This window comes from Undibacterium sp. Xuan67W, assembly GCF_049340165.1.
Lineage (GTDB): Bacteria > Pseudomonadota > Gammaproteobacteria > Burkholderiales > Burkholderiaceae_D > Undibacterium.
Window position 1 is genome coordinate 230,687 of sequence record NZ_JBMPPN010000003.1, and the last position, 57,671, is coordinate 288,357.

Annotated in this window: 46 protein-coding genes (2 of these 46 running past the window's edge); 28 read left to right on the top strand and 18 right to left on the bottom strand. The window is 48.6% G+C overall.

The window, feature by feature from the left end; genetic code table 11:
- A protein-coding gene (locus ACO0LE_RS04175; RefSeq protein WP_422959224.1) for a sulfate ABC transporter substrate-binding protein crosses the window boundary here: on the bottom strand, positions 1-747 show its 5' portion. It extends 219 nt beyond the left edge of the window; the window shows 747 of its 966 coding nt (coding positions 1-747); its start codon is at positions 745-747; its stop codon lies off the left edge, out of view.
- Between the two features lie 484 nt (positions 748-1,231).
- On the opposite strand from ACO0LE_RS04175, the gene ACO0LE_RS04180 reads away from it, so the two are divergent.
- A complete protein-coding gene (locus ACO0LE_RS04180) occupies positions 1,232-2,326 on the top strand; it encodes a substrate-binding domain-containing protein (RefSeq protein WP_422959152.1) in 1,095 nt (364 codons plus the stop codon).
- Positions 2,327-2,441: 115 nt separating this feature from the next.
- On the opposite strand, the gene ACO0LE_RS04185 is transcribed toward ACO0LE_RS04180, so the two are convergent.
- Both ACO0LE_RS04185 and ACO0LE_RS04190 read right to left on the bottom strand, forming a co-directional pair.
- Positions 2,442-4,742: a molybdopterin cofactor-binding domain-containing protein gene (locus ACO0LE_RS04185; RefSeq protein WP_422959153.1), complete on the bottom strand. Its 2,301-nt coding sequence runs from the start codon at positions 4,740-4,742 to the stop codon at positions 2,442-2,444.
- Positions 4,739-5,218 (bottom strand): (2Fe-2S)-binding protein, encoded by a 480-nt coding sequence (locus ACO0LE_RS04190; protein WP_422959154.1) that lies wholly within the window; start codon positions 5,216-5,218, stop codon positions 4,739-4,741. The genes ACO0LE_RS04185 and ACO0LE_RS04190 overlap by 4 nt, the downstream gene beginning before the upstream one ends.
- Before the next feature lie 204 nt (positions 5,219-5,422).
- Between ACO0LE_RS04190 and ACO0LE_RS04195 the strand changes: the two genes are divergently transcribed.
- The 8 genes from ACO0LE_RS04195 (at position 5,423) to ACO0LE_RS04230 (ending at position 12,741) form a co-directional block, all read left to right on the top strand.
- A complete protein-coding gene (locus ACO0LE_RS04195) occupies positions 5,423-6,457 on the top strand; it encodes a sulfate ABC transporter substrate-binding protein (protein WP_422959155.1) in 1,035 nt (344 codons plus the stop codon).
- 85 nt (positions 6,458-6,542) lie between these two features.
- Positions 6,543-7,160 carry an NADPH-dependent FMN reductase gene (gene ssuE, locus ACO0LE_RS04200; RefSeq protein ID WP_422959156.1) on the top strand — a complete coding sequence of 206 codons (618 nt, stop codon included), beginning with the start codon at positions 6,543-6,545 and terminating at the stop codon, positions 7,158-7,160.
- 173 nt (positions 7,161-7,333) lie between these two features.
- Complete coding sequence (locus ACO0LE_RS04205) at positions 7,334-8,335, top strand: sulfonate ABC transporter substrate-binding protein (protein WP_422959157.1); 1,002 nt, start codon at positions 7,334-7,336, stop codon at positions 8,333-8,335.
- Between the two features lie 7 nt (positions 8,336-8,342).
- Positions 8,343-9,347 carry a sulfonate ABC transporter substrate-binding protein gene (locus ACO0LE_RS04210; RefSeq protein ID WP_422959158.1) on the top strand — a complete coding sequence of 335 codons (1,005 nt, stop codon included), beginning with the start codon at positions 8,343-8,345 and terminating at the stop codon, positions 9,345-9,347.
- Positions 9,348-9,396: 49 nt separating this feature from the next.
- Complete coding sequence (gene ssuD / locus ACO0LE_RS04215; RefSeq protein WP_422959159.1) at positions 9,397-10,542, top strand: FMNH2-dependent alkanesulfonate monooxygenase; 1,146 nt, start codon at positions 9,397-9,399, stop codon at positions 10,540-10,542.
- Positions 10,543-10,552: 10 nt separating this feature from the next.
- Positions 10,553-11,452 carry an aliphatic sulfonate ABC transporter permease SsuC gene (gene ssuC / locus ACO0LE_RS04220; protein WP_422959160.1) on the top strand — a complete coding sequence of 300 codons (900 nt, stop codon included), beginning with the start codon at positions 10,553-10,555 and terminating at the stop codon, positions 11,450-11,452.
- A complete protein-coding gene (locus ACO0LE_RS04225) occupies positions 11,449-12,387 on the top strand; it encodes an ATP-binding cassette domain-containing protein (RefSeq protein WP_422959161.1) in 939 nt (312 codons plus the stop codon). Before ssuC ends, ACO0LE_RS04225 begins: the two co-directional genes overlap by 4 nt.
- A 138-nt stretch (positions 12,388-12,525) precedes the next feature.
- Positions 12,526-12,741, top strand: coding sequence for a TOBE domain-containing protein (locus ACO0LE_RS04230; protein ID WP_422959162.1), 216 nt, complete (start codon positions 12,526-12,528; stop codon positions 12,739-12,741).
- A 111-nt stretch (positions 12,742-12,852) separates the two neighbouring features.
- On the opposite strand, the gene fahA is transcribed toward ACO0LE_RS04230, so the two are convergent.
- The 3 genes from fahA to ACO0LE_RS04245 are packed head-to-tail and all read right to left on the bottom strand — an operon-like array spanning position 12,853 to position 15,797.
- Positions 12,853-14,178: a fumarylacetoacetase gene (fahA, locus tag ACO0LE_RS04235; RefSeq protein ID WP_422959163.1), complete on the bottom strand. Its 1,326-nt coding sequence runs from the start codon at positions 14,176-14,178 to the stop codon at positions 12,853-12,855.
- Between the two features lies 1 nt (position 14,179).
- A complete protein-coding gene (gene hmgA, locus ACO0LE_RS04240; RefSeq protein ID WP_422959164.1) occupies positions 14,180-15,535 on the bottom strand; it encodes a homogentisate 1,2-dioxygenase in 1,356 nt (451 codons plus the stop codon).
- A gap of 25 nt (positions 15,536-15,560) precedes the next feature.
- Positions 15,561-15,797, bottom strand: coding sequence for a hypothetical protein (locus ACO0LE_RS04245; protein ID WP_422959165.1), 237 nt, complete (start codon positions 15,795-15,797; stop codon positions 15,561-15,563).
- On the opposite strand from ACO0LE_RS04245, the gene ACO0LE_RS04250 reads away from it, so the two are divergent.
- Positions 15,796-16,701 (top strand): LysR family transcriptional regulator, encoded by a 906-nt coding sequence (locus ACO0LE_RS04250; RefSeq protein ID WP_422959166.1) that lies wholly within the window; start codon positions 15,796-15,798, stop codon positions 16,699-16,701. The two genes, ACO0LE_RS04245 and ACO0LE_RS04250, sit on opposite strands and share 2 nt — an antisense overlap.
- 128 nt (positions 16,702-16,829) lie before the next feature.
- Entirely contained in the window at positions 16,830-17,969 is a 1,140-nt protein-coding gene (locus ACO0LE_RS04255) for an alpha-hydroxy acid oxidase (RefSeq protein WP_422959167.1), read from the top strand.
- 142 nt (positions 17,970-18,111) lie between these two features.
- Here ACO0LE_RS04255 and ACO0LE_RS04260 read toward each other — a convergent pair whose 3' ends face one another.
- Positions 18,112-18,576, bottom strand: a complete 465-nt coding sequence (locus tag ACO0LE_RS04260; protein WP_422959168.1) for an Hsp20 family protein — start codon at positions 18,574-18,576, stop codon at positions 18,112-18,114.
- Between the two features lie 181 nt (positions 18,577-18,757).
- Between ACO0LE_RS04260 and ACO0LE_RS04265 the strand changes: the two genes are divergently transcribed.
- From ACO0LE_RS04265 to ACO0LE_RS04275, 3 genes are all read left to right on the top strand, one after another.
- Positions 18,758-19,306, top strand: a complete 549-nt coding sequence (locus ACO0LE_RS04265) for a thymidine kinase (RefSeq protein WP_422959169.1) — start codon at positions 18,758-18,760, stop codon at positions 19,304-19,306.
- A gap of 162 nt (positions 19,307-19,468) precedes the next feature.
- The gene (locus ACO0LE_RS04270) at positions 19,469-19,834 is read left to right on the top strand and encodes a hypothetical protein (RefSeq protein WP_422959170.1); all 366 of its coding nucleotides are present in this window, start codon (positions 19,469-19,471) and stop codon (positions 19,832-19,834) included.
- A gap of 542 nt (positions 19,835-20,376) precedes the next feature.
- Complete coding sequence (locus tag ACO0LE_RS04275; protein ID WP_422959171.1) at positions 20,377-20,718, top strand: hypothetical protein; 342 nt, start codon at positions 20,377-20,379, stop codon at positions 20,716-20,718.
- Positions 20,719-20,879: 161 nt separating this feature from the next.
- Here ACO0LE_RS04275 and ACO0LE_RS04280 read toward each other — a convergent pair whose 3' ends face one another.
- Both ACO0LE_RS04280 and ACO0LE_RS04285 read right to left on the bottom strand, forming a co-directional pair.
- Complete coding sequence (locus ACO0LE_RS04280) at positions 20,880-21,686, bottom strand: Crp/Fnr family transcriptional regulator (protein WP_422959172.1); 807 nt, start codon at positions 21,684-21,686, stop codon at positions 20,880-20,882.
- Between the two features lie 384 nt (positions 21,687-22,070).
- Positions 22,071-22,781 carry a Crp/Fnr family transcriptional regulator gene (locus tag ACO0LE_RS04285; protein WP_422959173.1) on the bottom strand — a complete coding sequence of 237 codons (711 nt, stop codon included), beginning with the start codon at positions 22,779-22,781 and terminating at the stop codon, positions 22,071-22,073.
- Positions 22,782-23,091: 310 nt separating this feature from the next.
- On the opposite strand from ACO0LE_RS04285, the gene ACO0LE_RS04290 reads away from it, so the two are divergent.
- From ACO0LE_RS04290 to ACO0LE_RS04305, 4 genes are all read left to right on the top strand, one after another.
- Positions 23,092-23,325 (top strand): hypothetical protein, encoded by a 234-nt coding sequence (locus ACO0LE_RS04290; protein ID WP_422959174.1) that lies wholly within the window; start codon positions 23,092-23,094, stop codon positions 23,323-23,325.
- Positions 23,326-23,429: 104 nt separating this feature from the next.
- Positions 23,430-24,821, top strand: a complete 1,392-nt coding sequence (locus tag ACO0LE_RS04295; protein WP_422959175.1) for a diguanylate cyclase domain-containing protein — start codon at positions 23,430-23,432, stop codon at positions 24,819-24,821.
- Positions 24,821-25,525, top strand: coding sequence for a putative bifunctional diguanylate cyclase/phosphodiesterase (locus ACO0LE_RS04300; protein ID WP_422959176.1), 705 nt, complete (start codon positions 24,821-24,823; stop codon positions 25,523-25,525). Before ACO0LE_RS04295 ends, ACO0LE_RS04300 begins: the two co-directional genes overlap by 1 nt.
- A 193-nt stretch (positions 25,526-25,718) precedes the next feature.
- Complete coding sequence (locus ACO0LE_RS04305) at positions 25,719-26,426, top strand: Crp/Fnr family transcriptional regulator (protein ID WP_422959177.1); 708 nt, start codon at positions 25,719-25,721, stop codon at positions 26,424-26,426.
- Positions 26,427-26,560: 134 nt separating this feature from the next.
- On the opposite strand, the gene ACO0LE_RS04310 is transcribed toward ACO0LE_RS04305, so the two are convergent.
- Positions 26,561-26,746 carry a CsbD family protein gene (locus tag ACO0LE_RS04310; RefSeq protein ID WP_422959178.1) on the bottom strand — a complete coding sequence of 62 codons (186 nt, stop codon included), beginning with the start codon at positions 26,744-26,746 and terminating at the stop codon, positions 26,561-26,563.
- Between the two features lie 384 nt (positions 26,747-27,130).
- On the opposite strand from ACO0LE_RS04310, the gene ACO0LE_RS04315 reads away from it, so the two are divergent.
- Both ACO0LE_RS04315 and ACO0LE_RS04320 read left to right on the top strand, forming a co-directional pair.
- Positions 27,131-36,118 carry a GH36-type glycosyl hydrolase domain-containing protein gene (locus tag ACO0LE_RS04315; RefSeq protein ID WP_422959179.1) on the top strand — a complete coding sequence of 2,996 codons (8,988 nt, stop codon included), beginning with the start codon at positions 27,131-27,133 and terminating at the stop codon, positions 36,116-36,118.
- Between the two features lie 338 nt (positions 36,119-36,456).
- Positions 36,457-37,524, top strand: coding sequence for an OmpA family protein (locus tag ACO0LE_RS04320; RefSeq protein ID WP_422959180.1), 1,068 nt, complete (start codon positions 36,457-36,459; stop codon positions 37,522-37,524).
- A gap of 259 nt (positions 37,525-37,783) precedes the next feature.
- Here ACO0LE_RS04320 and ACO0LE_RS04325 read toward each other — a convergent pair whose 3' ends face one another.
- Positions 37,784-38,626, bottom strand: a complete 843-nt coding sequence (locus tag ACO0LE_RS04325; RefSeq protein WP_422959225.1) for a YihY/virulence factor BrkB family protein — start codon at positions 38,624-38,626, stop codon at positions 37,784-37,786.
- A 489-nt stretch (positions 38,627-39,115) separates the two neighbouring features.
- Here ACO0LE_RS04325 and ACO0LE_RS04330 point away from each other — a divergent pair, with 489 nt between their 5' ends.
- Positions 39,116-39,688 (top strand): BON domain-containing protein, encoded by a 573-nt coding sequence (locus tag ACO0LE_RS04330; RefSeq protein WP_422959181.1) that lies wholly within the window; start codon positions 39,116-39,118, stop codon positions 39,686-39,688.
- An 84-nt stretch (positions 39,689-39,772) separates the two neighbouring features.
- Here ACO0LE_RS04330 and ACO0LE_RS04335 read toward each other — a convergent pair whose 3' ends face one another.
- On the bottom strand, positions 39,773-40,843 hold the full coding sequence (locus ACO0LE_RS04335) for an MBL fold metallo-hydrolase (RefSeq protein ID WP_422959182.1): 1,071 nt from the start codon (positions 40,841-40,843) through the stop codon (positions 39,773-39,775).
- A gap of 191 nt (positions 40,844-41,034) precedes the next feature.
- Between ACO0LE_RS04335 and ACO0LE_RS04340 the strand changes: the two genes are divergently transcribed.
- On the top strand, positions 41,035-41,655 hold the full coding sequence (locus ACO0LE_RS04340; RefSeq protein WP_422959183.1) for a TetR/AcrR family transcriptional regulator: 621 nt from the start codon (positions 41,035-41,037) through the stop codon (positions 41,653-41,655).
- 16 nt (positions 41,656-41,671) lie between these two features.
- Here the strand turns inward: ACO0LE_RS04340 and ACO0LE_RS04345 are convergent, their stop codons facing one another.
- Positions 41,672-42,382 (bottom strand): SDR family NAD(P)-dependent oxidoreductase, encoded by a 711-nt coding sequence (locus tag ACO0LE_RS04345; protein ID WP_422959184.1) that lies wholly within the window; start codon positions 42,380-42,382, stop codon positions 41,672-41,674.
- A gap of 1 nt (position 42,383) precedes the next feature.
- A complete protein-coding gene (locus ACO0LE_RS04350) occupies positions 42,384-42,695 on the bottom strand; it encodes a high-potential iron-sulfur protein (RefSeq protein WP_422959185.1) in 312 nt (103 codons plus the stop codon).
- A 243-nt stretch (positions 42,696-42,938) separates the two neighbouring features.
- Here ACO0LE_RS04350 and ACO0LE_RS04355 point away from each other — a divergent pair, with 243 nt between their 5' ends.
- The gene (locus ACO0LE_RS04355) at positions 42,939-43,970 is read left to right on the top strand and encodes a MerR family transcriptional regulator (protein WP_422959186.1); all 1,032 of its coding nucleotides are present in this window, start codon (positions 42,939-42,941) and stop codon (positions 43,968-43,970) included.
- On the opposite strand, the gene ACO0LE_RS04360 is transcribed toward ACO0LE_RS04355, so the two are convergent.
- The 3 genes from ACO0LE_RS04360 to ACO0LE_RS04370 all read right to left on the bottom strand — a co-directional run bounded on the left by ACO0LE_RS04360 (position 43,957) and on the right by ACO0LE_RS04370 (position 49,365).
- On the bottom strand, positions 43,957-47,253 hold the full coding sequence (locus tag ACO0LE_RS04360) for a response regulator (protein WP_422959187.1): 3,297 nt from the start codon (positions 47,251-47,253) through the stop codon (positions 43,957-43,959). The genes ACO0LE_RS04355 and ACO0LE_RS04360 overlap by 14 nt on opposite strands.
- 82 nt (positions 47,254-47,335) lie before the next feature.
- Positions 47,336-48,373 carry an HD domain-containing phosphohydrolase gene (locus ACO0LE_RS04365; RefSeq protein ID WP_422959188.1) on the bottom strand — a complete coding sequence of 346 codons (1,038 nt, stop codon included), beginning with the start codon at positions 48,371-48,373 and terminating at the stop codon, positions 47,336-47,338.
- 380 nt (positions 48,374-48,753) lie between these two features.
- A complete protein-coding gene (locus tag ACO0LE_RS04370) occupies positions 48,754-49,365 on the bottom strand; it encodes an ANTAR domain-containing response regulator (protein ID WP_422959189.1) in 612 nt (203 codons plus the stop codon).
- A gap of 424 nt (positions 49,366-49,789) precedes the next feature.
- On the opposite strand from ACO0LE_RS04370, the gene ACO0LE_RS04375 reads away from it, so the two are divergent.
- The gene (locus tag ACO0LE_RS04375) at positions 49,790-51,553 is read left to right on the top strand and encodes a methyl-accepting chemotaxis protein (RefSeq protein WP_422959190.1); all 1,764 of its coding nucleotides are present in this window, start codon (positions 49,790-49,792) and stop codon (positions 51,551-51,553) included.
- Between the two features lie 109 nt (positions 51,554-51,662).
- Here ACO0LE_RS04375 and ACO0LE_RS04380 read toward each other — a convergent pair whose 3' ends face one another.
- Entirely contained in the window at positions 51,663-54,194 is a 2,532-nt protein-coding gene (locus tag ACO0LE_RS04380; RefSeq protein WP_422959191.1) for a cation-translocating P-type ATPase, read from the bottom strand.
- A gap of 282 nt (positions 54,195-54,476) precedes the next feature.
- Between ACO0LE_RS04380 and ACO0LE_RS04385 the strand changes: the two genes are divergently transcribed.
- The 4 genes from ACO0LE_RS04385 to ACO0LE_RS04400 all read left to right on the top strand — a co-directional run.
- Complete coding sequence (locus tag ACO0LE_RS04385; RefSeq protein ID WP_422959192.1) at positions 54,477-54,926, top strand: response regulator; 450 nt, start codon at positions 54,477-54,479, stop codon at positions 54,924-54,926.
- A gap of 91 nt (positions 54,927-55,017) precedes the next feature.
- A complete protein-coding gene (locus ACO0LE_RS04390; protein WP_422959193.1) occupies positions 55,018-55,314 on the top strand; it encodes a hypothetical protein in 297 nt (98 codons plus the stop codon).
- A 74-nt stretch (positions 55,315-55,388) separates the two neighbouring features.
- Positions 55,389-56,771, top strand: coding sequence for an NAD-dependent succinate-semialdehyde dehydrogenase (locus tag ACO0LE_RS04395; protein WP_422959194.1), 1,383 nt, complete (start codon positions 55,389-55,391; stop codon positions 56,769-56,771).
- A 62-nt stretch (positions 56,772-56,833) separates the two neighbouring features.
- Positions 56,834-57,671, top strand: the 5' portion of a protein-coding gene (locus ACO0LE_RS04400; RefSeq protein ID WP_422959195.1) for an aldo/keto reductase. It continues 59 nt past the right edge of the window; only the first 838 of its 897 coding nucleotides appear in the window; it begins with the start codon at positions 56,834-56,836; its stop codon lies beyond the right edge, outside the window.

Below are 57,671 nucleotides of genomic sequence, written 5' to 3' on the forward strand. Positions count from 1 at the left end.
TGCCTGCTTGCGGATGTGGAGTTTATCTACGACCTTGTCGACAACGGCAACTGGTGATTCGGCAAGGATGGATGTGCTTGGGTAGACGACTTCAAAATTATCGCCAAATTCGGTACGGACCAATTGCACTTCATTTTCAAAGGTCACCAGCACGTCACCGATCTCACGTTGCGTGAACGTTGTTGTCGCGCCGCGTCCACCGGCATCGAGTACCGGCACATTCTTAAACAGTTTCTCGACGAACTGGCGAGCCTGGGCTTCGTTGCCGCCTTTCTTGATCACGGCACCCCATGCAGCAAGATAGGAATAACGGCCATTGCCTGAGGTTTTCGGATTTGGGATGATAACTTTGGTGCCCGGTTTGACGAGGTCATCCCAGTCCTTGATTTGCTTAGGATTGCCTTTTCGCACCAGATACACCATGGTTGAATAAAACGGTGCCGAGCCGTTCGGGAAGCGCTTCGCCCAATCGCTCGTGACCAGACCATGCTCTGCCAGAAAATCGATATCGTTGGCCTGATTCATGGTTACTACTGAAGCTTCCAGACCATCGGCTACCGAGCGTGCTTGTTTGCTGGAGCCGCCGTGGGACTGATTGATGGTGATGGTTTCGCCGCTAGTTTTTTTCCAATCTGCGATAAAGGCTGGATTGATGTCCTTAAACAGTTCACGCGTTACGTCATACGACACATTTAATAAATTTATTTCTGCTGCATGAATTGGCGTTGCCGTGAAAAAGCATGTCATTGCTGCCAGCAGACTGGCTGAAATGAGGGTTTTTATCGACGTACGCTGTGCAGATGCAGCATGGAGGCTAAGGCTGCGCTTGGTGTGTGATGAGAGAGGGGAGAAAACAGAAGTTGATTGCGTCATGACGATATCCAAGGGGAGAGTAGTGCTACACCGAATCAGTAAGAATTAGTTACCCTGATTCTTTCACAAGTGCTGCCTGTTGAGAATGACCGCTTTTTCATATGCTTATACAAAAATTAAGCGCAATGCAGCATTTATTATTAATATTTTGCATTAGCTTCGTTTGCCAACTTTGTCCGTATCTTGTGTTGCTCGTCGGCAGTATTCGCTTTTCTACTGTGTTCTACAGGGTGTATTATTCAAATAAAGCGACGTGTTTGTGTCACATTATGCTCCTCTGGTTTAATCCCTATTATGATCCGGAATAGCGTCTTTCATCGAATAAGCTGGGCAAACAAGTTGTTTGCATGGATAGAGAATGACGATAAATTCTTTGAAACATGGTATCCGTATTTTGGTGGCACTGCTCATTGGCATGTGTTGTCTTTCTGCATTCGCTATTGACGGCAGCATAACTAAAACCTCCTTGAAAAAGTCGGGCTGGGATGGCCCTATTGAGGGGCCCGCAAAACAAACCGGTAAAAAAGTTACTTTTATCACTCAGGATTCTCGCAACGGCGGCGTCTCGTCTGCTTACCGGGGATTTTATCTCGCTGCGATTGAGCTCGGCTGGTCTCTGAGTATTGTAGATGGAAAGAATGACAGGGCCACGATACGTTCCCTGTTCAGCGATGCACTGCAACAACATCAGGACGCGATCATCCTCGGTGGTATCGAGTTTGACGACAGCTTTCAGGATCTCAGTGTGCGGGCCAAGCAGGAAAAAATTATTCTGGTGGGCTGGCATGCTAGTGCTAAGCCCGGTCCAACCAAGGATCTGTTCGTCAATATCACCACTCCGTATGAGGAGGTCGGAAAAAGGGCGGCAGAATTTGTCATCGATAATAGCAAAGGCGAGATTGGCGTCATTATCTTTAATGACGATCGCTTTGGCATCGCTAACGCCAAGACCGCGGTGATGATGGATATCGTGATACGGTGCGCGCGCTGCAAGCTGCTGTCTGTCGAGAATATGCAGATTGGCCAAGCGAATCAGGAAATGCCGGGTGCGGTAATCAGGTTGAATCAGCTGTATGGGAAAAAATGGACTCATACGCTGGCGATAAATGATGCCTATTTTGATGCGATCAATGTACCGCTGGCGAGAGCGGATCGCAGAGACATACAGAACGTCTCCGCAGGTGACGGTTCTTATACCGCACTAAGTCGCATCAAATCAGGTATCTCGCAGCAGGTAGCCACGGTGGCCGAGCCTTTTGGTCTGCAAGGCTGGCAACTTGCCGATGAGTTGAACCGCGCATTTTCTGGTTGGCCTCCAAGTGGCTACATCAGTAAGCCTATTGTGATTACTAGTCCGCTAATGAACCAGCTCAAAGGTGCAGAGATCGATTCCATCCTCAACTACAAGGAAAATTATTCTTTGATCTGGACTGGTAAAAATTATCTGAAATAAGATACCTGTCTGCTATAAATCCTAGGCAAAGTTGTCAATGCAAAGTTCTTCATTCTCAGTTTCTGGCGCCATAGGCGCCAATTAACTGGCAACTAGGCACCATCTACTAAGGTCGTCAACTCCAGCTCAGATCCGTATGTGTTAGCGGCAATTGTCGTACACGCTTACCCGTTGCGGCAAAAATCGCATTGCATACGGCGGGGGCCAATGGCGGAAAGGCAGGTTCACCCAATCCGGTGACAGGAAAATCTGTTTTCAAAAAATGTACCTCAACTTTGGGTGGCGTATCCGCGATGCGAAGCAGCGGATAGTCATGAAAATTACTTTGCGTAATACGTCCACGCTCTACCGTCAGCTCGGGATACATCAGTGTGCTGAGTCCATCGATGACTGATCCTTGTACCTGATTTTCAGCACCGCTGAGGTTAACAATTTGTGCGCCGATATCGGACACCACGACCACACGATCTACCTTAAGCTCACCTTTTTTAGATACTGTCACTTCAGCGACCTGGGCAATGTAGCCGCGGTGACTGAAATGGAAAGCGATGCCCTGACCTTGTCCGCGAGGGAAATTTTTTTTACCCCAGCCGGATTTGTCTGCAACTTCTTGTAGTACATGTTTCATGCGGCCGACGTGATACGGTTGTCCGCGTTCACCTGTCCCGGCAATAATCTCTTTGTCACCCAGAATCTCTAAGCGGAATGCCAGAGGATCGCGGCCAGCAGCATGCGCTAGTTCGTCGATAAAGCTGTGAAAGACCCAGGCAAAAACATTACTTCCCGGCGCACGCCAGGGCCCCATCGGAATACCGCATTCAATCGGAGTTTGCTCCAGCAGACAGTTTTCGACCCAGCGTCCCGGAAACTCATCGCCGCTCAAACTGCCGCCGCTACCCGGCTGCAGAATGCTCTTACCCTCACGATTTACCCGGTTCGCGAAGGTGACAAAATGATTATGCCAGGCGATCAACTTACCTTTGGCATCGATGCCACCGCGCAAAAAATGGAAACCCCCAGCGCGGAAATGATCATGCTGGATGTCATCTTCTCTGGACCAGGTCAGCTTAACCGGTGCTTTAACTTTTTGCGCGATTGCGGCGGCTTCCACGACATAGTCCGAACTGAGCCGACGTCCAAAGCCACCACCGCTGCGCGTGATGTGCATCAGGATTTTTTCTTTTGGAATATTCAGAGTGGTCGCAACCAGATTCTGTCCTGAACCAGGATTTTGTGTAGGAGCCCATAATTCCAGACTGCCATCCTCCGGCTTCCACCAGGCGGTGCAATTTTGCGGTTCTATACTGGCATGGGAAATGAATGGATAGCTATAGGCAGCTTCCACCGTTTTGCTGGCATGTGCGAGTGCAGTGACAGCATCACCGTCCTTGCGCAAGGTCGTTGCTCCTGTTTGCGTAGACTGGGTTTGCGCCTGTAAGGCAAATTCAGCCCAGCTCTGTTTGGCATATACGCCCTCGTCCCAGGTCCCTTTGAGTTGTTTGCGTGCACTGAATGCGGCCCAGGTTGACGTCGCAATAATCGCGATACCGGGAACCAGGCCATTCAAATTACTGGTGCCTTCGATCATAAATGCATCACGCACACCGGGTAAGGTTTTGATCACGTCAAGATTGGCGCTGATCACTTTGCCGCCAAACACCGGACATTTTTCATATACGGCGTATAGCATACCAGGCAATTTCACATCGATACCAAAGAGCGGCTTGCCACTGACGACGGCGGCATTATCGACCCCGCCGATACGGGTTCCCAGTAGTTGATAGTTGGACGGGTCTTTTAATATGGCATTCTTTGGATCTGGTACTGGGAGTGTCGCTGCTTTCGCTGCCAGAGCGCCATAGCCCAATGTGCGCTGGGTGGGTGTATGCAAAACTTTACTACGGGTCGCTTTGCATTCACTAACCGGGATTCCCCAGGTCTGGGCTGCGGCATCGACCAGCATGGTACGTGCAGTAGCGCCGAGCCGATGAAAGTCGTTATAGTTATTGGGTGTCGAGGTCGATCCGCCTGCGCTTTGATTGCCGTAGGCGGGATTCAGATCGCCTTGAACGATACGCACGTCTTTCCAGTTCACTTCCAGTTCCTCTGCAATCACCATGGGCAACGATGTCTTGATTCCCTGACCGATTTCCGGCTGTTTCGAGATCAGAGTCACGCTGCCATCTGCGGCGATACGGATAAACGCATTCGGTGTGAAGTCGGCTGTCGCTGCTTGTGTAGTAACTTTGGCGATCTGATCGGCATTGCCTGCATTGACATAAAGGCCAAGTACGAGTCCGGTCGATGTCAGCGCGGAGTGACGCAAAAACCGGCGACGGCTTGATGATGCTGGTGTGGTATCGCTTGATGTATTGATAGAGACACGCAATAATTTTGTTAGAGAAGAAGTTTTCATTTGCTGCCTTTCTTCGCGACGCTGATCTCCGCCGCCCTGTGTATGCCTGCCCGGATACGTATATAAGTCGCACAGCGGCATAAATTGCCCGCCATGGCGCTATCAATATCGGCATCGCTGGGGTGGGGTGTGCTTTTTAACAGGGCGCAAGCGGTCATGATTTGTCCCGCCTGGCAATAGCCACATTGCGGCACGTCGAGCTCTTGCCAGGCTTGCTGCAAGGGATGCATTGCTTTGGCATCCAGACCTTCAATAGTCGTTATTTTTTTCTTTCCCAATGCAGAGACCGGCAGCAAGCATGAACGTGTCGGTGCGCCATCAATATGCACGGTACAGGCGCCGCATTGCCCGACGCCACATCCATATTTCGTCCCGACCAGGTTCAGACTGTCGCGCAATGCCCAGAGCAGTGGTGTATCCGGCTCTAGTTCCAGCTGATGGGAGTGACCGTTGACGTTCAAGGTGTATTTGCTCATGGCGAACCCTGCTGGAAAGAAGAAAAGATGATCCTAACTCAATACGTCTTATCACGCATAAAGCGCTATAGCGGCAATCGTATATGCGTAAACCGCATATTCAACCGCGAAAGGATTCGTTTTGTTTTATGTGGTGACGCTTTAGTCTGCAATCCTCACTCGTTCATTACTTTTCGCAATTATTTTTGGTATTAAGGATATTCAATGAAGCTCAAGCACCTCTCTTCTAACCTCAGAAACCTCGGTATCGTTAGCTCCTTCGCTGTTGCCGGATTGCTATCCAGCTCGGCGTTTGCCGCTGATGTGACCTTATTGAATGTGTCCTATGATCCTACCCGTGAGTTATATCAAGAGGTGAACCAAGGCTTTGCAAAACAATGGAAGGCCAAGACCGGTGACAATGTGTCGATCAAACAATCTCATGGTGGCTCGGGAAAACAAGCGCGTACCGTCATTGATGGCCTCGATGCCGACGTGGTGACACTGGCTTTAGCCTATGACACAGACGCGATTGCTGAAAAAGGTCTGCTCGATAAAAACTGGCAAAAACGCCTGCCACATAATGCATCACCTTATACATCCACGATCGTCTTCCTGGTCCGTAAAGGGAATCCAAAAGGGATTAAAGACTGGGTCGACATTATTAAGCCAGGCGTCTCGGTAATCACAGCGAATCCAAAAATCTCCGGCGGTGCACGCTGGGCTTATCTCGCTGCATGGGGATATGCATTAAAAGCGCCGGGCGGTTCTGAAGCGGCAGCGAAAGAGTATGTCCAAAAATTATTTAAAAACGTACCGGTACTCGACTCAGGTGCGCGTGGTTCGACGGTGACGTTTGCCGAGCGCGGTATCGGTGATGTCTTGTTGTCCTGGGAAAACGAAGCCCATCTCGCACTCAAAGAATTCGGCGCCGATAAATTTGAAATCATTGCTCCATCTATTAGTGTTCTGGCAGAGCCACCAGTATCCGTTGTCGATAAAGTGGCGGACAAACATGGTACCCGCAAAGTGGCAGAAGCCTATCTGAACTACCTGTACACCGATGAAGCGCAAGACATTATCGGCAATAACTACTATCGCCCGGCAACAGAAAAAGCTGCGAAAAAATACGCCAACAAATTCCCGAAAATCAAATTGTTCACGGTAGATGAAACCTTTGGTGGCTGGACGAAAGCGCAGAAAGATCACTTCGCTGATAACGGTGTATTTGACCAGATCTATCAGCCGGGTAAGAAGTAATTTTAGTATCAAGGCGCTGCACCAGTCTCTCTCAAGGTACACAGACTGACGCAGCGCAAAGACAAATTAGCGTGAAAGAAATCGTATGACCATATTGCTGCTCTCAGGAAGTCCGTCGCTACCGTCGCGTTCTGCACGCTTATTGCATTATGTGGGCGAGCGTCTTACTGCGCTTGGTTTTCAGACATCGACGATTCAGGTCAGGGATTTACCGGCACAAGCGTTGTTGCATGCTGACTTCGCCAATCCCGAGCTGCTAGCGGCAAAACAGCAATTGGCAGAAGCGCAGGCAGTCGTGATTGCCACACCGATTTATAAGGCGGCGTATAGGGGCTTGTTAAAGACTTTTCTTGATATTTTGCCGCAAGATGGGCTGGCCGGTAAGTTGGTATTGCCTTTGGCGACTGGGGGCAGTCAATCACATATGCTGGCTCTGGATTACGCTTTACGGCCCGTGCTCGCGTCACTCGCCGCGGCACATATTTTACCCAGCGTGTATGCGATAGACAAACAGGTCGAATGGTCAGAACAGCACGGTACCAAGATTGATCCCGCCATTCTTGAGCGTTTACACGAAGGGGTGCGCCAACTAGATCAGGGATTAGCTGATCGGACCGATACCGTAAAAAACATAGACACCTTCAGTTTGCTCGGGCGTACAGAAAAGCAATCCATTCCAGAATCACTGCGATGTAGTGCCTGAACGACTTCATCTCAACGCGGGCTGACGAGCTGGCGATGATCGGTTGTTGAGTTGAATACTGGGTCAACAACCGACACCGCACTGCCAGCACTAAAATTATTTTGATTGTTCCAGATGTTGCGCCACCTGTTGAGCGCACAGGGACACCTGTCACTTTTCGGAAAGTACACATCATGAGTAAAGCAGTGAGTAAAGCAATGAGTCAAGCGTTATTCCAAAATCAAAAACGTCGCACACTGGGCGTGCTTGCCGCCATCGCTGCGGGTGTCGCAGGTGGTTTTCCTGCATTGTCCCTAGCACAAAACAAGGCAACCACCTTACGAATCGGTTATCAGAAATATGGCACGCTGACGCTTTTAAAAGGAACCGGCGCACTCGACAAACGTCTCGCAGCGCAAGGTGTCGAAGTGAAATGGACCGAGTTTCCGGCTGGGCCGCAACTCCTTGAAGGATTGAATGTCGGCAGTATCGACTTCGGTACGACGGGCGAGGCGCCGCCGATTTTTGCGCAGGCCGCCGGTGCAGACTTACTTTACGTTGGCAACGAGCCACCAGCGCCGAGCGGAGAGGCGGTAATCGTTCCTAAAAATTCGACCTTAAAGACTGCCGCGGATCTACGAGGTAAAAAAATCGTCCTGAATAAGGGCTCGAATGTCCATTACCTGCTGGTTAAAGTGCTTGAAAAAGCGGGAATTGCCTACAAAGATGTCGAAATCATCTATCTGCCGCCCGCTGATGCGCGTGCTGCTTTTGAGCGGGGTAGTGTGGATGCCTGGGTTATCTGGGATCCTTTTCTTGCCGCCGCGGAAAAACAGCTGGGCGCACGCATTCTGATTGATGGCAAAGGACTGGTAAGCAACCACCAGTTCTATCTGGCAGCGCGTCCATATGCACAAAAATATCCTGAGGTCGTCAAAGTCGTGCTCGAAGAGCTGGCCAGAATCGACGAATGGGGTGGCAAAAATCTGAAGGAAGTTACCAGCATTCTCTCCGCTCAGGTCGGCCTCGACCCCGCCATTGTTGATATTGCGACTCAGCGCGCTACTTTTGGCGTGAAACCACTGACCGAGCATGTGATACGTGAGCAGCAAAGTATCGCCGATGTTTTTGCTGATCTGAAATTGATACCGAAACGTATCAATATCAAAGACGCCGTTTTTTCAGTCAAGCTCTGAGGCCAGCGTGAAGTCGCTATTACGTCGTGCCGCTCTGATGCTGCCTCTCGCCTTATTGACGTGGACATCCTTGTTGCCCGCTAGTGCTCTGGCGGCATTGCAACCTGCTGAGCAATCAAAAATACCAAAAGAATTACGTATCGGATTTCAAAAAAGTTCGGTCAATCTGACCTTGCTCAAACACCGACACGCACTAGAGCAACAATTAAAGGGCGTTAAAGTCACCTGGTTCGAATTCACTGCAGGGCCGCAGATGCTGGAAGCCTTATCGGTCGGCAGTATTGATTTTGCGACGACCGGTGAGCCTCCACCGATCTTTGCACAGGCCGCTGGTAGCAATCTGGTGTACGTCGGTGCGGAACCGGCTAAACCAGCGGTCAGTGCGATTCTGGTCAAGCAAGATTCTGTCATCAAAAATTTAGTGGACCTGAAAGGCAAGAAGATCGCTTTTCAAAAAGGATCGAGTGCCCACTATCACGTTCTGCGTGTGGTGCAACAAGCTGGGTTGCAATGGTCTGATATCACGCCGGTGTATCTCGCACCCGCTGACGCCCGCGCTGCGTTTGAGCGGGGTAGTGTGGATGCCTGGGCGATCTGGGATCCTTACTGGGCCGCGATTGAACAAAATACCAAGCCGCGAGTGCTGGTAACGGGAGTGGGGCTGGTCAACAATCTTTCGCATTATCTGTCTAGCCGCAGTTTCGCGGATCAGTATCCCAAGCTGATTCAATTATTGTTTGAAGAGCTAACCAAGAGCGATACCTTCGTGCAAAAAAATCGCACAGAAGCGATTGCGATTGTCGCAGCCAGTACCGGTCTCGATAAGCCAACGATCGCCGCCTTTCTGGAGCGCCGTCCGCGCTCGCCGGTTGTTTATCTAACCCCGAACATCATTGAAGAACAGCAGCGTGTTGCGGACAATTTTTATCAGCAAAAACTGATTCCTAAATCCGTCAACGTGAAAGATGCAACCTGGACGCCGCCTGCCAGCGTATCCACAAACAAGTTGTAGGTTAATTGGATAAGACATTGAAAAGTAAATTAAAAATACAGGAGTAATCATGAGTCTGAATGTTTTTTGGTTCATCCCTACCCACGGTGACAGCCGATATCTAGGTACTACGAAGGGCGCCCGCGAGATCAATTACTACTATCTGCGTCAGATCGCCGTAGCTGCAGATACGCAAGGGTATGACGGAGTATTACTGCCGACTGGTCGTTCTTGCGAAGATGCATGGGTGGTTGCGTCCAGCCTGATTGGTGCGACAAAAAATCTCAAGTTTCTGGTCGCGGTACGACCCGGTCTGAGTACACCTGGTCTGGCGGTCCGCATGGCATCGACCTTTGACCGCTTGTCGAACGGACGTCTGTTGATCAATGTCGTCACGGGGGGCGATCAGGGCGAGTTAGAAGCCGATGGCTTGTTTGCCGATCATGCCGAGCGCTATGAAATTAGTGAGGAATTTCTGCGTATTTGGCGAGGTGCATTATCCAGTGGTGATCAGGGTTTTGATTTTGAAGGCAAACACTTGACTGTTAAGGGGGCAAAAACTTTATACCCGCCGGTACAAAAACCGTATCCGCCTTTGTATTTTGGTGGATCTTCCGAGGCGGCGCACGAGCTGGCTGCCGAGCAGGTCGATGTTTATCTGACCTGGGGTGAACCACCCGCAGCAGTTGCCGCGAAGATCGCTGATATGCGCGCCCGTGCGGCTAAATTTGGGCGCACTTTACGCTTCGGTATCCGTCTCCATGTGATTGTGCGTGAAACCAATGACGAGGCATGGAAAGCGGCCGAGGATCTGATTAGTCATGTTGACGATGCGGTAATTGCACGGGCACAGGCATCGTTTGCCAAGATGGATTCGGTGGGGCAAAAGAGAATGAGCGCTTTACATGGCGGTAAGCGCGACAAGCTCGAAGCCTCGCCGAACCTGTGGGCCGGTGTTGGTCTGGTGCGCGGTGGTGCTGGAACCGCGCTGGTCGGCGACCCGGAAACGGTCGCAGCACGCATGAAGGAATATGAGGATCTGGGCATCGACACCTTCATCCTCTCGGGCTATCCGCATCTGGAGGAATCGTATCGCTTTGCTGAACTGGTTTTCCCGCTGATTGGCAAAGGCACTAATAGGGAGGTCAGTAATTTAACCGGTCCGTTTGGTGAGATTGTTGCCAACGAATTCGTTCCACAAGCGTCACAAAGTTAATGAGGTAGTTATGGGGCCTTTCATTACAGAAGTTACCGAGGTCACAGAGGATCCTTCGTTGAGCAATCAACGTTCATTTTCAGGTCACGTCGATGCTGTGCAACATCCAATCCAGTTAGGTAAATACGCGAAAGTAATTGTTCAATCCTGGCCGCTTTTGTTGCCATGGACTGTGCCTGTGTTATTGATCACCTTCTGGCAAATTGCCGCGCAGACCGGCTGGTTATCGAGCCGGATTTTGCCAGAACCGTTTGCGGTGGCAAAAGCCTTCTGGACACTGGCCGCGTCAGGCGACATGTGGATGCATGCCAAGACCAGCTTATGGCGCGCGATTTCTGGGTTTGCTGTTGGCGGCGGTCTGGGATTACTGCTCGGTTTGCTGACGGGGAGTTTTAAGACGGCAGAGACTTTGCTGGACACGAGCTTGCAGATGATCCGCAATATCCCGGCACTCGCGCTGATTCCTCTGGTGATTCTGTGGTTTGGCATTGATGAGAGTGCAAAACTGTTTCTGGTCTCGGTCGGCGTGTTTTTTCCTGTGTATCTGAATACTTTTCACGGCATACGCTCGGTCGATCAGGGCCTGATTGAAATGGCGCGTAGTTATGGTTTATCCGGCTGGGCTTTGTACCGTGACGTGATACTGCCGGGTGCCTTGCCGTCAATACTGGTCGGCGTGCGGTTTTCTCTCGGCCTTGTTTGGGTATTGCTGATTGTTGCCGAGACGATTTCAGCGCAGGCAGGTATTGGTTACATGACCATGAATGCCCGTGAGTTTTTACAGACCGACGTGGTGCTGGTCGGTATCTTGCTGTACGCCTTACTCGGCAAGCTGGCTGACGTCTTATCTCGTGCACTAGAACATTACTGGCTGCGCTGGCATCCCGGTTATCAAAGGAAGTCATCATGAGTTTTATCCGTGCAGAAATGATCGGCAGCGGTGTAGCGAATATCGCCGCGCTCAAGCAAGAATTAGATGCTGACTGGAATAGCGCTGCGAATTCTGAATATCCGCCGCAACAGCCGGGTGCATCTGCGGCACCTTCGCCTGCAGGTACCGTCAAGCCGAATAGCACTGCAATACAGATACACGGTTTGAAAAAAACTTATGCGGGTCGAACAGTTCTGAAGTCCCTGGATCTCGACGTACAGCCGGGTGAATTCATCGCCGTGATCGGGCGCAGTGGCAGTGGCAAAAGTACCTTGCTACGCTTAATCGCCGGACTGGAAACACCAGATAGTGGTGACCTGAGTTTTGGTGCATCAGATCCCAGACCCGAGACGCGCGTGATGTTTCAGGACTCACGCTTGCTACCCTGGAAAACTGTGTTGAATAACGTCGCGCTGGGTTTGAGCGGCGACAAAGCGCTGGCAGCACAGGCACTGTCCAAGGTCGCCTTGTCCGAGCGGGCAAACGAGTGGCCGTCCGTGTTATCCGGCGGTCAGCGTCAGCGTGTTGCGCTGGCTCGCGCGCTGGTGCATGAACCTGCTTTACTCTTGCTCGATGAGCCGCTGGGCGCATTGGATGCGCTGACCCGGATCGAGATGCAAAGCCTGATTGAGCATTTGTGGCAGCAACGAGGTTTTACGGCGCTTCTTGTGACGCATGATGTGCAGGAGGCGATTGCCTTGGCTGATCGGGTGATTTTGATTGAGGACGGACAGATTACATTGGATGAGCGCGTGAGTTTGCCGCGTCCGCGGGCGCGCGGTAATCCGGCTTTTGCTGAACTTGAAGAGCGGATTTTGAGCCGAATACTCAAGCGGCCTGCCACACAGCTGGATCAGGAGCTCGGTGATTTGTCGCTGTTGCGTACTGTCAGTCAGGTGAGCTGGGCAGTGTAGGGATTTTATATACTCTGTACGAGTATTTTTTTAAGCACTAATAAAACATAGGGGATAAAGGTAGTTTTTATAAAAAATAGGGGAAGTATATGCATTTCTCCTATTCTTTTTTATCATTTCAAACTAACAGGAGTCATTATGAGTATTCAAGCAATCAACGTACGTAACCAGTTCCGTGGCAAGATCAAGGCGATTATCGACGGTCCGGTTGTTTCCGAAGTCGATGTAGAAACTCCCGCCGGCATCGTTACCTCGGTGATTACCACACGCTCGGTCAAGGATCTGGGGCTGGTGATCGGCACCGAGGTAGTGGCCCTGGTCAAGGCCACCGAAGTGTCTATCGCTAAATTATAAATTGGCACCAATAAAAAACGCCTGTCGTAACAAACGGCAGGCGTTTTTTTGCGTCATGGGTTGACTCCGTATATAGACAATATTCGGGCTACATTCAGACTACATTCATGACTATAGCGTGCGTGCCGGTAGCAATGTTCCCGCCACTTCACCGAATCCTATGCGAGGCAAACCGGGTTTTTGTGCCCAGCCGCGCATGATGATCGTATCGCCATCTTCGATGAAGACGCGTTGTTCGCCATTCGCCAGCGTCAAAGGCTGCTTGCCACCGGCGGTCAGTTCCAGCAGGGATCCGGCTTCCTCCGGTGCAGGCCCTGACTGAGTGCCAGATCCCAGCAAATCTCCGGCGCGTAAATTGCAGCCATTCACCGTATGATGAGTCACCAGTTGCGAAACGCTCCAGTACGAATGACGGAAATTCGATAAGGACAAACGCTGAGCCGGTGCGCCTTGTTCATGCATGGCCCTGGTTTGTACCAGCACTTCGAGCTCGACATCAAATGCACCATGGGCGCGCAGGTCTGTTGATTCCAGATAGGCGAGTGGCTGCGGATCAGTCGCTTCGCGTTGCCACTGATGACGGTAGGGCGCCAGTGCTTCTAGCGTCACGACCCAAGGTGAAATCGTCGAGGCAAAATTCTTGGCGAGGAAAGGGCCGAGAGGTTGATATTCCCATGCCTGCATATCGCGTGCTGACCAGTCGTTTAACAGACATAGACCAAACACATGGGACTCTGCTTGGTCTATACCGATGTTCTCACCGGGAGCATTGCCGTTGCCGATGAATATACCGATTTCTAGTTCATAATCCATGCGTTTGGCGGGGCCGAACACCGGGCTTGTCGCATTTGGCGGCATGGTTTGTCCGATAGGGCGACGGAATTTCTGGCCCGATACGCCGATAGACGAAGAGCGGCCGTGATAGCCGATCGGCACCCATTTGTAATTGGGCAGCAGTGGATTATCTGGCCGGAATAATTTGCCAACCGCTGTCGCATGATGGATCGAGGTATAAAAATCCGTATAGTCACCGATCTGCGCAGGCAAGGCATATTCCGCCTCGGCCTGAGGGATCAGCGCCGCTGCCAGCTCCGTCTGCTGCGGACTTCCTTCTCGTAAAGCCCGCGATAACAGCAAGCGCAAAATACCCCATGCCGTGCTACCGATATCCATCAGGGCATTCAGGCTGGTGCTTGTGATGGCATGATCAAATTGTGGTGACTTCATGCTTGCAAAAATACCTGCTGCCTGCGCTGCTTTCAGATCGAGTATCTGATCGCCAATCGCGACGCCAATCCGGAACGATTCAGCACTGCCCGCGCGGCGAAACACACCGTACGGCAAGTTCTGTATCGGAAAATCGCACTGCGCTTCATTTGCTGAGCTGACCCAGCTGCGCAGTTGCGCATCATGGGTTTCGTTAAGTGCTAGTGTCATTTTATGCTTGCTCCGGATTAAAATTTTTCTTGATGCCCATCCAGCACTGGTAGTAATCCGGCTGAATCTGTGCTGATGTCATTGCGGCACGCGTCGGTTTGATGATGTTGCGGGTTTCAATCATGAACGCCATGGTATCGGCAACTTTATGCGGCACGCTGGTATCGCTGTTGCTGGCTTTTTCAAAAGTCGGTGCATCTGGTCCGTGACCACTCATGCAGTTATGCAGACTCGCACCTCCGGGACGGAAGCCAGTGGATTTGGCATCATACTGGCCATGGATCAGTCCCATGAATTCACTCGCGATATTTCGGTGGAACCAGGGCGGACGGAAGGTGTTTTCCGCTGCCAGCCAGCGTGGCGGGAAGATGACGAAATCAATTGTATCGACACCCGGTGTGTCGCTGGGTGATTGCAGCACCAGAAAGATTGACGGATCGGGATGGTCGTAACTGATCGAGCCTATCGTATTGAAGTGGCGCAGATCATATTTGTACGGTGCAAAATTGCCATGCCATGCGACCACATCCAGCGGCGAATGTCCGATCTTTGCCGACCACAGATTGCCGCTGAATTTGGCGACTAAACTAAAGTCACCTTCTTTGTCCTCGTAGTTTGCTTGAGGTGTTAAAAAATCGCGCGGATTCGCCAGACCGTTCGAGCCGATTACGCCTAGATCAGGCAGCTTCAGCATGGCACCGAAGTTTTCACATACATAGCCGCGTGCGACGTCATCTGGCAGATGCACTTCAAAGCGAATGCCGCGAGGGATGACCGCGATTTCCTGCGGTTCAATATCCATAATTCCAAGCTCGGTACGCAGGTGCAGGCGGCCTTGCTGCGGAATGATCAGCATCTCGGCATCGGCATTGTAAAAATAGCGCCCGTCCATCGAACGGTTCGCTGCGTACAGATGAATCGCGCAGCCGCTTTGTGCATCCGCAGAACCGTTACCCGCCATGGTGACCCAGCTATCGATAAAATCGGTCGCCACCTCAGTCGGTGGAAGAGGCAAAGGGTCCCACCGCAATTGGTTGGGTGTGCTAGGTACCTGATCGAACTGATTGGTCATCGCACCGTTATCAATTTGTGCGAATGGCTGATGCATCGCTGCCGGACGAATGCGATATAGCCAAGAGCGGCGGTTCGCATGGCGCGGCGCGGTGAAGGCGGTTCCCGATACTTGTTCGGCATATAAGCCATACGCACATTTTTGCGGTGAATTCTGATTCTTGGGTAATGCCCCCGGCAACGCTTCGCTTGCAAACTCGTTGGCGAAGCCGGTTTGATAAGCGCGCTCGCCGCTGGTAGTGCCGAATGCCTGGGATGGCTGAGATGACTGAGACGGGTTGTTCATAAAGACCTCATGACGAAGCGTGAACTCAAACAGACGGCGTTATTAGCAATAATAACCACAGCGCTTTAGCAGCATATGCAACATCAGCAACATCAGCAACATCAGCAACATCAGTCACAGCGTTTGAGCAGAGTAAGACGCTACTGTAGTGGAGTCTAGTAAAATACGCGATAGGAATACAAAAATGTACTACATTGATTTTGTGAATAATGGTAACGGTAACTTTTTTTGACTTCAGCTGATTTTTGACGGATTTTCCCATGATAGAACCTAAAGATATTGACCTCAACTTGCTGGTGGTATTTCAGGAAGTTTTTCAAGATAAGCAAATTTCTTCCGTGGCAAAAAAACTTGGTTTATCGCAACCGGCAGTCAGCAACGCTCTGGCACGTCTGCGCCGGACTTTTGACGATGAATTATTTGTCAGAACCGCACAGGGAATGCAGGCCACGCCATTTGCCGAATCGCTGGCCGAGCCGATTGCCAATGCGCTGGGGAGCGTATCGCGTGCACTGAATCAGCATGATAGTTTTGATCCCGCGTCCAGCAAGCGCCAGTTTACGATCGCGATGACCGATGTCGGCGAGGTTTATTTCATGCCAGCGTTAGTTGAATCATGCCGTCAACACGCGCCGTCCTTGCAGATTTCGACGGTCAGGGCGAGCAGTATTGATTTAAAAACTGAGATGGAAGCGGGCCGGGTGGATCTGGCTATCGGCGCGTTTGACACGGTTTCGGGGGCCTTGTATCAACGCCGTTTATTTAAACAGCAGTATGTCTGCATGCTGCGCAACGAGCATCCGCTGGCGAATAAAAAAATTGAACTCAAGGAATTCGTCGCTGCCCGGCATCTGATTGTCGCCTCGCAGGAGAGTCCTTACGACAAAATTAATCAATTGCTGGACAAGGCCGGCGTGATTGCCAGCGCTCAGTTCAGGGTACCGCATTTTGTGGCAGTGCCCTACATCGTCAGTACAACTGATCTGCTGGTGACCGTCCCACAAAAGCTGGCCGAACGTGCAGCAAGTCCGTTTAATTTGCGCTACATCAAATCGCCGCTACGCCTGCCGGCACTACAAACGAATATGTTCTGGCATCGCCGCTACAATCAGGATGAGGGTAATCAATGGCTCAGGCACTTTATCGCAGAGCAATTTGCTGAATAAGGTATGACCATAGCCAAACTAGACTAGTCGTGAAAATACTTCATCCTCGCCTTGAATGCTTTTCCGCCATGGAAAGGTGCTTTTGACCTACACTTTGCGCATTCTATTTGTCACTTGGGAGTTTCAGCATGCCCGTCATCACCTGCGTCGAAGATCTGCGCTTACTCGCTAAAAAACGCGTTCCCAAAGCTTTTTATGATTACGCCGACAGCGGCTCCTACACCGAGAGCACTTACCGCGCAAATACCGATGATCTGGCGGCGCTCAAGTTACGTCAGCGCGTGGCGATCAACGTCGATCACCGCTCGACTCGCACAACGATGGTCGGGCAGGACGTTACGATGCCGGTTGCCATCGCACCAACCGGACTGACCGGGATGCAGTGGGCGAATGGCGAAATGCTGGGCGCGATTGCTGCCGAAAAATTCGGCATTCCTTTTACGCTCTCCACCATGAGCATTTGCTCAATCGAAGATGTCGCCAGCGTGACGACCAAGCCATTCTGGTTTCAGCTATATGTCATGCGGGATCGCGGTTTTGTGAAAGAGATGATACAGCGGGCAAAAAATGCTAAATGCTCGGCGTTAGTCCTGACACTGGATTTGCAAATTCTTGGGCAGCGCCATAAAGATATCCGTAACGGTATGTCGGTTCCACCAAAACTCACACTCGCTAATATCCTCGATCTGGCGACCAAACCCGCATGGGCGTTGCGTGCCCTGACGGGACGAAAAACCTTTGGCAATCTGGTCGGACATGTCAAAGGCGGCGATGGTATTTTGACGCTGAGTCAATGGACGGCAAGTCAGTTTGATCCGACCTTGAATTGGGATGACGTCGCCTGGATTAAAAAGGAATGGGGCGGCAAGCTCATTCTCAAAGGTATTCTTGATGTAGAAGATGCCAAGCTCGCGGTAGCGGCCGGTGCCGATGCTATCGTGGTCAGTAATCACGGCGGACGTCAGCTCGATGGCGCGATGTCGTCGATACAAGCCTTGCCAGCCATTGTGGAAGCCGTCGGGCATCAGACTGAGGTGTGGTTCGATGGCGGGATACGCACCGGACAGGATATTTTAAAAGCGACTGCCCTCGGTGCTAAAGGTAGCATGATTGGCCGGGCATTTTTGTACGGACTCGGTGCGATGGGCGAAGAGGGCGTTACAAAAATGCTGGAAATTCTATACAAAGAACTTGATGTCAGTATGGCGTTGACGGGAACCAAGGATATCCGTGAAGTAGGCCGTCATAACCTGGTTAGCTTGAAATAGCGTATCTGAGTTTTTTTTGACACGACGGATCAAAAAGTAGAACGAAATTTGAAAATGAATCTTAATTAAATCTGAATATTTTTTAGATAAATATGACTAAAAATAAAGGGCGACATCCATTGCAGATGCCGCCCTTTTTTAATTATGCTGCCTGTAATTCAGCTTGTTTGATGATGGTGAGGTTGTCGCCATCAATCGCGATTTTTCGTGGTTTGTAGACTTCAGGCACTTCGCGGATCAGTTCGATATTGAGCAAGCCATTATCGAGTTTTGCACCGACGACTTTGACATGATCCGCTAAGCGGAAGCGGTGTTCAAAATCACGTGCAGCGATACCGCGATGCAAGAAAGTGCTTTGCGTTTCGTCCGTCACTTTTTTGCGGCCAACGATTTTTAGTGTGTCGTTTTCACTTTCAAGATCAAGCTCGGAACGATCAAAACCGGCAACCGCCATCGTGATGCGATACTTGTCTTCTGCGATCAATTCGATGTTATACGGTGGATAACTTGGTGTTGCATCGGGACGTTGTGCTTCATTAAATAAATGAGCGAGACGATCAAAGCCAATAGCAGAACGGTATAGTGGAGCAAAGTCAAAATTACGCATGATATATCCTTGATAAAAGTAAGCGATATGAAGTGTGGCAGGCCTCTCCTGAGCACCTGCTGTTACGGATATGGTCATACCTGTTTGGGATTTCAAGAGCTTTTTTTGAGGAAAATAATTACAATCTCGAACGCATTATTTTTGCGTTTATTTAATATAGAAAATTCATCAGGGAAGCACCGTGGCAAAACTTTATTTCAGATATTCCGCAATGAACGCAGGCAAGTCGACGGCGATGTTGCAGGTCGCTCATAACTACGAAGAGCAAGGCCAGGTTGTGCGCTTATATACGGCCGCGATTGATCACCGCTATGGACAGGGCAAGGTCACATCGCGTCTCGGACCGCAACGTGAAGCGGAAGTATTTGACAGTGACTACAATTTTTTTACAACGACACCGAAGGTTAGTTGTGTTCTCGTCGATGAGGCGCAATTCCTCACAGCGGAGCAAGTCAAACAATTGCATCAGCTCGCACAGGTCAAAGGCGTGCCGGTTATTTGTTATGGTTTGCGCAGTGATTTTTTGGGTGAACCTTTTCCTGGATCTGCGTATTTGCTAACACTGGCAGATGACATTGAAGAATTAAAAAATATCTGCGCTTGCGGTAAAAAAGCGACCATGAATATTCGTATGGACGCGAATGGCAAACGGGTAAAACAAGGTGAGCAAGTGGCGATCGGTGGTAACGAACGTTATCAGCATGTATGTGGCCGCTGTTTTTATTCCTGAGAAATTCGGTAACAGAAATTAAATGAGGTCCTGTTGTTTTTGTTGATGTCGTATCGTAACAATTCGCAACAATTTGTGTGTCAACAGAATCGTGTCGGGTGGCGTTCTTGGCATACGTAGATTGACTACGTAACACAAACCAAACATAGAACAGGATTAATCATGAACAAGCTGATCGCCGCCTCCCTCGTTGCTGCTACCTTCGCCATGGGTACAGCGTTCGCACAAACTCCAGCATCAACGCCGGCTAAGGTTGCTGCACCAGCAGCGCCAGTTGCTGCGGTCGCTGCCAGCGCTGTTGCTAGCGTGCCCGCAACGCCAGCCCCTGCTGCTGCAGTAAAAGCTGTGAGCGCATCCGCACACGCGCATACATCTGCTGCGATGCCGGCTATGCCAGCCGCATCAGCTGCTGCAGAAGCAAAGCCAGCAATGCCAAGTGATGAGCATAAAGCAGTTAAACACATGAAGCATGCAAAAGTAAAAGCAGAAGCTAAAACAGAAGAAGTGAAAGCAGCTCCGGCGAAGTAATTTGTTCGTCAAAAAACAGGCAATCTGGCAGATCTGTATGCGCTGAAAATGCGCAATAGGGAACCCAGAACTTCTAGTAAAGACGTCACATTAAAGATTGTCCGATACGCGCGATCTCTCCGTTTGACCGAAAAAAATCCGGTGTGATGAGCACCGGATTTTTATTTTTTCTTCACCATCTAACGAATTCAACCTGTTTCCGAATGCGCATTAGGGGAAGAATGCACACGACTATGTATGCAAAAAATAAATTATTTATCTTTAATTTAAGCCTAATTTCTCCTCGATTCATCCGAAAGTCAGCTTAAATTTTTGATATTGGTTTTTACAAGGCTCACAAATATTTACAAAATTATTTGAACAATAAACAGAAAATATTAATTAAAGTTCATCAAAAAACAGATAAATCGCGTTTTTTTTGAAAAAAATCGAAAAAATCACACTTTTTTTGTCAACCAAGCGGGGGGGATAAACGCTTTTAGCTGCGAGGGTAAGACATTTCTGAGAAAGGAATGCTCCGATAAAAAAGGGAGTACAACAAAATGATTTACGAATTATTAATCCGCTCTGCTGGTAAAAATACAATGTCATCCGACAATCTGGTCTGGATCGACGCGAACCTAACGACACGTGGTTTTGAAAAGTGGATGATGGATCGCTCGCTGCTGAACAAAACTGGCGATGCGCCGGTCGCACGCTGGAGCATCATGCAAACGGTATTGCCAGCGCAATTTATGCTGGAGACAGATACAGCAGCATTGGAACATCACATCTCTGACCTGATGAATGGAACTCAGGAAATCAATGCAGTGCCAGACGCAGTCAAAGCTTTACGTATCTTCCAATTGTCGGCAGAGAAAAAAGAACTCGCAGAAGTTTGCTAAGCCTAAAACGCAGTTCCCGAGCAAACAATTCATGCTGCTTCGTTGTTCAGGTTGCAGTCGCTGAAAAAAAGTAGACGGCACCGATACTAAAAAACGCATTTCACGGATGATGAAATGCGTTTTTTTATGGCGCGCCGAAAAGTAGGACTGAAAACAGTGCTTCAGGCCTTACGGCGCGTCTCGATCGTATCTCTTGGAGATCGTTTGGCGGATTGACGGCGATCAGATTGTCCCAATATATGTTGTGGATCCCCAACCGGAATATCCGAAATCAGGCGATCAAACTCGTGCTTTACGACGGCATAACATTCACAGACGATTCTTTCCAGGCCGGGTCTGTCGATCACTTCGATATGACCACGGCTATATTTGATGAGATGCTGCCGCTGTAATTTACCGGCGGCTTCGGTCACACCCTCATGTCTGACCCCCAACATATTCGCGATTAGTTCTTGCGTCATGATCACAGAGTCTGATGACAGACGGTCTAGACTCAGTAGCAACCAACGGCATAATTGCTGCTCTATCGTGTGGTGACGGTTACAGACGGCGGTTTGGCTCATTTGTGTAATCAGTGCCTGCGTATAGCGTAGTAACAGGCGCAACACTGGCCCAGCACGGTTGAATTCATCTTTGAGTAACTGCGCTTTGAGACGATACCCGAAGCCTGCACTCTGTACTACTGCGCGGCTTGGCGTAGTGTCGCCCCCCATGAACAGAGAAATACCTAGTATGCCTTCGTTACCGACAATTGCAATTTCTGCCGAGGACCCATTTTCTAGTACATAAAGCATCGAGATAATGGCTGTCGTCGGAAAATACACATACTGTAATTTGCCACCCGACTCATAGACCGCGTCCCCCAGTTTCAACGGCACCAATTCCAGATGAGGGAGCAAACGATCAAATTCCGCAGCAGGAAGCGCCGCCAGCAAATGATTTTGTTTGGGGGAATGGAGAGTGGACATGAAAGGATTTCGGTGACAGTCCATTTAACGGACTTGCGTGGCGCATCAAGATCGGTTGATCTCAGACCAGCATAGCAGAATCACCACGTTTGTATGTGCGTTATCGCGCATAGTGGGGTGGCGTGAGTATTTCTAGAGCTCACTATCGTAAATCGTAATAAAAGGGGGGTATATGCAGAAATATAGCTTAAGCCGCAATGATTACAGCAATATTTAAATATACATCACCGAGTATATAAAATAAAAAAGTGAGTTTTTTGGCGGTTTATGATCCCAGAATAAATTTACGTAAAGAACTCAGTGCATCTATTTGATTTTGCTTTGCGGTAAATCAAAGGGATTGGTTATCTATTTTTTCGGTCTGGTTTTCCACCGATGGCGTATTTAGTGTCCCCGAACTTTTTTAGGTATATCTTCGGAGAGACGGCTGAATTCACGTTTAATCACGCCATAACATTCGCAAACAGTCTCTTCCAAGCCTGGCCGATTCAACACATCGATCGCTCCCCGGCTATAGCTGATCAGACCCGCACGCTGTAAGTTGCCCGCTGCTTCGGTCACCCGCTCGCGCCGGACGCCTAGCAGATTGGCAATCATCTGTTGTGTCATGGTGACCGAATTCGTCGAGCGACGATCCAGACTCAATAAAAGCCAGCGACATAACTGCTGCTCTACTGTGTGATGACGGTTGCAAACAGCGGTTTGCGTCATCTGAGTAATCAATGCCTGCGTGTAGCGCAACAAGACGCGCAATACCGAGCCGGCCCGGTCAAATTCATCTCTTAATAATTGGCCTCGCAGGCGATATGCATAACCTTCGCTTTGTACAACAGCGCGGTTCGGTGTGGTTTCTCCTCCCATAAACATGGAGACCCCAACTATGCCTTCATTCCCGACCACAGCGATTTCGGCACTGGCACCATCCTCGAGTACGTACATCAGAGACACAATGCAGGTAGTCGGGAAGTAGACATGCTGTAGCCGCATGCCGGACTCGTACAGGGATACGTTGTGCGCTAAGCGCACAAGTTCCAGATCCTTTGAAATACGGCCAAAATCGTCCTCAGGCAAGGCTGCCAAAAGATGATTCTGCATAGGACTAATTGGGATTGGCATCAGCGATTTATCGGGTGAAATCTCTGCCAAGAACTATTTGAAACGAGTTAGGCAAGCAAAGAAAATTAACGCAATGGAGCGTATCACGAAGATAAAAAAAACTATGCGCGACAGCGCACACATGCGCTGTCAAAAGCAATCTTTTTTCCGCGTCAGGAAAAAAGAATGACGTAAAACAAAAATGCCGCAAAAAAAACTTCGCTGCGGAATCTATGTTCGATATCGCACAGAAGTTACTTTGAAACAAATGTAGCGTGAAGATCCGATCTCATTTCAAAGGGAAATTCAGATGGCTACGTCAAGTTTGTTAAGTAATGAAAAAATGATTCGCGACATTAAGATGGTGATGGCGGATGCTGAGTTTTTTCTGCGGGTGACCGGTGACCAGGTAAATACCGATGTTACCGAGCTACACAATCTGATCTCCGCACGCTTAGCAGACGCCCGATGCAGACTGAATTTCTTGGAGCAGAAGTCGATGACCTTAGAGTTCGATATGAGCTATGTGGCACGGTTAGCATAAGCCATCTGTTTTTATAAGGAAATTAAACGTCATACGGCCGCCAACCGCGCCCACTCCGCCCAGCACTCACGACAACATTCTGTATCTGAAAGATCCGCCATATTATGACGAACCGTATTCTCATTATTACTAACGTTAAGGTGGATGCCGATACGTTAGAGTATGTCCTTAAAAAAGCGAGCGATGGGCCTTTTGAGATAGAGCGCGCGACCAAACTTGCCGATGGATTGAGTATTTTAAAATCCAAACACATTGATGCAGTGTTAGTTGATTTGTTTCTCCCGGATAGTCGTGGAATCGATACGTTTTTTCGTCTTTTTGCCGAGGTACCGTATTTACCGATTCTGACTTTGAGTTCTGAGGAAGATGAGTCTTTGGCGCGCGAAGCAGTCCAGCGCGGATCACAAGGATATTTGTCTAAAGGACATTTCGCCAGTTATCTGGTTCCTCAGTCTTTGCGTAACTTGATACAGCGCAAAGCAGTCGAGGAAAGTCTTTATATCGATAAGGCTCGCGCTGAAATTACACTGAATTCGATCAGCGATGCGGTAATTGGCACTGATATGAATAGTAACGTCGATTATTTGAATCTTGCTGCAGAGCGCATGACGCAATGGTCGCGCGAAGAGGCTCGCGGACGACCGATCAGCGATGTGATGCCCTTGATTAATAGCGAAACACGTGTCCCCGTAGTGAATCCGATCACGGTCGCGCTGTCGCAGGCCAAGCCGATTGTTCTTGTACCAGGAACGATCATGATCCGACGTGATGGTAGCGAGGTCGCAATTGAAGATTCAACCTCGCCGATTCATGATTCGGCTGGACGCATGGTCGGTGCGGTGATTGTCTATCACGATATTACCGCTGCTAAAGCGATGGCAATCAAGATGGCACATCTGGCACAGCATGACTTTTTGACTAACTTGCCAAACCGAGTTCTTTTAACCGACAGGATTGCGCAAGCGATTGGTCTTGCCAAGCGTCGCGGTACTCAAGTCGCTCTGTTGTTTTTGGATTTAGATAATTTTAAACATATCAATGACTCGCTGGGACATGCGACGGGTGACAAGTTATTGCAATCTGTCGCTAAACGGTTAGTTGGCTGTGTGAGGGGATCCGATACCGTGAGCCGTCAGGGCGGCGATGAATTCGTGATCTTATTAACTGAAGAACAGGGCGGTGCTTATTCATCACTGACTGCAGATAAAATTCTTGCTGCCCTCGCCGCTGTGCATTCTATTGCGAACAATGAGCTTCACGTCACCACCAGTATTGGTATCAGTATTTACCCAGCAGATGGTTCAGATGCTGAGACATTGATAAAGAACGCGGATACGGCGATGTATCAGGCAAAAGAAAAAGGGCGAAATAATTTTCAGTTCTTTAAAAACGAAATGAATATCCGTGCCGTTGAACGACAGGTGATCGAGGCGAACTTACGTTATGCCCTCGAACGAAAAAATTCGTTTTGCATTATCAGGCCAAGATTAATCTGATGACCGGCGCCATTACCGGATCTGAAGCATTGTTGCGCTGGATACACCCAAAGTGGGGAATTGTGCCACCAAGTCGCTTTATCGCAATTGCCGAGGATTGCGGTGTCATCGTTGAAATCGGACGCTGGGTGCTACGTCAAGCTTGTTTGCAGAACAAAAGATGGGAAGAGGCAGGATTAAATCCCGGGTCGATCGCGGTGAATATTTCTGCGATTGAATTCCGGCGTCATGACTTCATCGACGTCGTCCGAGCGATCCTAACTGAAACCGGATTGCGCCCGGAATGTCTGCAATTAGAAATTACAGAAAGCGTCTTAATGCGAGAAGCCGAATCGAGTATCGCGATTTTAAAGCAGCTCAAGGATATGGGTGTGCAACTTGCGGTGGATGATTTTGGTACCGGCTACTCTAGTCTCAGTTATCTGAACCAATTCCCGATTGACGTACTAAAAATTGATAAATCCTTTGTCCACGATATCGGATCCGTGAAAGGAAACGGCATTATTGCCAGCGCCGTCATTGCCATGGGTAATAGTCTGAAACAAAAAGTCATTGCTGAGGGTGTGGAGGATCAGGCGCAACTGGTATTCTTAAAAGAGCAGAATTGCGAAGAAGGGCAGGGCTATATTTTTTGCCACCCGGTAGCGGCAGAGAAATTTACCACCTTATTACGACGCGGTGTCGGCGGTACATCGATTCATTGATTCATTGATTCATTGATTTTCTATGATTGCCAATGACTTCTTACGAGTGTGACTGATTATTAGTAGGGTCATTTGTTTAAACTGTTTTTGGTTCGTCATCGTACATACATTGAGCGATGAACTACGTATCCTGATTGTTATATTGAGTCTGTTTGAACGCGTATTGTCGTGTGCAGCTCATCAGGAGAATTTGATGAATCAGCTGTTCCGGCCACCTGTTGTCAATAGCCTGCTGGGGCGCCTGCTGCGGGCAGGGTTGAATCCGTTGAGTTTTGACCAAGATCGCGTGCTTCTGCAAAGCGGACAAGTATTGCATGACGCTGGTGAAGAGGTCAGCACGGTCTATTTCCCCGAAACTAGCCTTATCTGCCTGTCAGGTAAATTGAACCTGAATTCCAGTCACGAGTTAGGTTTGATCGGCCAAGATGGTTTGGTTGGTATCACAGCGATGTCAGGAAAAAATCTAGACTACATCAAGGCCATCGTACAAAAACCTGGCAGTGCAATCAAAATAAGTGCCCCTGTATTGCAAAGAGAAATGCAAAAAAATCCTCAAGTGCAATTAGCCTTGTTTGAATATCTCAATCAATTTTTAGCGCAGACCATACAGATTGCGGTGTGCAGTAAATTCCATTTATTGGAAGCGCGACTGGCGAGATATTTATTGACCACAAAAGATCATCTGGCATCGACAGAATTCCATTTAACCCATGAATTTATTGCCCAATCTCTCGGTGTACGGCGCGTCGGCGTCACAAAGGCAGCAGTCGCTTTACAGCGTCTGCAGTTAATCAGCTATTCACGTGGCGAGATTAAAATTTTGGATGAATCCCGGCTGGAAGATATGACCTGTGACTGCTATCGTCTGATCCGCGAGATTAGTAAGAGTGTCGATAAATAAATTCACAGCACGTGCTAGTCGTATAACCGTATATCCGTCCATTGAATATGCACCGCATGCCTATTGATATTTGCTGCGATCAGCGCATCTCTCGTGTCGAGGGAGATTGATGCGCTGTCGTTTTAGTTCTAACTCTAATGCTTACTGATCGCGTTCTTGATGATCTGTTTCGCATCGCCGATTTTTTTCTCTGCCTTGCCATGCGCTTGCTTCAATAATCCCTTGGCCTGCTGTTCACGATTACCTACCAGCTTACCCGCACTTTCCTGTACCTTGCCAGACATATCTTTGGCAACACCTTTGATTTGGTCTTTGTTCATGATTTTTTCCTTGGATAAAATACGATTGCAAATATCAAATTCAAGGCTGGTCAGTCGACATTACCTCGAAAATGCACTGCGCAGAGCGTCAGTGCTATCAGAGTAGAGTTGCTTGCTTAACTAGTCTGTTCGATATCGTACATTTGCGCCCCAGTTGCTTTGTGTGCGCTGACGCACTGAGAAATTATCCTGATCCAGCTATAACCAACTATCGCTGTTCTATTCACAGAGGTGTCTGCAATCTGTGTGATAGAGCGGCAGAACAGAACCGGACATCCCATTTTGTCTAGGCATGCGTAGCACATCGACCATAGCTGGAGGCGATGTTGTCTCTGTGCTGCTTGGTCGTATGGCCACTCATCAGTCCCTCCTCATCAAAGTGCCATGTTAAAACTTACTAGCGGGTCCCGCTCCTATTCAGAAGACGAACCACAGCTTCCGCCGTTGAAGTCGGAGTTATTCAGTGTTATCCAGATGGAGACGCATGGCCGTGTTTTGGCAGGACGACATAAAATCGGCACCGATAAGTCTGCAGATCAGCTGTTGCCACGTTTGGCCGCAAACGAAGAGGCGTTGATTGATGCCTGTGCCGCGTTGACTTCTGCATTGAGAGAGAATCGCCAGATAACCCCCGCTGCTGAATGGCTGCTCGATAATTTTTACCTGATTGAGGAGCAGATACGTATAGCCAAACAGCATTTGCCAAAAGGGTATAGCAAGGAGTTGCCGAGACTGACGATTGGGCCATCGGTTGGTAAGCCGCGTGTGTATGACATTGCACTGGAGACGATTTCACATGGCGATGGCCGCGTTGATCCAGAAGGTTTAAGTCGGTTTGTAGCGGCCTATCAGCAGGTTACGATGCTGCGACTGGGTGAGCTATGGGCGATTCCGATTATGTTGCGCCTGGCATTAATTGAGAACCTGCGTCGGGTGGCGACTCGGATTGCGACTTGCCGGGTGAACCGTAACCTGGCGAATGCCTGGGCTGATGAACTGATCGATGCGGCTGATAAAGAACCCGGTAACCTTATCTTGCTCGTAGCAGATATGGCGCGGTCCGAGCCTCTGCTTGATAGCTCCTTTGTCGCTGAGGTCGCGCGTCGTCTGCAAGGACAGAGCCCGGCATTGACCTTGCCACTGACTTGGGTTGCGCAACGCTTATCTGAGACTGGCCTGACGATAGAGCAGTTAGTGCAACTGGAGACACAACAGCAAGCTGCTGATCAGGTATCGATCAGTAATAGCATCGGTAGCCTGAGGTTTTTGGGCTCGATGGACTGGCGAGATTTTGTTGAAACGATGAGTCATGTTGAGCATGTATTGCGACGCGACTATGCCGGTGTTTATGCCGAGATGGATTTTGCAACACGAGATCGTTACCGGCATGTGATCGAGAGTCTCGCGAAGCATGCTGAGATCAGTGAAGTCGACGTGGCAGAACATGCACTACGCCTGTCATTATCAGAGTCCGTAAAAATAACGAATACCGATAAGCTTGAGTCTGAGGGGCGTGCTGAATCCAATGTAGACCTTAGTATCGACCTTGTCAAAAAGGGACGGTCACCTAAAGAGCACGTCGGCTATTTTCTGGTCGGTAACGGATTGCCCGCCTTGGAGCTGGCGATCGACGTCAAATACGGCTATATCAAAAAATTCCTTAAAAAAAATAAATCATCGATTGATACCTATTATCTTTGCCTCATCTTTGGACTGACCGCACTATTCACTATCCTGCTAATTGCAGAGTCCTATGAAGACGGATTACGTGAAGTCACATTGGCCACGTTGGGTATTTTGGGATTTTTTGCAGGAAGCCAGTTGGCCGTAGCGCTGGTCAATTGGGTGGCGACCATACTTGCAACGCCTAATTCTTTGCCACGGATGGACTTTTCTTTGGGCATTCCGGCAAAGGCGCGCAGCATCGTCGCGGTCCCGACTATGCTATTGAACGAGCAGACGATCGATCGGTTATGCGAAGCACTGGAGGTCCGGTTCCTTGCGAATCGTGATGCAAATCTGTTTTTTTGTCTTTTAACCGATTTGGCAGATGCGCCGACCGAAACGACCTCAAAGGACGCGGCATTAATTAATCAGGCAGCGAATGCGATTGCTTTACTGAACCAGACTTATGGCAATGATACCCATAGCCCATTCTTTTTATTGCACCGTCCACGTCGCTGGAATCCGCAGGAGCAATGTTGGATGGGCTACGAACGTAAACGCGGCAAGCTATCAGATCTGAATGCGTTTTTACGTGGTAATACGGATCTTTTATTTACGCGTATTGTTGGTAACGTCTCGCTGCTGAAGGATATACGCTATGTGATTACTCTGGATTCGGACACGCAGTTGCCGCGCGACTCTGCTCGTTTGTTTATTGCAACGATTGCACATCCGCTCAATCAAGCCGTATACGACGCTAGTAAGCAGCGTGTCGTGGAGGGTTATGGCATTTTGCAACCTCGTATTGTGTCAAGTTTGCCCAGCGCGAACGCGTCCTTGTACGAACGATTGATTGGTGGTGAAGCCGGTATCGATCCATACACCCGTTCAGTCTCTGACGTGTATCAGGATTTGTTTCAGGAGGGATCGTTTATCGGAAAAGGAATTTACGATATTGATGCCTTTGAGCTGGCGCTAAATGCCAGACTGCCGGAAAACCGCATCCTCAGTCACGATCTGTTAGAAGGCTGCTACGCCCGCTCTGGCTTAATCAGCGATGTGCAGCTACATGAAGAATATCCGTCCCGCTATTATTCTGATGTCAGTCGGCGCCACCGTTGGATACGCGGAGACTGGCAAATTCTGACTTGGCTCCTCCCTAACATTCCTGTAGTTGAAAAATCCGTTGCCAGCTTTAACACTATTGTAACTAATGCCTTAGGACCAAATGTGGTTGCAGACCTTGATGCAAACTCAAGCGTCGCTACCTGTATTAATCCCGAGGCAGATGTGAAGCTCGGCACGGGAGTCCAACACTCCAAAGTCCCGTCTCGCTCACGTACAACAGTGAATCCACTTTCTATGCTGTCGCGCTGGAAAATTTTAGATAATGCCCGTCGCAGTCTGATCGCGCCTGTGTTGATCGCCTTACTGGTTTTTTCCTGGCTATCGTTGCCGTCTCCTTGGGTTGGTAGTCTGGCTGTAGTCACTATTTTATTTTTGCCATCTCTTGCGGCCTCTCTGCTTGCCTTATTGAACAAGTCCCGTGAAGTATTAATCAGACAGCACATACTTGCTGCATTACGTAATAGTGCGCGGCATCTTAAGCATGTACTACTGAATCTGACATTCTTGCCATATGAGGCTTTTTATAGTCTGGATGCGATTATTCGTACAGTTTGGCGGGTGGTTATTTCTCACCGTCGTATGCTGGAATGGCAACCATCGAGTCAATCAGGTGAACCTCCAAACGACAACCTGATCACCTCACTACAGCGCATGTGGAGTGCGCCCGTATTTGCATTTGGCGTAGTCATTGTTTTGCTTTGGAATCGTCCATCAGCGCTAACGGTCGCGTTCCCGTTTGTGTTGTTATGGATGGCGTCTCCGGTAATTGCCTGGTGGGTGAGTCGTCCAGTGGTAAAAAAACTATCTGAGCTGAGTGTCGGACAAATGGCATTTTTGTATCGTCTTACCCGTAAAACCTGGGCCTTCTTTGACAACTACGTTGGTCCCGCAGATAGCTGGTTACCGCCTGACAATATGCAGGAACAGCCTATCGCAGTGATCGCTCACCGTACTTCACCGACGAATATCGGACTCGCTTTGCTGGCCAATCTGTCTGCCTATGATTTTGCGTATATTCCTATGGGGCGCTTGCTTGATCGTAGCAGTCAAACCCTGGCAACGATGGCACGGTTAGAGCGCTATCAGGGACATTTCTATAACTGGTATGACACGATCAGCTTGTCGCCCTTACATCCCGTCTATGTATCAACGGTCGATAGCGGCAATCTTGCCGGTCACTTGCTGACGCTAAAAGTCGGCTTGCTTCAGTTGCAGGATGAACCTGTTTTTTCAGAAACAGGTTTTCAGGGAATCCTTCATACGTTTTTAGTACTGACCGAGAGTATGGATGCTGAGCCGTCCGAGGAAATACAGGCTTTTCATCATTGCATCGACGATGCTTGCGCTGCTGGTCAGCAGGGTTTGTATGCCGCGATGACAAAGCTCGATTTATTGGAGAACAAGGCACTCGATATTCTGGAGCAAATTGAAAGACACCAGGATGTGCTTGCCGATAGGATCGAAGTGCCACTCGTTATTCCTGTCAATTTTGTCCCGACCGCACCGGAAAGAAAACAACAGCAATTATATTGGGCTCAGGCTTTAGTTCGGCAGTGCGCCGATGTGCGTGATGACTTGATGTTCCTGGCGCCGTGGCTGGCTGAACCAGGTTTGCGACAACTCAGCAAGGATATTTCCGCATTGTCAGCGATCCCGTCGCTGAATGAACTAGCGAGATTCGGTATCGAAATACCACAGATGATCGCCCGGCTGGTTGGTTCTGGAACCGTGCAAACCGATTTGCCCGAACTTTGGACGAGACTGTCTGGTCTGGTGTTGCAGGGAAGCTCTCGGGCTAACGAACGTATTGCACAGATTCAGCAACTTGCATTACAGGCTGTTGAGTTTGCCCGTATGGAGTACAGTTTTTTGTACGAACCAACCACACATTTATTAGCCATTGGCTGTAACGTCGCGGACCGCCGCCTCGATACTGGATGCTACGATCTGCTCGCCTCTGAAGCACGCCTGTGCAGTTTTGTCGCCATTGCGCAAGGCCAGTTGCCGCAGGAAACTTGGTTCGCTTTGGGACGCCAACTAACATTGGCCGGCGGCGAGCCTATTCTCTTGTCGTGGAGTGGCTCAATGTTCGAGTACCTGATGCCGTTGCTGGTGATGCCAAACTTTGACAACACTCTGCTTGATCAGACGTATAAATCCGTCGTACAGCGACAAATAGAATATGGCGCACAGCGAGCCGTCCCATGGGGTATTTCCGAATGTGGCTACCACGCATTTGATACAAGCCTGAATTATCAGTACCGCGCCTTTGGTGTCCCAGGTCTCGGTTTGAAACGTGGTCTTGGCGACGATCTGGTTGTCGCTCCCTATGCATCCATGCTGGCACTGATGGTTGCGCCTGAGCAGGCTTGCGACAATTTGCAAAGGTTAGTAAGAGAAGGGGCGGGAGGCAGCTGGGGTATGTATGAGGCAATTGATTACACGCCTTCGAGACTGCCCCGAGGCCAGACTCAGGCGCTGATCCGTTCGTATATGGCACATCATCAGGGTATGAGCTTACTGTCTCTGGCGTATGTGTTACTAGACCGTCCTATGCAGAAACGGTTCATGTCAGATCCCTTATTTCAGGCGACGTTGCTGCTACTTAAAGAACGCATTCCTAAGCCGAGCGCGTTTTATTCTAATACAACAGAGCTTGCCGACATACGTTCCGCTGCGAGTGAGCAGGAGATGCCGATGCGCATCATTACTCGTGTTGATTTGCGGATACCAGAGGTGCAATTACTGTCGAACGGTCGCTACAACGTGATGGTAACAAACAATGGCGGCAGCTACAGCCGCTGGCGTGATCTGGCGATTACTCGATGGCGTGAAGATAGTACCTGTGACAACTGGGGTAGTTTTTGCTATATCCGCGATTTATCCAACGGTACTTATTGGTCGAGCGCTTATCAGCCTACGTTGCAATCGTCAAAGTTTTATGAAGTTATTTTTTCCGAGGGGCGTGCTGAGTATCGCCGTCAGGATGATGGCATAGAAACCTACACGACCATAGTTGTCTCACCTGAAGATGATATTGAAATGCGCCGCACCCGGATCACCAACCGCTCGCGTGCTGCCAAAACAATTGACGTGACTAGTTATGCCGAGGTGGTGTTAGCTCCGGCGGCGGCTGACAATATGCATCCGGCATTTAGTAATCTCTTCGTGCAAACAGAAATCCTACCGCAAGAGAGTGCCATTATCTGCCGGCGTCGTCCACGTTCTGAAAGTGACTTTACGCCGTCGATGTTTCATTTAATGGCGGTACACGGCGCAGCGAGTGAAGGAACATCGTACGAGACTGATCGGATGGCTTTCATCGGTCGTGGTAATACGAGCCAGGCTCCTATCGCAATGGCACAAAAAACACTATCTGGCAATCAGGGCTCGGTGCTTGACCCAGTCGTTGCGATTCGTCATCAGATCCGACTAGAACCAGAACAAACCGTCATCATTGACATGGTCACGGGAGTAGCGGAAACGCGTGATCAGGTGCTAGGACTGATCGATAAATATCAGGATCTTCATCTGGCCGACCGGGTATTTGAACTGGCGTGGACGCATAGTCATGTCGTCTTGCGCCAGTTGAATGCCAGTGAAGCCGACGCACAACTGTATGGTCGCCTCGCGAATTCGGTGATTTATTCGAATGCTTTGTTGCGCGCTGATGCGAGTATTTTGATCAAGAACCGGCGTGGCCAGTCCGGCTTATGGAGCTACGCAATTTCTGGCGACTTACCAATTGTGCTGCTGCAAATCAGTGACGTTGATAATATCGAATTGGTCCGGCAGATGGTGCAGGCGCATGCCTATTGGCGTATGAAGGGCCTCGCAGTTGATCTGGTGATATGGAATGAAGACAGGGCTGGTTATCGACAGATTCTTCAAGACCAGATCATGGGTCTAGTCGCTTCCGGTATCGAGCCACATGCCATGGAACGACCTGGCGGAATTTTTGTTCGATTGGCGGATCAGATACCAAACGACGATCGTATCCTCTTGCAATCCGTGGCGCGCGCGATCTTGTCTGACACCCGCGGTACGCTGGCTGAGCAGATTAATCGTCGCGCGCAGGTCGAAGTAAGAATACCGTTGCTGACACTGAGTAAATCACATACACCGATACCCTCAGCAGCACCGACCACGTCTTCCGCTCGAAATGATCTCGCCTTATTTAACGGCCTCGGTGGATTCTCCCCTGATGGCCGCGAATATGTCATCACAACATCGGCAAGCAATACGACGCCAGCACCTTGGGTCAATGTCATTGCGAATGCCCATTTTGGCACAGTGATCTCGGAGAGTGGGCAAGCCTATACCTGGGGTGAAAACGCACATGAATTTCGTCTGACACCTTGGTCCAATGATCCGGTATCGGATGGTGGTGGAGAAGTATTTTATCTCCGTGATGAAGAGACTGGACACTTTTGGTCACCGACTCCCTTACCCTGTCGTGGACATGGCGATTATGTGACAAGACACGGGTTCGGATACAGTGTATTTGAACATGTCGAAGAGGGAATTAAGTCAGAGCTGTCTGTGTATGTAGCCCTGAACGATGCTATCAAATTTTCGGTACTCAAAATACGTAACGACTCCGGTGCAACTCGCTCGCTGTCAGCGACCGGCTATGTTGAGTGGGTGTTGGGTGATGTGCGACAAAAATCAGTGATGCATATCGTAACCGAGGCAGATCCTGCTACTGGTGCTATTTTCGCCCGCAATTCTTACAACACGGAATTTTGTGATCGCACGGTTTTCTTTTATGCCGATGCGATCTCATTGAGTATGAGCGGTGATCGTACTGAATTTATTGGACGAAACGGCAGTTTGCGACAACCCGCTGCAATGAGCAGAACGCGCTTGTCAGGAAAACTTGGAGCGGGGCTGGATCCATGTGCTGCGATTCAGATTCCTTTTGACCTGGCAGATGGCGAACAACGTGAAATTATATTTTTGCTTGGGACTGCCGGACAGCGTAGCGCAGATGTCAGCAGTCTGATACGGCGCTTCCGTGGAACAAGCGCGGCAGCCGATGCACTCGCTGATGTTAAACAATATTGGGGTGCAACTTTGGGTGCGGTACAGGTAGAGACACCTGATCTCTCGCTAAATATTCTAACGAATGGCTGGCTGATGTATCAGACACTTGCCTGCCGGTTGTGGGCGCGTAGTGGTTTTTACCAATCCGGTGGAGCATTTGGATTTCGTGATCAGTTGCAGGATGTGATGGCGTTGATCCATACTCAACCACAACTTGCGCGTGAGCATCTGGTCTTGTGTGCAGCTCATCAATTTGTTGAGGGCGATGTACAACATTGGTGGCATCCACCAATTAATCGGGGGGTCCGTACGCACTGTTCCGATGATTATCTGTGGCTGGCACTGGCGACCTGCCGGTATGTCAGCAGCACACGTGATTACAAAATTCTTGATGAAAAAATTGGCTTTCTTGAGGGCCGGCAAGTCAATTTTGACGAAGACTCTTACTACGATCTGCCAGGTCAGTCTGGCGAAACGGCAACACTGTATGAACATTGCATGCGCTCAATTAAACACGGCTTGCGCTTTGGCATACATGGATTGCCATTAATCGGCTCCTGTGACTGGAACGACGGTATGGACAAAGTCGGCGCGGAAGGAAAAGGCGAAAGTGTATGGCTGGCATTTTTCTTTTATCAGGTGTTGATCCGATTTGCCGAGTTGGCAGACCAGCGACTAGATCAGGTATTTGCAGATCTCTGCAGGAATGAGGCAACGACCTTACAAAAAAATATTGAGCAACATGCGTGGGACGGTGATTGGTACCGCCGTGCGTATTTTGACGATGGTAGTCCTCTGGGTTCTTCAAGTAACGGCGAATGTCAGATTGATTCCATTTCACAGAGCTGGTCCGTACTTTCTGGTGCTGGCGATCCTGTTCGAGCGCGCGCGGCAATGCTAGCGGTAGACCAACGTTTGGTACGTCGTAAAGATTTGCTGATCCAGTTACTCGATCCGCCATTCGATCACTCCGAGCAGAATCCAGGCTATATCCGCGGTTATGTTCCGGGTGTGCGGGAGAACGGTGGACAGTACACACATGCTGCAATCTGGACAGCGATGGCCTTTGCAAAGCTTGGCGACAGCAAACGCGCTTGGGAGTTGTTTGACATGATCAATCCTGTTAATCATGCCCGTACTTCTAGTCAAGTCGCACGTTACAAGGTTGAGCCTTATGTCATTGCTGCGGATGTCTATGCGGTCAGCCCACATGTAGGGCGTGGCGGCTGGACTTGGTACACCGGCTCATCCGGCTGGATGTATCGACTGATATTGGAGTCGCTATTGGGTGTTACGCTGGAAGGAGATCAACTCCGGTTTACTCCTTGTCTACCGGCTGACTGGAATCACTTCAAGGTACATTACCGCTATAGAGATACCACTTACCATATTTCCGTCACCACGACCTATGGTGAGAGCGAGGCAATTTCGCTTACGCTTGATGGCGTGCTGCAAGAGTCGTCGTTACTCCATATGGTGAACGATAGTCAGGAGCATCAAGTGGAATTACTCATCAGCGACATGGCGGAATAGATATCGTCTCCGTTCTCTCGACGCTGTCGGTTTGTCGAATACGCGGACCGCAGCTCACCGACAGAGATGAGGTCTATGTGTCGTTTCATATGTGGACGAATGTTCACTGAACACGGCTGCCGGTTGTTGCGGATTGTTAATGATTACCACGCACGCCACACATCGAATTCTTTTACATCTATGTGAGTTACCGAACAGAGACCCTGGGTGTCTGTCCGTAAGCTTCTTTCTCATGCGCTGTCATGAGAACGACAAGAATTACTCTTCCTTTTCTCTTTGATCAGCAATGTTTTGCTCGAATTTATTTCCTGTTCTGTTCATCATCTAAAGGTTTCAAAATGCAAAAATTCCATAAAATCGCACTCGCCGTGTCACTGTTATGCGGTGTCGTTGGCAGCAGCATGGCACAACGTTCGCCAGAAAATTATGAGTACAACCCATCGTGGTACGTCGCACCTAGTCTGGGTGCTGTTGATGCCGATACCCATTTTGGTGTAACGGGTAACGGTGAAGCCGCGGCAATTCGGTTTGGGCGCGCCTATTCAACCGACTGGGACTTGCAATTCGGTACCAGCTATGGTCGTCATCGTGATAACGGTACACGTTACCAGCAAAATACTCTGGGCATCGATGCCTTGTATATGTTTTCCCGAAAAAGCTTGCGTCCGTTCCTGTTAATTGGCGCCGGTGCACAGTACGACAAAATCAATACACCGCTGATAGAAAAATCACAGACATCGCCTTATATGAACGCCGGTGTCGGTTTTCAATACGGATTTACCGACCAGTTAGCAATGCAGGCTGATCTACGTCGTGTGCATGGCTTTATTCGCGGCGATGATTTGGGATTTAGTCATTCGAATAATAATTATCTGAATGTCGGTCTGGTATTCACCTTTGATAAGCCAGTACAACGTGCTGCGCGTGTTGAGCCAGCTCCAGCGCCTGATGCCATAGTCATTTCAGAGACTCGCCCTGCGCCCATGCCGATGCCAGCACCAGCGCCAGCACCAATGCCACCGCGCTTCGAAAAAGTGACGCTATCGGCAACCGAATTATTTGGATTTGATAGTTCCGCTTTAGTTGGATCACAGCCAAAGCTTGACGAGATCGCGGGTGTTCTAAATAACAACTCGCAGATCAGTGATGTCGTGATTACCGGTTATGCCGATCGTCTGGGTACCGATAAATACAATATGAAGTTGTCGCAACGTCGTGCGGATGTCGTCAAAGCATATTTAGTCGATAAAGGCGTGGCACTGACTCGTCTTTCCGCACAGGGTAAGGGCGAATCGAATCCGATCGTGCAGTGTACAGAAAAAAATCGTGCTGCCCTGATCATCTGTCTGGAACCAAATCGCCGCGTCGAAGTCGAACAGATGACGATAGAACGTCGCGTGCAGTAGTTGCAATAGAGTAAGAGCGGTCGTCACTGAGCTGAGTGGCGATTTTCAGGCCTCGCTAGTTGGTTATGGCGAGGCTTTTTTATGCGCTTGCCAGGTAGGTAGTCAGATCATGGGGACGGGAATCGATGGAGACACTTATTGCTAGAAACTACTGATTGAAACTATTAAGTAAATCATATACTCCCCCTATATGATAATAAAATAGGCCTTATTCCGCTTTATTTTATTGGTGATTAAAAATATACTAGATAGGAGTATATTATTTTTTGCCAAGTCGTAAGCTACCAAACACCAGCGCATATTGGCGCGTGAATTCTGCTCCCAGTAAAAAAATCTGTGCAGAATAATACACCCACAGTAGCAGTGCAATCATTGATCCTGCAGCACCGAAACTGGTCGCGACACCGCTGTTCCCGATGTAAAGACCAATCCCGTATTTGCCGATAGAGAAGAGTGCCGCCGTACCGAGCGCGCCGATCCAGACATCACGCCAGGATAAACGTACCTGCGGCAGCATTTTAAAAATGATGGCAAACAGAGAGGCTATTACCGCAAAGCCGACCAGTGATGAAATGGGAATTAGAAGCAGCGCGATATCGATCTGAATGCCGCTCCAGTAATGCTCAAGAAATACCAGTGCTGCACTGATGATGAGCGAGACCAGCAGTAAAAATGCCAGCACGAGTATCAAGCCAAATGATAGCAAGCGCGTACGTAATAGTCGCCATAGGCCAGGCTGCTTAAGCTTAGGAACCTGCCATATTTCATCCAGACTTTCTTTTAATTCGGCAAACACACTGGTTGCGCCGATCAATAGCAATAGTGTGGCAAGCAGCGTCGCCAGCCGGCCTTCTTCAGGATTGCGTGCGCCAGCTAATAGAAATTGAATTGCCTCCGCGCCACTGCGTCCGACTAGTCCCTGTAACTGATTTAATATTTCGCCTTGCGCCGCTTGTTGACCATAAAAAAAACCGGCGATGGCGAGTACCAGAACTAGAATCGGGGCCATGGAAAACAAGGTATAAAAAGCCAGTGCCGCGCCTTTACTCGCTGCACGATGATGTATCCATTGTTCGATTGCTCGACCGATCACGGTGCACATGAGCTTAACTGACGACGGTAATAAGAAAATGGTGTCACGCACGGTGTGTGAGACTGAGCTGAGCTGTTGCAAAAGTCGGCGATAGTGTGACGTCATGGAGCGCAATTTTCGGTGAATGATTCGTGTAGTCTGCCAACAAGGTTTGCAAGACAGCGCACGATGAATGAGGAAATGTGGTGATCGCTGCAAGATACGCAGGCATGGTAAGTGCATCCTCGCAGCATGCCTGAACTATTTTGAATGGTAGGTACGCTAGCGAACAGAGCGCCATGTGGAAAGCGGCGATCATCATCACGAGCTGAATACAAACTGAGTACAAGCGCAATCACAGCAGTGATTGCGGATTAACACTATGTATCTCTCTAAGGGGGCGTCCCGGCGATGCGTATTGTTCACATTGGATTTGGCATCGGATTAGGTATTACTGGCTTTCTCCTTCTGACACACAGAACTTACCTTGCTTACTTCATAAAGATAGGACATATTGCGATGAAAAAATTAACTACGGCACTTTCCTTCGGTGTTGCCAGCGCCTTGGTGCTGACACTGAGCGGGTGTAATAAACCGACGGATATCGCCGGACCATCCGCACCGACAATCACAGTAGGTACTCAGGTCGACGACACAGTAGTCAGCACAAAAGTATCCTCCGCATTGATGGCTGATAGTGATATCAAGGGCTATGACATCAAGGTCGCTGTTCGTAAAGGTGAAGTGATGTTAAGCGGCTTTGTCGACAATCAGACGCAAATCGACAAAAGCGTTGCGCTAACCCGTGTAGTAGAGGGCGTGACTGGCGTTGATAATAAGTTGCTCATCAAAGAGAGCCCGAGGACCATCGGTAATAAAATTGACGACAGCGTCATTACTGCCAAAGTGAAATCGGCATTACTAGCCGACTCTTCCGTAAAAAGTTTTGATATCGGCGTTGTCACGAGTAAAGGCGACGCGCAACTTAGTGGTTTTGTCGACAGCGAAACGCAAATCGCACGCGCCACTGAAGTCGCTAAAAGTGTAGAGGGCGTGCAGAAAGTATCGAATCAGATGAGTGTAAAAAAATAGTGACAGTTAAGAAAGTGATAGGGCCTCACCGCGTCGCCCGTTGATTATGGTGTATCAGGAGGCGATCTCCGCCAACTCCGTCAACTATTGACTCAATGATTTATTCCACCAATGCTGGCCTGCGTGCGGCGCTGCCAGATCTAATCGTTCGCCCATCTCCGGCGTACTGATCTTCACTTGCTTCTGTTCTGCCAGTTCGACGATACGTTCAAACGGTTCTTGCCATACGTGCATTGCCAGATCGAAGGTGCCGTTGTGAATCGGTACGAGTTGTTTGCCGCGCAAGTCCAGATGGGCTTGCAGCGTTTGCTCCGGTTGCATGTGGATGTCCGGCCATTCCTTATCGTAAGCGCCGGTTTCTATCAGGGTGAGATCGAATGGGCCGTATTTGTCACCTATCGTTTTAAAACCATCGAAGTAACCCGTATCACCGCTAAAAAATACGCGGGTATCGTCATCCATGATGATCCAGGATGCCCACAAGGTCTGGTTGCCGTCGAACAGTCCGCGTCCCGAAAAATGCTGGGATGGTGCGGCTACCAGCTGAATCCCATGCACGTGAGTGTTTTCCCACCAGTCCAGCTGTTGAATTTTATGGGCGGGAATGCCCCATTTGATCAGCGTATCGCCCACGCCTAGCGGCGTCAGAAAGTGCTCTACCTTCTCTGCTAGTTGCAGGATGGCGTCATGGTCGAGATGATCGTAATGATCATGCGACAGAATCACGGCTTTGATCGGTGGCAGGTCCTGAATGCTGATCGGCGTCTGATGAAAGCGTTGCGGCCCCATCCATTGCACTGGCGACGCGCGCTCAGAGAATACAGGATCGGTCAGCCAGAATTCGCCCCGTAATTTCAGCAGCATCGTGGAATGGCCGAGACGGTACAGCGAGCGATCCGGCGCGGCGAGCAAATCGTCGCGGCTTAAGGCGTTCACAGGAATCGGTTGTGCTGGCACGGTACCAGCAGGCTTATGGAACATAAAGCGCCACATGATCTGCATGGTTTTGACGAATCCCGGACGTACCATGGAGGCGGCATTTCTGAATTTGCCAGCGGCGCGTTGAGGCGATTCCGCATAAGCGTGGGAGGTGGTGCGGACGGTCATCGTGCGGGTAGCCATAATCAATAGTCCTGTCAGAAAAACGCTAGTCATTTATATGCTGCTGATCCGGTGTATGTCGTTCGAGATGAAAAGGTGATCAGGTTGATCCTTGGGAGCTCAATCGGTTTTCGTCTAAACTAAACTACACAGTGTAGTTTCATTTTAAAAGCAAAATCACGAAAAGTAAACTAATCAGTGTAAAATATCCAAATCCTTATTTAAAAAGCATTCAAAAAATTTTTATGTCGATTCCTCTGCGTCTGACTGACCGTAAGCGCGAAGCTATTTTGCAGGCGGCGATTACCGAGTTCCTCGCTCATGGTTTTGATGCCACCAGCATGGACAAAATTGCGGCCAGTGCTGCCGTCTCCAAGCGCACGGTGTATAACCATTTTCCCAGCAAAGACGATTTGTTTGAGGCAATTTTGTTGCAGCTCTGGGACAGCAGCGCTGCACTTGCCGAGATTCGTTATCAGCCAGGCCAAGCCTTGCGTGAGCAATTGATGGCTTTGATACAGCAAAAAATGAGCATGCTGAACGATAAGAGCTTTATGGACCTGGCCAGAGTGGCGATTGCAACAGCCATCCACGATCCTGTGCGGGCGCAAGAGATGATCGCCCGCATGGGAACTCGCGAAGAAGGCGTCACCGCGTGGTTGCGCGCTGCGCAAGCCGATGGACAGATCAGAGACATCGACCCGGAATTCGCAGCCCACATGCTGCAAGGACAGATCAAGGCATTTGCATTCTGGCCGCAAATCGCAATGGGGCAGCCTCCTCTGACTGATACGCAACAGGCGGCAGTGATACAAACCGCCGTCGATATGTTTCTGGCTTACCTCGCTGTGAGCACGGTCGGGTAAGTACAGCACCTGCCTGCTACCAGGGTAAAGATTCGCCACGATAATCGAAGAAACCACCGGAATTCTCCGGCAGCAGCCTGTCGATCACATCGAGAAGTCGTTCCGCTGCCAGCTCCGGTGCTTGCACTTCCAGGCCAGTCTTACTGAAGGCAGACGACAAACGGGTGTGCACCGTGCCCGGATGCAGCGCGACACAAATCGCCGCTGGCTGGCGATGGTGTAGTTCAATTGCCGCTGTGTGAACAAGCTGATTCAATGCCGCTTTTGAGGCGCGATAGCTATACCAGCCGCCGAGCTGATTGTCCCCGATGCTACCGACCTTGGCAGATAAACTGGCGAATACGGCTTTGCCTTCGCGTGGCAACAAAGGCAAAAAATGCTTCATCAGCAGCGCTGGGCCGATCGCGTTAATGGCGAACGACTCCGCCATCTGAACCGCATCAATTTGGCGCAAACTTTTTTCAGGCTGCAGGCGTTCGTTGTGAAGCAGTCCTGTGGCGTCAATGATCAGGCGTATCTCACCTGATGCCGCAACATGATTCGCGCAGGACTCAATCTGCGCTTCGTCGACCAGATCCAGCACTGGCGTGCTCTGGCGGCTCAAAGGGATGACCTGAGCGAAGGTTCCCGAGGCTTGCAGCGCTGACAGCAGCGCCTTACCAATACCGCCGGTGGAGCCGATTACGACACACACTCCACCTGCGTTGAAGGAAGACAACCCAGCCATATCAGGCTTTTTTATTCCATGCACTGCACCAGCCTTTGGCATTTACTTGCTTGCCACCGACGGCACCGCATACACCCCAGGCGTCGCCTGCTTTGCCCTGAAACAACTGGCAGTTGCCGCAGTTGCGTCCCGTGGCAAAGGTAGCATATTTTTTTGCATCTACTTTGCTTGCGTCGTGTTTATAGCCGAGTGCCGTGGCAATCGGGTCAGTTTCTTCAAGCTTGCCAGCTTGGGCTGTTGCCATGCCGGAACCGCTAAGTAAAACGGCGGCTGTCGGTAGTGTTGTAAAAATGAATTGTCTGCGGGAGGTCATGATGTGTCCTTGGCGATTGGCTTGAGGGAGCGCAAATTCCTTTTTCGTTTCAAGAAACCAAACTAAGAGTCGCATGTTGTCTCATAGTTGTCCCTAAAAAAATCAAATAGTTGAACCTGCATGGTTAATTTAGGCTTATTTCTCTTGTTTGTCCAGTCAATGAATCGTAATATGTGATATAAATCGGTTCAAATCTATATTCTTTGAATAAAGTGAACTGGTTAATCTCAATAGGAGCCAATGATGAACACGACCAATACCGCTAATGACCCGCATACCCCAACATACCGCAGTGGCGTTGCGGCTCGCCTCGCCGGGGTTCCGGTCGAAACCTTACGAGTCTGGGAGCGCCGATATAAAGTCGTGGGGCCAAGCATGAGCTCCAGTGGGCAACGGTTGTATTCGTCTGCAGAAATCCGTCGCTTGGCATTGATTAAACAATTGGTTGATATGGGACATCCCATCGGGTCTATTGCCACAATGTCAACGGACGCACTGATCGCAATGCGCAGTGCCACCAAAACCTTAGAGGCACCTCGTGACAACGGTGAGGTTTCAGCGCGCTCTTCGCGCGTTATATTGGTAGGTCCGCTGCTATCTTCCCGTCAGTTTGAACATACCTTGGATGATAGTGCCCTTGTGATTGTTGAGCGCTTTGTTAATTTGACGGACGCAAGCAATCCACACCAACGCGTGGCTGCTGATATTCTGGTAACAGAATTTCCGATTTTGAATGAAGCTTCCCAAGATGCGATTGCCAGCGTTAAAAATGCTTGTGGTGCCACGCAGGTTATTGTGTTGTATCGATTTGCACCAAGTGCGGTAATAAGACGTTTGCGCTTAGCCGGTTTTGAAGTCGCCAGAGCACCCTCGGACGCGGTAGAAATCGAAGCTTTATGCCGTGCGTTGTTGCGTATCCCGTCAATTGAATCAAAGATCGCCGCTTCGGTACCACCGGCGATTGCAAGCGTTCCGGCGCCTCCTCGCTTTGACGAACAAGGTTTAATTGCCTTGGCTAATTCTTCTAACACTGTGTATTGCGAGTGCCCGCGCCATTTGGTTGAACTGGTATTGAGTATTAGCGCTTTTGAACGTTACAGTGCGGAGTGTGCCAATCGTGGGCCAGAGGACGCAGCGCTACATTTAGATTTGCAGCACACCGCGGGACACGCGAGAGCACTTCTGGAGGGTGCTCTGCTGCGGGTTGCCACCGCTGAGGGAATACATGTCCCGCCCACCCGAACTACATTAAGAGCTCTTACTACAAATGGATAACAGGTTTTAGCGCATCAACCAGTTTCTTTAGGTGAGGTAAAAAGGCATTTACCTCACCTTGTAAAATTTGCTGGAGCTGTATTGCCTCATTAAGTTTTTTCTCTTTACAGCTGAGCTCTATTTTTTTTGCGATATCAGATATAGGTTCCGCTCCAAAATAACCGATGACGCCTTTTAAAGTGTGCGCAGTTCGCAGAGCTTCATCTAATTGATGTTGAAAGAGTGCGGCAGCAATATCATTTACGTGAGTTGGTATTGTAGTGAGCGCAAGGCTACCGACAATACGGATGATCCCTACATCCATTTTACTCAACCCGGTGGCATAGTCGAAGTCTGAGATTGTAATCGAGGGCGATTTCACTAATTGAAATTGTGTGTTAGGTGCAGTCTCTGATTTGTTAGCTAGTATAGAACCGATAGCCATCAGCAATTCATCAGCATGAATAGGTTTAGATAAATAGGCATCCATACCAGAGCTGATGCAAAGATCTCTATCCCCTTGCATGGCATTTGCTGTCATCGCAATAATAGGAAGGTGATCTCCCGTGTGCAGTTCGCTTTCTCGAATGGCTAGAGTGGCATCGACTCCACTCATGACCGGCATTTGCATATCCATCAAAACGACATCGAAATGATGTTCGCCTATGAGTCTTAATGCTTCTTCACCAGTCTCGCAAAGCGTCACATCATGCCCAGATTTTTTCAAGATAGTAGTAGCAACCCGCTGGTTGATAGGATTGTCCTCCGCAACCAAAATATGTAGCGACGGTGAAGTCATCGAGATCGTAGGCTCAGGGTTAGTTTTATACTTGGTTGTGGTATTCGATTCTTGTAGTGAGTTGTAAATTGCTGCTTTCAACTCTATTGAAGTGAATGGCTTCGGTAACCGAGTCTCAATACCTAACAGTCGGCATCGGTCTGTATCTTGATGATCAATATTCGAAGTCAGCAAGAGAAATGGCAACTTTATGAGTGCAGGTGTTGCCCTACATGCCTCAACGACTTCAAACCACTTGATCCCAGGCATATGGGCGTCAAAAATTACCATGTCGTAAGGATCTGTAGTGTCAATTGAACGGATAAGTTCAGTCAGAGCCTGATCTCCGTTATCGACACAGATTGTCGTCATATACCACTTGTGTAAGGTATCGACCAAAAATTGCAGATGTGAAGTGTTATCGTCAGCGACTAATATCGTTAGTCGTGGTAGATGAGCTGACGACGGACGATAATGATCGGTATTGGCTGCTTTGAATTGCGTAGTGAAATTGAATGTGCTGCCACGTCCGGGAGTACTGCTCACCCAAATTTTTCCACCCATTAATTCAACTAATTTAGACGAAATAGAAAGCCCTAAGCCTGTGCCGCCATATTTACGCGTAATCGAATTATCTGCCTGAGAGAACATATCAAAGACAGATTTAATTTTATCTTTTGCAATCCCGATGCCAGTATCAGAGATCTTAAAGTGAAGCTGAATACCTGCATCCGCAATGAATTCATGGGTTACCTGTATGGAAATTTCACCTTTATTAGTGAACTTTACTGCGTTACCTATGATATTAAACAAAATCTGTTTGAGCCGACCTGCATCTCCGATGAGCCGGCGGCAATCTTCAATTTGGAAATCAGTAATGAGTTCAAGGCCTTTCTTCTCTGCCTGTATTGCTAGGGGTCTAATAGCTTCTTCGAGAAGATCCGCGAGTTCGAACGTTGTATTTTCAATGACAATTTTTCCCGCCTCAATTTTTGAGGAATCTAGAATGTCGTTGATAATATGTAGCAGCGAATCTGACGAGGTTTTAATCATATTGAGGTAGTCACGCTGTTCCTCGGTCAAATTTGTATCTAATGCTAATTCTGTCATCCCGATAATACCGTTCATTGGTGTTCGGATCTCGTGCGACATGGATGCTAGAAATAGGCTCTTCGCAATACTTGCTGCTTCCGCCATTTCTTTTGCTTCCATCAATTCTGCTTCGTAGCGCTTACGCTCGGTAATTTCCAGAACTACGCCAAGCATTCTTTTTGCCCGCTGAGACGTACTATAATCAACCTTGCCCAATGCATGAATCCAGCATTCTTTCCCATCAATTGGGCGAATGATTCGGTATTCGTTGCTGAAGGTAGAACCACTTACCAATACCTTTTGTATTGAATTATTCACCATCGCTACGTGATCGGGATGAATGATTCCTAGCCATGCCTCATAGTCCTTGCTTCTGCCTGGAATCAACCCTAAAATTTCCTCCATGGTTTCGGAACAAGTGAACTGGTTTGAAGACAAATCAAATGAAAAACTACCAATTCGCCCAACCTCTTGGGAGTGCCGCAGTATTTCTTCACGTTCGATCAATTGGTGCTCGATTTTTCTTTTTGCAGTCAGTGTTCTAAATAGTAAGCTAACCAATAGCGAACCCAACAGACACAAACCGACAGCAATCGTCAGAATGTTTCTTCTATGACGGTAATAGGGCTGCAGAACAGTGTCGACAGTTTCGCCGTTGAAAAAAATGGTTTGTAGTTCTGGTAAACGGTAGTAGCCGATAATTCGGTCTACTCCATCAATTGGAGAAACTCGCTGGTAGCTGCCAGTCAGGTCTCGAGCGGAGCTGACGTCAATCAGTTGCTTGCTTTCGTTTACTGTTGCCGGATATCGGGCAATAAGATCGCCACTGTCTCGGACCACTGCAATAATTTCGTCAGAACGAAGATCGAGTTTTTTTGCAAAATTAGTAAAAATATCTGGATTGACCGAAATGACTAATACGCCGTTAAACGCCCCGTTTTTTAGAATCGGTCTGGTAAATTGAATTGACCATTTACCTGATACTTTTCCTTTTACCGGTTTGCTAATAAACAGATTGTCTAAATGCGGCGAGTCTTTATGTACTAAAAAATGCTGCCTTTGACTTAAGTCCGTTCTATCCGTGGGTTTGGCGAGATTGGAAAATTCAAGGATGCCATCTGTATTTATGACAGCGACCTGAAAGGAAATATCCTGGATGATTTCTTGCCTGTGTCGCACAACTTCCGCAAAACCTTTCCATTCACCTTTCCAGTTTGCTCTGAGGTCTAATAAGGTCTCATCTAGGCGTTTCACGTTTGAAGATGAGTATTCTGCAAAAATTTGTGCATGAACTTTCGTCCGAAAATTAGCCTCATGGATGTAGCTTTCCCGGCTTCGGTAAAGCTCGAAAGAAACGATCGTACAGATCACTGCCAGCGACGTGATGATGGCCAGAATTATTTGGTGACGAAACCGTGCTCTAGCAATTTTCATAGGTCAGCCATATGACATAGATGAGAGAGGGGTACTTGCCTGTTACAACATATAAGCAGGTAACCGGAGTTATAAAATATTTCTAATCTGCAAATTTATTTTTAATTTCCAATACTCCGTTCCAGGCATTGAGAAACGCATCCACACATTTTGGACAGAAGTGTTTGCCAGAATTGTTGATGATATATTGGCGAGCATCGTCAATTGGCCAGGGCTTCTTGTAAGGCCGTTCAGAGACCAGCGCATCAAAGACATCCGCGACGGCGACGATCCGTCCAGACAACGGAATTTGTTCCCCGACGAGTTTTAACGGGTAGCCGCTGCCATCAAATTTTTCGTGATGACTTCCAGCGATTTCCTCACCGAGTTGAATGATTGGCGCATCACTACCGCCCAGAATTTGGGCTCCAATCGTTGCGTGACGACGCATGATGGCCATTTCCTCATCGTCGAGTTTCCCTGGTTTCAGCAAGATGTAGTCAGGTGTTGCCAACTTACCTACGTCGTGCATTGGCGCTGCATCCAGAATCATTTGCTGGAATTCTTCCGATAAACCTAATGATCGGGCGATCAGTTTTGAGTAATGCGCCATGCGCTGGACATGGGCTCCAGTCTCTGGATCTCGGTACTCGGCTGCTTTCGAGAGCCGTATAACTAGCTCACGCTCTCTTTGGCGAATGTCTTGCGTTGCTTTTTCTACTTCATGCTGTAGTAGTTTTGCCTTATCTTCTAACAAAGTTTGGGCATGACGCAACGCGAGTAGATTTCTGATTCGACTTCGGCATTCTGGGACATCAACTGGTTTGGCAATAAATTCTGTCGCTCCGATATTGAGTGCTATATGACGAATTTTTTTCTCATTTTCAGTAGTAACCATCACTATGGGAATGCTCGCGCAATGAGTGAATTGCCGGACGATTTTGATGAACTCATGTCCGTTTAGCTCAGGCATCATGTAGTCGACCAGAATTAAATCTGGCGTATTGCTGTTGCACCATTCCACCGCCTTGACAGGATCGCTAAATGTGACGGGCGTTAAGCTGGTGACTGACTCTGCCAAAGCCGACAGCAGCATTAAGTTAATGTCGTTGTCATCCACGATCAGGACGGTCGATTTCATTATTGTTATCCTCAAAATTGTGCGACACCCTGCATCGTGCAAAAGCATCAGATGTGAACAAGACATCGTAACGACATCCTCGGTAACGTCAGAGTTAAATAGTGGGGTTTGGCTTCGGCATGGAATGGGCCGATAAGACACAACATCGTCGCGGGGGATGGGCGACTGACTTGAACTGGTGTAAGCGTTAAGAGACGGGGCAGAGTGTCTTAATGCTATAAGAAACTAAATGAATGAATTCATCTTATCAGCAAATTCTCTTGAGGAAATGTAATTTAATGATTGTTCACGATTACGATATTTATTCTGCTAAGACATCTCGACCGACGGAAAAAATCCGATCCAGAGCCAGGAGGAACAATGGTTGATTTAGTCGGTGATCAAAATATTTTTTTAAACTGATTGATAGTTTCTTCAGCAAGCAAGAGTTCGTTTGCAACATCGCTGATTGTCTTGCGATTGGCGCGTGCATGCGCTCTCAGAGCATCAAACGCCGCATGCCTGTCAGTCTGAAATTTCGCCATTAATACGCCGACTGCCATGCTAGTTTCTCTTCCGGACGCCAGAGCTGACGTGAGACTTAGTTCCGATTTTCGTAACTGTTTGATCTCTGATGCGCGAGCAAGGCTTGCTTCTAACGTTGGAATTAAATTGACAGTGTCGACCGGCTTTACCAGATATCCAACGGCGCCATAGCTAATTCCTTGTTTGATAATATCGTGGTCAGTACTCGCGGACAAAAACATGAAGGGTACATCAGTCTCAATCTGAAGGCGCTTTGCTAAATCCAGGCCAGACATTCCAGGCATGTTGACATCTAGTAATGCAAGATCAGGCTCACTCATCATCACGATGTTTAACGCATCTTCGCCACATCGGGCCTGCGTTATCCCGTAGCCAGAATTCTCCAGAATTTGACTTAACAGCATGAGCGTTACCTGGTCGTCATCAACTATTAGGATATTTTTACCAGGTTTCTTGATAGGTGACATGATGATTTGCAGAGAAAATGGAACGTTACGAGACGCGTCTTATGCGATGCCGAATGAGTTTGATCATACACGTTGGTTCGTTATGATACTGTGGCCTAAAAGGAACAATCTATCCGAGAAAATTCTTTGAGATATCACAATGTTTTAACTTCTTTACGCCAGATTTTCAGCTAATATAATACCTGTAAGAAACACATAAGAGTGCTAAAGGACTTAAACCCTGTCATTGGCATCTCCATTCTCTACGGCCCACACCCCGCCAATCAAGCATTTCAATTAAATCCACTCGCGTTTTTCTACATCAGTTACATGCGGTGTTGTATTTAAATAATCTAAATATTTTTTTGATATGATATGCCGGTAGTCTGTCACATGTCTCGCAAGCGAAGAGTGTCTTACATATCGGTGTTAACGGGAGCTTAAAATGGGTATCTCTAACTTAAAAATCGGCGTGCGCTTAAGCTTGGGTTTCGCATTTGTTATTGGTTTGTTAGTCGTGATCGTTATAATCGGTGCGTCGCTATTGACGCTGATCAATACCGAAATTGATCTGACGGTCAACGATCGCTACCATAAAATTGATGTCTTAAATGACGCTAAAAGCGCAGTCAATCTGCAGGCAAGAAACCTGCGCAATATTCTCTTAATGACAGACGATGCCGAGATTAAATCAGAGATCGAGTCAATACATAAAACGTCAAAAGAAGTCTCAGAGGACTTAGATAAGATCGGTAAGCTCATACGAGCGCCTAAGGCTATTTCGTTATTTCAAGATCTCGTTGATAAGCGTAAAGCATTTGCTTCTGCTCGCGATCAAGTAATACAGCTCGTTAATGAGGGCAAAAAAGACGAGGCACGCGACCTGTTGTTCAAACTAGCCAGACCTGCGCAGCTTGCTTATTTTGCCACTCTAGAAGAGCTGATCAAATTTCAAGAGAACTTAATGTTAGACGCTGCTGCCGAAGCCGAGCACACAGCAAAATGGGGAACGTATCTCATGATCGGTATAGGTACCGTTGCTGTGCTTGTGAGCATATTGATTGCCTGGTTAATTACTCGCAGCATTCTGGTACCGGTTAATCGCGCATTACACATTGCCGAAACAGTTGCCAAAGGTGATCTCACAACAACATTTGAAGTTGAAGCCAAAGACGAGATTGGTAATCTACTCAGGGCGCTAAAGACAATGAACGAAAGTTTGGTCAAAATTGTCGGCGAAGTGCGTTCAGGTACTGATGTGATTGCGACCGCTTCCGCGCAGATTGCATCTGGAAACCAAGACCTTTCTTCTCGCACTGAGCGTCAGGCTAGCGCCCTGGAGGAAACGGCCTCGTCAATGGAAGAACTGACGAGTACAGTTAAACAAAATTCAGATAACTCTCGGCAGGCCAATCAACTTGCCCGGAGCGCTTCGGAAGTTGCGGTGAAAGGTGGGCAAGTGGTTTCGCAAGTGGTCGGTACCATGGGTTCGATTACTGAGTCATCCAATAAAGTCGTCGACATTATTAGCGTCATCGATGACATTGCGTTTCAGACGAATATTCTGGCGTTAAACGCAGCGGTGGAAGCGGCTCGTGCTGGTGAACAAGGACGAGGATTCGCTGTTGTCGCGTCTGAGGTGCGTAATCTGGCGCAACGGTCAGCAACGGCAGCAAAGGAAATTAAAACGCTTATCGCCAATTCGGTGGAGCAGGTAAAGATCGGTAGCGCACTTGTCGATCAGGCTGGCCAAACCATGGACGAGGTCGTCACGAGCGTGAAGCGAGTTACAGATATCATGGAAGAAATCAGTGCGGCTAGTGTAGAACAATCTGCAGGGATTGATCAAATCAATCAGGCAGTTATAGAAATGGATAATGTGACGCAGCAAAATTCTGCATTAGTTGAGGAAATTGCAGCAGCGTCAGAGTCCATGCAGGATCAGGCGCGAACTCAGGCAGACGTAGTTAGCGTGTTTAAGATTGATCAAGCTAGCGTTAATCACTTAGTTCGGAGCGACCCAGAAAAACTAACAAATTCGGTTAGGAACTCTAAGAAGGAAGTCAGCGCATCTGCAACAAAACCACGCCCTGCACCACAGCGTCCAAAGGCAAATACAATTGCTCGCCAGCCATTAGTTGCTGTTGCTCCAACCAAAGCAGCTCGGTTTTCGCATAGTACTGCTGAGGGCGACTGGGCTGAATTTTAATAGAGATAGCAATGGGCGCTCGTTGTTATTGGTAATTCCGCCTAAAATTTAATCATAATCGAAAAGCCTCGGTAGTCTGCTGTTGAGGCTTTTTTGTATTCGTAGTCGACTAAGCAAATTTTTTGACGCATTCAAACCAAAATGTGTTGAGCACAACAACCCCTACTCCAAACCCATACATCGCGGTGCTTGGCGCGCTAAACGAAAATAGATGGGCGAGAAACGGTATTGTCATGATCAGTGTCAGTGCCACTATAGCTGCGACGACAATTTTCCAGAAATAAGGATTTTTGATTCTTAGTATTGTCCACGCAGGCTGGTTGAGCGAGCGGTTTGCCAGAATCAGTCCTAGGTTAGATAATACCAATACAAAGAAAGTCAGCGCTCTAGCGCTATCATCGGAGTTGCCCGATGCACGAGCCCAGGCGAAGAGTCCGATCAGAGTTAACAGCAAACCAGCACCCTGCCATAATCCGCGATACACCACTTTTTTATCAAATAGGCGAGTACTCGATGACCGGGGTGGATTCTTCATATTGTCGGTATCTTGTGGCTCAGCCTCGAAGATGACAGAGCAGGCAGGATCAATGATCAATTGCAGACTCAGTACGTGTACGGGCATTAATAACATTGGCCATCCCAGTAGCACGGGTATCAGAGATAACCCCACTATCGGAACATGGACAGCTACCACAAAAACAATCGCTTTCTTTAAATTACTGAATACGCGGCGTCCGTATCTGACGGCGGTCACTAACGAAGAAAAATCGTCATTCAATAAAACCAATGCGGCCGCCTCACGGGCGACGTCGGTACCACGCGCACCCATCGCCACACCAATGTTGGCAGCCTTTAATGCCGGAGCGTCATTCACGCCATCACCAGTCATCGCAACAATTTCGCCATGCGCACGATACGCATTGACGAGACGTAGTTTTTGATCTGGCTGAACCCGGCAAAAAATATCTGTCCCCATTAGTTTTTTCTGAAGATCCTCATCACTTATCGTCGATAGTTCGGTTCCTGTGATCAGGTCGCCACCAGTTGCTAAACCTGCTTGTTTGGCAATCGATAGTGCCGTTGCCGGATGATCGCCAGTTATCATAACAACCCGAATGCCAGCTTCATGACATTCTTGAATGGCAGTGGCAACATCGTCCCTGACAGGATCTTCTAAACCGACCAAACCCAGAAATTCAAAATCAAAATCATGCTGAATTTCAGGTAGTTTTTTTTCATGGAATTCAGCGCGAGCTACGCCGAGTACACGCAGGCCATCGGCGGCCATTTGTAATACCTGCTCTGTAATACGCGTACGATCTTGTTCATGTAGATGACATAAATCAATAATCGCTTCTGGCGCACCTTTCGCCGCAATCAAATACGCACTTTGATCGGGTGACTGCCATACGCGAGACATTGCCAGCATCTCATGTGACAGCGGATAGTCATCAATGAGTGTCCAGTTTGTATGTAGGTGTTCCGTATTCGACAGCAATGTCTTTCCTGCGTTGGCAATCGCTGTTTCCATCGGATCAAAAGCGCGACGATGACTCGCCAGAATCGCGAATTCTAAAGTTTCGTGCAAATTTTCCTGTAGTGTTTGTGTTTGCTTTGCATGGAAATCAAAAATCTCTTCTTGCAATTGCAAACGTCTCACTGCCATGCGGTTGGTGGTAAGGGTTCCTGTTTTATCGACACACAATATAGTGGTTGCTCCCAATAACTCGATAGCTGGAATACTTCGTGCCAATACTTTCTCTTTGGCTAAACGCCATGCACCCAGTCCTAAAAATATCGTCAAAATAACAGGAAGTTCTTCAGGTAATACGGCCATTGCTAGGGTCAGTCCAGCCAGTACCCCATGTAACCAATCTCCTAGCTTGAGCCAATACACCAAAGCCAATACGCATGCGAGTAATAGTCCGACGACGGCTACCCGTTTCACGACCAGAGCGGTTTCTTTCTGGATAGGCGTATTTTGTTGGGTAATGCCAGTAAGTGATAGCCCAATTTTTCCTAACGCACTTTGCTGACCAATTGCGGTGACCCGTCCCGTCGCAGTTCCCCGAGTTACCAAAGTGCCGGAGTACACCAGATTGATTGCTTGATATTCATCCTTATTTTGGCTGGCAGATTGTGTTTCGATTGCTTGCTTAAGTACAGGAACGGATTCACCCGTTAGCATCGATTCATCGACGGTCAAATTGGTCGTATCAAGTATCACAATATCAGCAGGAACACGGTCTCCTTCCGATAGTAAGACGATGTCACCATATACCAGCTCCCGACCATCAATTTTTTGAAGCTGCTTATTACGGATGACCAGCGCCTGTGGGCTGGAAAGATCCCTCAGTGCATCGAGCGACCGCTCTGTGCGCCGTTGCTGAAAAAAAGTCATTGCCATAACGACGAAGACAAACGCAAGCAGCATCAACGCTTCACTTAAATTGCCGAGCGCCATATAAATACCGCCGCAAGCGAGCAACAACAGAAACATGGGCTCAGTGACGATATCTTTGACTAAATGCAGAATGGTTCCCGGCTTGGATGTGACCAATTCATTAAAGCCACCTGAGTCGCGTTGTTCGGCAATTTGTACGTCACTGAGTCCCTGATGGGGTGAATTAAAGTCTGTCATGAGTGCTCACTAATGTGGATACACCAAGAGTAACGGTCTGCCGATCATGAATCCGCTCGTTAGCGCACAGACGCATTTTTTATTTTCTCTTATGGTACGAATTGATTGATCTATTGGCTTTGAGCTAAAGCAATCTCTAAGAAGATGAGTGCAACAGGCGATGGGCAATGCCCACATCAGGCAGTGACATCTGAGTACAAACAGAAGAGGCATTAATCGCCTTTAACAGAAATATCAAAACATAGTTCTGACAAGTACTATTAAAAAATGGGAGACGGTTCCATGGTTCCGACAAAGAATAAAATTCATTTTCTTGTCGTAAATGATTCCGATGTCATGCAGAAAATCATCGTTGCTCTATTGAAAGAACTTGGTTATCTGAAAATCTCTTTGTCGGATAACGGTGAAAAGGCATTGCTTTCAATTAAAGCGGCATTACTGATCGGTGCACCGATTGATTTCATTATTTCCGACTCCACGATGCCAATGATGACTGGTCTGGAGTTCATCAGGGAAGTGCGCCAGTTAGACGGGATGAACCATATCCCCATTCTTATGGTAACTGCGCAAGCAAAAACAGAGGACATCATCTCGGCCGTCAATGCAGGCGCGGATAGTTATCTGGTGAAGCCATTTAAAGCTAATAGCCTCAGAAAAAAAATAGAGGGCTTACTGGTGTCCCACCACTTGATGGATGCACCGATTGTCTTTGGCGGCTTGGGGCAACAATAAAAACTTCATACTATGTTGGGCAGCGAACCGAACCAGAAGCACTTTAACCATACTCTCCATTGATCCCGAGCGACCTTATAAAGGAATCAAGATGAACAAGACTCACGCCAAAGTGGAAGCAACGCATCACATCAAGCAAGCACCTAAATTAATTGAATTGAGTGAGCATCATCAGGCAGCGGCACGCTTCCATGAACACGCTTCACGTTATCACTTAGAAGCTGCAAAACACTTTGAATCCGGTCAGTTTGAGGCAGCAACATTTCATGCTCACATTGCTCACGGACATGCTTTAGATGCCCTGCAGCAGAGCGACGAAGCGGCACGCATCCACGCACGAACGCACACGCCCTCTCATTCGACGGCAGAAAAAAAGACATCCAGTTAGGCTATTACAAATTTAGTTTTTGTGCCGTCTGTTTCTATTTATCGCAATGTATTTTCAAATTACCAAAAGCTACTATGAGCTATCAAAGCATCAATCCAAATACAGGACAAGTAACCAATATTTTTAATCAATTAAACTATATTGAGTTAGAAAAGCATGTTGAAACAGCAAGCGATTGTTTTACTCTTTGGCGCAAAACAAGTTACTCGGAACGATCCGCAATTTTAGTCAAAGCGGCTGGCTTAATGCGCGAGCGCATCGACGAATTTGCGAGACCTGTTACGATGGAAATGGGTAAATTATTAGAGCAGGCCAGAGGAGAGGTTCTTGTTAGTGCCGATATTATTGAGTACTACGCGGAGAATGCCGCTGAATTTCTGGCACCACATATATTGACGCCCAGTTTAGGATCCGCCTATATAGAGAATAGTCCCCTTGGTATTTTATTTGGTGTGCAGCCATGGAACTTTCCTTATTACCAGTTGGCACGCTTTACGGCCCCCAATCTGATGGCAGGCAATGTCGTGATGGTGAAACATGCGGCATGCGTACCTCAGTGTGCGCTGGCATTTGAGCAGTTATGGCTCGATGCCGGCGCGCCGGAGGGACTGTATACAAACCTCTTTATTTCATACGATCAGGTCAATCGGGTGATTGATGACCGGCGTATTAAGGGTGTTGCTCTGACGGGTAGCGTTGAGGCCGGTAGGTCCGTCGCAGAACGTGCCGGGAAGAACCTGAAGAAATCAACGATGGAATTAGGTGGCAGCGACGTATTCATCGTACTCGAAGACGCAGATCTGGATCGCGCAGTATATTGGGCGATATGGGCAAAGATGAATAACACTGGGCAATGCTGTGTTGCTGCAAAGCGATTTATTCTTGTTGAGTCGGTAGCTGATGGATTCATAGCGAGCTTTCAAAAAGCTTTACGTGCATTAGTTCCTGGCGATCCCATGGAAAGCGCTACAACATTAGGTCCCTTGTCTACCGAATCCGCACTTCTTAAACTCCTTGAGCAAGTAGCGCGGGCGGTTACTGCGGGGGCGACCTTAGTCATGGGCGGGAAACGGATTGATCGGCCGGGATTTTTTATGGAGCCTACGATTTTGACAAATATTGCACGTGGAAATCCTGCTTACAACGAAGAGTTCTTTGGCCCTGTCGCGATGTTCTTCCGTGTGAAAGATGAAGATGAGGCGATTGCTTTAGCGAATGACTCTGAATTTGGTTTGGGTGGGTCTGTATTTACCCAAGATATCGAGCGGGCAAAGCGGATCGCAAGTAGCATCGATACGGGGATGGTATTTATTAATCACCCGACTTGGACCAGTCCGGATCTGCCATTTGGCGGGGTAAAAAATTCTGGTTACGGTAGAGAGTTATCGAGTCTAGGTATTCAGGAGTTTGTAAATAAAAAACTGATACGTGTCCAGGCGCTTGATGCGCCAGCATAAATCAGATGATTGACGTACTTTATGCGACGTGAATGTGAACTAAAGCACACTAAGGGGTAACTATGACAAGTACAACGGAACCGGATGCAGGAAAATCAGGTACGTTCACCATCGGTACTTTTACAATACACCGTCTTGGTTATGGGGCGATGCAGATTACTGGTAAAGGCGTATGGGGTGATCCACAGAATAAAGCCGAGGTGATGCGGACATTACGGCGTCTGCCAGAACTTGGTGTAAATTTTATTGATACTGCCGATTCCTATGGACCAGATGTGTCTGAGTCACTGATCCGTGAGGCATTACATCCCTATAAAGGCTTGCTAGTGGCGACGAAAGCGGGTTTGACCCGCAGTGGTCCTGACGCATGGGAAATGCTTGGTCGTCCAGAATATTTGCGACAGCAGGCTCTGAAAAGTTTGCGACATCTTGGGGTAGAGCAAATCGGGCTGTGGCAACTACATCGCATTGATCCTAAAGTACCTCGTGATGAACAGTTTGATGCAATCAAGTCGCTGATTGCTGACGGAATCATTGCGAATGCGGGACTTAGCGAGGTTGGCATTGAAGACATCGAGGAAGCATCTCGTTATTTTACAGTGGCGACAGTACAAAATCGATATAACCTCATCGATAGAACTAGCGAAGATGTGCTCGACTACTGTACGCAACACGGAATCGGATTTATACCGTGGTATCCGCTTGCTGCCGGTGAACTGACGAAGAATGGCTCTGTACTTGATCAGATTGCAAAGTCGCATGATGCCCACCACAGCCAGATTGCACTTGCTTGGCTATTGCAGCGAAGTCCTGTGATATTGCCGATTCCCGGGACTTCTCAAGTCACGCATCTGGAACAAAATATTGATGCAGTAAACATAGCGTTGAGTAAAGCAGAAT

Bases quoted from the DNA above. Each gene is read 5' to 3' on its own strand.
- ACO0LE_RS04375 (WP_422959190.1), top strand. From the start codon at position 49,790: ATGGGTATCTCTAACTTAAAAATCGGCGTGCGCTTAAGCTTGGGTTTC.
- ACO0LE_RS04180 (WP_422959152.1), top strand. From the start codon at position 1,232: ATGACGATAAATTCTTTGAAACATGGTATCCGTATTTTGGTGGCACTG.
- ACO0LE_RS04340 (WP_422959183.1), top strand. From the start codon at position 41,035: ATGTCGATTCCTCTGCGTCTGACTGACCGTAAGCGCGAAGCTATTTTG.
- ACO0LE_RS04305 (WP_422959177.1), top strand. From the start codon at position 25,719: ATGAATCAGCTGTTCCGGCCACCTGTTGTCAATAGCCTGCTGGGGCGC.
- ACO0LE_RS04310 (WP_422959178.1), bottom strand. From the start codon at position 26,746: ATGAACAAAGACCAAATCAAAGGTGTTGCCAAAGATATGTCTGGCAAG.
- ACO0LE_RS04300 (WP_422959176.1), top strand. From the start codon at position 24,821: ATGACCGGCGCCATTACCGGATCTGAAGCATTGTTGCGCTGGATACAC.
- ACO0LE_RS04325 (WP_422959225.1), bottom strand. From the start codon at position 38,626: ATGTGCACCGTGATCGGTCGAGCAATCGAACAATGGATACATCATCGT.
- ACO0LE_RS04285 (WP_422959173.1), bottom strand. From the start codon at position 22,781: ATGCAGAATCATCTTTTGGCAGCCTTGCCTGAGGACGATTTTGGCCGT.
- ACO0LE_RS04345 (WP_422959184.1), bottom strand. From the start codon at position 42,382: ATGGCTGGGTTGTCTTCCTTCAACGCAGGTGGAGTGTGTGTCGTAATC.
- ssuE (WP_422959156.1), top strand. From the start codon at position 6,543: ATGACCATATTGCTGCTCTCAGGAAGTCCGTCGCTACCGTCGCGTTCT.
- ACO0LE_RS04335 (WP_422959182.1), bottom strand. From the start codon at position 40,843: ATGACTAGCGTTTTTCTGACAGGACTATTGATTATGGCTACCCGCACG.
- ACO0LE_RS04230 (WP_422959162.1), top strand. From the start codon at position 12,526: ATGAGTATTCAAGCAATCAACGTACGTAACCAGTTCCGTGGCAAGATC.
- ACO0LE_RS04190 (WP_422959154.1), bottom strand. From the start codon at position 5,218: ATGAGCAAATACACCTTGAACGTCAACGGTCACTCCCATCAGCTGGAA.
- ACO0LE_RS04205 (WP_422959157.1), top strand. From the start codon at position 7,334: ATGAGTAAAGCAGTGAGTAAAGCAATGAGTCAAGCGTTATTCCAAAAT.
- ACO0LE_RS04380 (WP_422959191.1), bottom strand. From the start codon at position 54,194: ATGACAGACTTTAATTCACCCCATCAGGGACTCAGTGACGTACAAATT.
- ssuD (WP_422959159.1), top strand. From the start codon at position 9,397: ATGAGTCTGAATGTTTTTTGGTTCATCCCTACCCACGGTGACAGCCGA.
- ACO0LE_RS04245 (WP_422959165.1), bottom strand. From the start codon at position 15,797: ATGGGAAAATCCGTCAAAAATCAGCTGAAGTCAAAAAAAGTTACCGTT.
- ssuC (WP_422959160.1), top strand. From the start codon at position 10,553: ATGGGGCCTTTCATTACAGAAGTTACCGAGGTCACAGAGGATCCTTCG.
- fahA (WP_422959163.1), bottom strand. From the start codon at position 14,178: ATGACACTAGCACTTAACGAAACCCATGATGCGCAACTGCGCAGCTGG.
- ACO0LE_RS04280 (WP_422959172.1), bottom strand. From the start codon at position 21,686: ATGTCCACTCTCCATTCCCCCAAACAAAATCATTTGCTGGCGGCGCTT.
- ACO0LE_RS04250 (WP_422959166.1), top strand. From the start codon at position 15,796: ATGATAGAACCTAAAGATATTGACCTCAACTTGCTGGTGGTATTTCAG.
- ACO0LE_RS04365 (WP_422959188.1), bottom strand. From the start codon at position 48,373: ATGAAATCGACCGTCCTGATCGTGGATGACAACGACATTAACTTAATG.
- ACO0LE_RS04330 (WP_422959181.1), top strand. From the start codon at position 39,116: ATGAAAAAATTAACTACGGCACTTTCCTTCGGTGTTGCCAGCGCCTTG.
- ACO0LE_RS04260 (WP_422959168.1), bottom strand. From the start codon at position 18,576: ATGCGTAATTTTGACTTTGCTCCACTATACCGTTCTGCTATTGGCTTT.
- hmgA (WP_422959164.1), bottom strand. From the start codon at position 15,535: ATGAACAACCCGTCTCAGTCATCTCAGCCATCCCAGGCATTCGGCACT.
- ACO0LE_RS04255 (WP_422959167.1), top strand. From the start codon at position 16,830: ATGCCCGTCATCACCTGCGTCGAAGATCTGCGCTTACTCGCTAAAAAA.
- ACO0LE_RS04320 (WP_422959180.1), top strand. From the start codon at position 36,457: ATGCAAAAATTCCATAAAATCGCACTCGCCGTGTCACTGTTATGCGGT.
- ACO0LE_RS04185 (WP_422959153.1), bottom strand. From the start codon at position 4,742: ATGAAAACTTCTTCTCTAACAAAATTATTGCGTGTCTCTATCAATACA.
- ACO0LE_RS04350 (WP_422959185.1), bottom strand. From the start codon at position 42,695: ATGACCTCCCGCAGACAATTCATTTTTACAACACTACCGACAGCCGCC.
- ACO0LE_RS04315 (WP_422959179.1), top strand. From the start codon at position 27,131: ATGTTAAAACTTACTAGCGGGTCCCGCTCCTATTCAGAAGACGAACCA.
- ACO0LE_RS04225 (WP_422959161.1), top strand. From the start codon at position 11,449: ATGAGTTTTATCCGTGCAGAAATGATCGGCAGCGGTGTAGCGAATATC.
- ACO0LE_RS04370 (WP_422959189.1), bottom strand. From the start codon at position 49,365: ATGTCACCTATCAAGAAACCTGGTAAAAATATCCTAATAGTTGATGAC.
- ACO0LE_RS04290 (WP_422959174.1), top strand. From the start codon at position 23,092: ATGGCTACGTCAAGTTTGTTAAGTAATGAAAAAATGATTCGCGACATT.
- ACO0LE_RS04355 (WP_422959186.1), top strand. From the start codon at position 42,939: ATGAACACGACCAATACCGCTAATGACCCGCATACCCCAACATACCGC.
- ACO0LE_RS04395 (WP_422959194.1), top strand. From the start codon at position 55,389: ATGAGCTATCAAAGCATCAATCCAAATACAGGACAAGTAACCAATATT.
- ACO0LE_RS04390 (WP_422959193.1), top strand. From the start codon at position 55,018: ATGAACAAGACTCACGCCAAAGTGGAAGCAACGCATCACATCAAGCAA.
- ACO0LE_RS04195 (WP_422959155.1), top strand. From the start codon at position 5,423: ATGAAGCTCAAGCACCTCTCTTCTAACCTCAGAAACCTCGGTATCGTT.
- ACO0LE_RS04275 (WP_422959171.1), top strand. From the start codon at position 20,377: ATGATTTACGAATTATTAATCCGCTCTGCTGGTAAAAATACAATGTCA.
- ACO0LE_RS04385 (WP_422959192.1), top strand. From the start codon at position 54,477: ATGGTTCCGACAAAGAATAAAATTCATTTTCTTGTCGTAAATGATTCC.
- ACO0LE_RS04360 (WP_422959187.1), bottom strand. From the start codon at position 47,253: ATGAAAATTGCTAGAGCACGGTTTCGTCACCAAATAATTCTGGCCATC.
- ACO0LE_RS04295 (WP_422959175.1), top strand. From the start codon at position 23,430: ATGACGAACCGTATTCTCATTATTACTAACGTTAAGGTGGATGCCGAT.
- ACO0LE_RS04270 (WP_422959170.1), top strand. From the start codon at position 19,469: ATGAACAAGCTGATCGCCGCCTCCCTCGTTGCTGCTACCTTCGCCATG.